General features: G+C 55.8%; 50 protein-coding genes and 5 pseudogenes (2 of these 55 only partly in view). 30 read left to right on the forward strand and 25 right to left on the reverse strand.

The genetic code is table 11. The features are described 5' to 3' along the window. The 4 genes from H6973_12285 to H6973_12300 form a co-directional block, all read right to left on the reverse strand. A protein-coding gene (locus H6973_12285; GenBank protein MCP5126371.1) for a TerD family protein crosses the window boundary here: on the reverse strand, positions 1-407 show its 5' portion. The gene continues 169 nt to the left of window position 1, outside the view; 407 of the gene's 576 nt are visible here — the first part of the coding sequence; it begins with the start codon at positions 405-407; its stop codon lies beyond the left edge, outside the window. A gap of 89 nt (positions 408-496) precedes the next feature. Continuing rightward, positions 497-952 carry a tellurite resistance TerB family protein gene (locus H6973_12290; protein ID MCP5126372.1) on the reverse strand — a complete coding sequence of 152 codons (456 nt, stop codon included), beginning with the start codon at positions 950-952 and terminating at the stop codon, positions 497-499. A 47-nt stretch (positions 953-999) separates the two neighbouring features. After that, positions 1,000-2,226, reverse strand: a complete 1,227-nt coding sequence (locus H6973_12295; protein ID MCP5126373.1) for a TerD family protein — start codon at positions 2,224-2,226, stop codon at positions 1,000-1,002. 20 nt (positions 2,227-2,246) lie between these two features. After that, a complete protein-coding gene (locus H6973_12300) occupies positions 2,247-2,849 on the reverse strand; it encodes a TerD family protein (GenBank protein ID MCP5126374.1) in 603 nt (200 codons plus the stop codon). Between the two features lie 151 nt (positions 2,850-3,000). On the opposite strand from H6973_12300, the gene H6973_12305 reads away from it, so the two are divergent. Beyond that, positions 3,001-5,079, forward strand: coding sequence for a sel1 repeat family protein (locus H6973_12305; GenBank protein MCP5126375.1), 2,079 nt, complete (start codon positions 3,001-3,003; stop codon positions 5,077-5,079). Positions 5,080-5,138: 59 nt separating this feature from the next. Here H6973_12305 and H6973_12310 read toward each other — a convergent pair whose 3' ends face one another. Then, positions 5,139-5,546: a hypothetical protein gene (locus H6973_12310; GenBank protein ID MCP5126376.1), complete on the reverse strand. Its 408-nt coding sequence runs from the start codon at positions 5,544-5,546 to the stop codon at positions 5,139-5,141. 84 nt (positions 5,547-5,630) lie between these two features. Between H6973_12310 and H6973_12315 the strand changes: the two genes are divergently transcribed. Next, positions 5,631-7,331 (forward strand): sulfatase-like hydrolase/transferase, encoded by a 1,701-nt coding sequence (locus H6973_12315; protein ID MCP5126377.1) that lies wholly within the window; start codon positions 5,631-5,633, stop codon positions 7,329-7,331. Here the strand turns inward: H6973_12315 and H6973_12320 are convergent. From H6973_12320 to H6973_12340, 5 genes are all read right to left on the reverse strand, one after another. Then, on the reverse strand, positions 7,264-7,851 hold the full coding sequence (locus H6973_12320) for a Uma2 family endonuclease (GenBank protein ID MCP5126378.1): 588 nt from the start codon (positions 7,849-7,851) through the stop codon (positions 7,264-7,266). The two genes, H6973_12315 and H6973_12320, sit on opposite strands and share 68 nt — an antisense overlap. A gap of 209 nt (positions 7,852-8,060) precedes the next feature. Continuing rightward, positions 8,061-9,524, reverse strand: a complete 1,464-nt coding sequence (locus tag H6973_12325) for a CBS domain-containing protein (protein MCP5126379.1) — start codon at positions 9,522-9,524, stop codon at positions 8,061-8,063. Between the two features lie 49 nt (positions 9,525-9,573). Beyond that, positions 9,574-10,155, reverse strand: a complete 582-nt coding sequence (locus H6973_12330; GenBank protein ID MCP5126380.1) for a YIP1 family protein — start codon at positions 10,153-10,155, stop codon at positions 9,574-9,576. Between the two features lie 56 nt (positions 10,156-10,211). Then, positions 10,212-12,137, reverse strand: coding sequence for a cation acetate symporter (locus tag H6973_12335; protein ID MCP5126381.1), 1,926 nt, complete (start codon positions 12,135-12,137; stop codon positions 10,212-10,214). Next, positions 12,134-12,430: a DUF4212 domain-containing protein gene (locus tag H6973_12340; protein ID MCP5126382.1), complete on the reverse strand. Its 297-nt coding sequence runs from the start codon at positions 12,428-12,430 to the stop codon at positions 12,134-12,136. The genes H6973_12335 and H6973_12340 overlap by 4 nt, the downstream gene beginning before the upstream one ends. Positions 12,431-12,837: 407 nt before the next feature. Here H6973_12340 and H6973_12345 point away from each other — a divergent pair, with 407 nt between their 5' ends. Then, positions 12,838-15,171, forward strand: a complete 2,334-nt coding sequence (locus H6973_12345; GenBank protein ID MCP5126383.1) for an RNA-binding transcriptional accessory protein — start codon at positions 12,838-12,840, stop codon at positions 15,169-15,171. Between the two features lie 15 nt (positions 15,172-15,186). Here H6973_12345 and H6973_12350 read toward each other — a convergent pair whose 3' ends face one another. The 3 genes from H6973_12350 to leuA form a co-directional block, all read right to left on the reverse strand. Beyond that, positions 15,187-16,299, reverse strand: coding sequence for an Ig-like domain-containing protein (locus tag H6973_12350; protein ID MCP5126384.1), 1,113 nt, complete (start codon positions 16,297-16,299; stop codon positions 15,187-15,189). 115 nt (positions 16,300-16,414) lie between these two features. Then, positions 16,415-16,702, reverse strand: coding sequence for a hypothetical protein (locus tag H6973_12355; GenBank protein MCP5126385.1), 288 nt, complete (start codon positions 16,700-16,702; stop codon positions 16,415-16,417). A gap of 202 nt (positions 16,703-16,904) precedes the next feature. After that, positions 16,905-18,626, reverse strand: a complete 1,722-nt coding sequence (leuA, locus tag H6973_12360) for a 2-isopropylmalate synthase (GenBank protein ID MCP5126386.1) — start codon at positions 18,624-18,626, stop codon at positions 16,905-16,907. Positions 18,627-19,139: 513 nt separating this feature from the next. Between leuA and H6973_12365 the strand changes: the two genes are divergently transcribed. Then, positions 19,140-19,811 (forward strand): cytochrome b/b6 domain-containing protein, encoded by a 672-nt coding sequence (locus H6973_12365; protein MCP5126387.1) that lies wholly within the window; start codon positions 19,140-19,142, stop codon positions 19,809-19,811. A gap of 53 nt (positions 19,812-19,864) precedes the next feature. On the opposite strand, the gene H6973_12370 is transcribed toward H6973_12365, so the two are convergent. Further along, on the reverse strand, positions 19,865-20,335 hold the full coding sequence (locus H6973_12370; GenBank protein ID MCP5126388.1) for a cytochrome c: 471 nt from the start codon (positions 20,333-20,335) through the stop codon (positions 19,865-19,867). A gap of 125 nt (positions 20,336-20,460) precedes the next feature. Beyond that, positions 20,461-20,907 (reverse strand): nickel-responsive transcriptional regulator NikR, encoded by a 447-nt coding sequence (gene nikR, locus H6973_12375; GenBank protein MCP5126389.1) that lies wholly within the window; start codon positions 20,905-20,907, stop codon positions 20,461-20,463. Between the two features lie 122 nt (positions 20,908-21,029). Between nikR and H6973_12380 the strand changes: the two genes are divergently transcribed. The 19 genes from H6973_12380 (at position 21,030) to H6973_12470 (ending at position 43,586) form a co-directional block, all read left to right on the forward strand. After that, positions 21,030-21,797 (forward strand): DUF4198 domain-containing protein, encoded by a 768-nt coding sequence (locus H6973_12380; protein MCP5126390.1) that lies wholly within the window; start codon positions 21,030-21,032, stop codon positions 21,795-21,797. 41 nt (positions 21,798-21,838) lie between these two features. After that, positions 21,839-22,465, forward strand: a complete 627-nt coding sequence (gene cbiM / locus H6973_12385) for a cobalt transporter CbiM (protein ID MCP5126391.1) — start codon at positions 21,839-21,841, stop codon at positions 22,463-22,465. Further along, positions 22,462-23,154 (forward strand): carboxypeptidase regulatory-like domain-containing protein, encoded by a 693-nt coding sequence (locus H6973_12390; protein ID MCP5126392.1) that lies wholly within the window; start codon positions 22,462-22,464, stop codon positions 23,152-23,154. Before cbiM ends, H6973_12390 begins: the two co-directional genes overlap by 4 nt. Before the next feature lie 23 nt (positions 23,155-23,177). Continuing rightward, complete coding sequence (cbiQ, locus tag H6973_12395; GenBank protein MCP5126393.1) at positions 23,178-24,002, forward strand: cobalt ECF transporter T component CbiQ; 825 nt, start codon at positions 23,178-23,180, stop codon at positions 24,000-24,002. Then, positions 23,999-24,655, forward strand: coding sequence for an ABC transporter ATP-binding protein (locus H6973_12400; GenBank protein MCP5126394.1), 657 nt, complete (start codon positions 23,999-24,001; stop codon positions 24,653-24,655). Before cbiQ ends, H6973_12400 begins: the two co-directional genes overlap by 4 nt. Positions 24,656-24,778: 123 nt before the next feature. Then, complete coding sequence (locus H6973_12405; GenBank protein ID MCP5126395.1) at positions 24,779-26,143, forward strand: hypothetical protein; 1,365 nt, start codon at positions 24,779-24,781, stop codon at positions 26,141-26,143. Positions 26,144-26,245: 102 nt separating this feature from the next. Continuing rightward, positions 26,246-27,568: a 23S rRNA (uracil(1939)-C(5))-methyltransferase RlmD gene (gene rlmD, locus H6973_12410; GenBank protein ID MCP5126396.1), complete on the forward strand. Its 1,323-nt coding sequence runs from the start codon at positions 26,246-26,248 to the stop codon at positions 27,566-27,568. Positions 27,569-27,647: 79 nt separating this feature from the next. Next, positions 27,648-28,757 carry an S-(hydroxymethyl)glutathione dehydrogenase/class III alcohol dehydrogenase gene (locus tag H6973_12415; protein ID MCP5126397.1) on the forward strand — a complete coding sequence of 370 codons (1,110 nt, stop codon included), beginning with the start codon at positions 27,648-27,650 and terminating at the stop codon, positions 28,755-28,757. A gap of 12 nt (positions 28,758-28,769) precedes the next feature. Continuing rightward, on the forward strand, positions 28,770-31,733 hold the full coding sequence (locus tag H6973_12420) for a class I SAM-dependent DNA methyltransferase (GenBank protein MCP5126398.1): 2,964 nt from the start codon (positions 28,770-28,772) through the stop codon (positions 31,731-31,733). 268 nt (positions 31,734-32,001) lie between these two features. Next, positions 32,002-32,847, forward strand: a complete 846-nt coding sequence (gene fghA, locus H6973_12425) for an S-formylglutathione hydrolase (GenBank protein MCP5126399.1) — start codon at positions 32,002-32,004, stop codon at positions 32,845-32,847. Further along, a complete protein-coding gene (locus H6973_12430; GenBank protein ID MCP5126400.1) occupies positions 32,844-33,437 on the forward strand; it encodes a thermonuclease family protein in 594 nt (197 codons plus the stop codon). The genes fghA and H6973_12430 overlap by 4 nt, the downstream gene beginning before the upstream one ends. A gap of 54 nt (positions 33,438-33,491) precedes the next feature. Next, a complete protein-coding gene (locus H6973_12435) occupies positions 33,492-34,589 on the forward strand; it encodes an ABC transporter permease (GenBank protein MCP5126401.1) in 1,098 nt (365 codons plus the stop codon). Further along, positions 34,586-35,377 (forward strand): ATP-binding cassette domain-containing protein, encoded by a 792-nt coding sequence (locus H6973_12440; protein ID MCP5126402.1) that lies wholly within the window; start codon positions 34,586-34,588, stop codon positions 35,375-35,377. Before H6973_12435 ends, H6973_12440 begins: the two co-directional genes overlap by 4 nt. Further along, positions 35,367-36,395 (forward strand): MCE family protein, encoded by a 1,029-nt coding sequence (locus tag H6973_12445; GenBank protein MCP5126403.1) that lies wholly within the window; start codon positions 35,367-35,369, stop codon positions 36,393-36,395. The genes H6973_12440 and H6973_12445 overlap by 11 nt, the downstream gene beginning before the upstream one ends. A 159-nt stretch (positions 36,396-36,554) precedes the next feature. Beyond that, positions 36,555-37,142, forward strand: coding sequence for a membrane integrity-associated transporter subunit PqiC (locus tag H6973_12450; protein ID MCP5126404.1), 588 nt, complete (start codon positions 36,555-36,557; stop codon positions 37,140-37,142). Between the two features lie 155 nt (positions 37,143-37,297). Continuing rightward, a complete protein-coding gene (locus tag H6973_12455) occupies positions 37,298-38,413 on the forward strand; it encodes a response regulator (protein MCP5126405.1) in 1,116 nt (371 codons plus the stop codon). A gap of 72 nt (positions 38,414-38,485) precedes the next feature. Continuing rightward, positions 38,486-39,481 carry a hypothetical protein gene (locus tag H6973_12460; GenBank protein MCP5126406.1) on the forward strand — a complete coding sequence of 332 codons (996 nt, stop codon included), beginning with the start codon at positions 38,486-38,488 and terminating at the stop codon, positions 39,479-39,481. A 28-nt stretch (positions 39,482-39,509) separates the two neighbouring features. Continuing rightward, a complete protein-coding gene (locus tag H6973_12465; protein MCP5126407.1) occupies positions 39,510-42,437 on the forward strand; it encodes a virulence factor SrfB in 2,928 nt (975 codons plus the stop codon). A 33-nt stretch (positions 42,438-42,470) separates the two neighbouring features. After that, positions 42,471-43,586: a DUF3592 domain-containing protein gene (locus tag H6973_12470; protein MCP5126408.1), complete on the forward strand. Its 1,116-nt coding sequence runs from the start codon at positions 42,471-42,473 to the stop codon at positions 43,584-43,586. Between the two features lie 155 nt (positions 43,587-43,741). On the opposite strand, the gene H6973_12475 is transcribed toward H6973_12470, so the two are convergent. After that, complete coding sequence (locus H6973_12475; GenBank protein ID MCP5126409.1) at positions 43,742-44,509, reverse strand: IS982 family transposase; 768 nt, start codon at positions 44,507-44,509, stop codon at positions 43,742-43,744. A 625-nt stretch (positions 44,510-45,134) separates the two neighbouring features. Between H6973_12475 and H6973_12480 the strand changes: the two genes are divergently transcribed. Beyond that, positions 45,135-45,707 (forward strand): IS1 family transposase, encoded by a 573-nt coding sequence (locus H6973_12480; GenBank protein ID MCP5126410.1) that lies wholly within the window; start codon positions 45,135-45,137, stop codon positions 45,705-45,707. Between the two features lie 6 nt (positions 45,708-45,713). Here H6973_12480 and H6973_12485 read toward each other — a convergent pair whose 3' ends face one another. Then, positions 45,714-46,910: a helix-turn-helix domain-containing protein gene (locus H6973_12485; protein ID MCP5126411.1), complete on the reverse strand. Its 1,197-nt coding sequence runs from the start codon at positions 46,908-46,910 to the stop codon at positions 45,714-45,716. Positions 46,911-47,010: 100 nt separating this feature from the next. On the opposite strand from H6973_12485, the pseudogene H6973_12490 reads away from it, so the two are divergent. After that, positions 47,011-47,160: pseudogene (locus tag H6973_12490) on the forward strand (IS1 family transposase). 49 nt (positions 47,161-47,209) lie between these two features. Here the strand turns inward: H6973_12490 and H6973_12495 are convergent. Continuing rightward, a complete protein-coding gene (locus tag H6973_12495; GenBank protein ID MCP5126412.1) occupies positions 47,210-47,572 on the reverse strand; it encodes an AEC family transporter in 363 nt (120 codons plus the stop codon). An 82-nt stretch (positions 47,573-47,654) separates the two neighbouring features. On the opposite strand from H6973_12495, the pseudogene H6973_12500 reads away from it, so the two are divergent. From H6973_12500 to H6973_12515, 4 genes and pseudogenes are all read left to right on the forward strand, one after another. Next, positions 47,655-48,829 (forward strand): annotated as a pseudogene (locus tag H6973_12500) (IS630 family transposase). Positions 48,830-48,899: 70 nt separating this feature from the next. After that, a pseudogene (locus tag H6973_12505) lies at positions 48,900-50,074 on the forward strand (IS630 family transposase). 229 nt (positions 50,075-50,303) lie between these two features. After that, a pseudogene (locus tag H6973_12510) lies at positions 50,304-51,231 on the forward strand (IS1595 family transposase). 85 nt (positions 51,232-51,316) lie between these two features. Next, on the forward strand, positions 51,317-51,838 hold the full coding sequence (locus H6973_12515; GenBank protein ID MCP5126413.1) for an O-acetyl-ADP-ribose deacetylase: 522 nt from the start codon (positions 51,317-51,319) through the stop codon (positions 51,836-51,838). Between the two features lie 46 nt (positions 51,839-51,884). On the opposite strand, the gene H6973_12520 is transcribed toward H6973_12515, so the two are convergent. The 3 genes and pseudogenes from H6973_12520 to H6973_12530 form a co-directional block, all read right to left on the reverse strand. Continuing rightward, entirely contained in the window at positions 51,885-52,289 is a 405-nt protein-coding gene (locus tag H6973_12520) for an NfeD family protein (GenBank protein MCP5126414.1), read from the reverse strand. 56 nt (positions 52,290-52,345) lie between these two features. Further along, a complete protein-coding gene (locus H6973_12525) occupies positions 52,346-53,275 on the reverse strand; it encodes an SPFH/Band 7/PHB domain protein (GenBank protein ID MCP5126415.1) in 930 nt (309 codons plus the stop codon). 316 nt (positions 53,276-53,591) lie between these two features. Further along, a pseudogene (locus tag H6973_12530) lies at positions 53,592-54,342 on the reverse strand (IS1 family transposase). Between the two features lie 172 nt (positions 54,343-54,514). On the opposite strand from H6973_12530, the gene H6973_12535 reads away from it, so the two are divergent. Further along, positions 54,515-55,006, forward strand: coding sequence for a DUF2505 domain-containing protein (locus tag H6973_12535; GenBank protein ID MCP5126416.1), 492 nt, complete (start codon positions 54,515-54,517; stop codon positions 55,004-55,006). 67 nt (positions 55,007-55,073) lie between these two features. On the opposite strand, the gene H6973_12540 is transcribed toward H6973_12535, so the two are convergent. The 4 genes in view from H6973_12540 to H6973_12555 are tightly spaced (at most 33 nt apart) and all read right to left on the reverse strand, a layout consistent with a single transcriptional unit that may run on beyond the window. Continuing rightward, complete coding sequence (locus H6973_12540; GenBank protein MCP5126417.1) at positions 55,074-55,511, reverse strand: OsmC family protein; 438 nt, start codon at positions 55,509-55,511, stop codon at positions 55,074-55,076. Between the two features lie 33 nt (positions 55,512-55,544). Then, on the reverse strand, positions 55,545-56,342 hold the full coding sequence (trpC, locus tag H6973_12545; protein MCP5126418.1) for an indole-3-glycerol phosphate synthase TrpC: 798 nt from the start codon (positions 56,340-56,342) through the stop codon (positions 55,545-55,547). Beyond that, positions 56,339-57,373, reverse strand: coding sequence for an anthranilate phosphoribosyltransferase (gene trpD / locus H6973_12550; protein ID MCP5126419.1), 1,035 nt, complete (start codon positions 57,371-57,373; stop codon positions 56,339-56,341). The genes trpC and trpD overlap by 4 nt, the downstream gene beginning before the upstream one ends. Positions 57,374-57,394: 21 nt before the next feature. Beyond that, a protein-coding gene (locus tag H6973_12555) for an aminodeoxychorismate/anthranilate synthase component II (protein ID MCP5126420.1) crosses the window boundary here: on the reverse strand, positions 57,395-57,671 show its end. 305 nt of this gene lie beyond the right edge of the window; only the last 277 of its 582 coding nucleotides appear in the window; its start codon lies off the right edge, out of view — the gene reads right to left on this strand; it ends in the stop codon at positions 57,395-57,397.

The raw sequence follows: 57,671 nt of genomic DNA on the forward strand, positions 1-57,671 counted from the left end.
GTGTCAGCGTTGACGATCCGGATGTAGGCGTTGCCGACCTGACCGAAGTTTTGCTTGCGCTGGTCGGCTTCGTGAATCGTGACGGTGAAGGCGATTTTTTGCACATCGGCGGGGACTTTATTCAGATCAACCTTGATGACTTCATCGTCGCCCTCACCCGCGCCGGTCAGGTTATCACCGGTATGTTCAACTGAGCCACAGGACGATTTCAACTGGTTGTAGAAGATGAAATCAGCGTCCGAGCGCACCTTGCCATCGGCGCTCAGCATGAACGCCGAGGCGTCCAGGTCAAAATCGGCCCCATCCGTGGCGCGAGCGTCCCAACCCAGCCCGACCAGTACTTTGCTAAGACCTGGAGCTTCCTTGTTCAGCGAGAGCCGACCGCCTTTATTGAGGGAAATAGCCATGGAGTTTGTCCTCCTCTTCGTTATGGATTGCTTCGTTGCAGATGCAGCATCCGGGATGGAAGGTTCCTGAACGCGATCCCGGGGCGCGTTCAGGTCAAGTCGAAATCCTTGGGATTCAACCCCAATTCATTACAGATCGTGCGCACGGCCGCTTGCTCATTGCTGTCAAAATTACCATCGGAAGCGCCGACCGCGCAGCAAACCCGCACCATCAGCCGGGCCTCCGCATCCTTGCCCTTGAGCTTGGCGACTGCTTGCAAGGCGTTCGCCTGGCCAATTTGGTAATCAAACTCAAAATTTTTAGCGTACTTTTCGAAGATCGTAACCGCTTCGCTCACGTCGAAAACCGATAAGGCTTCGTGCGTGCGCAGAAACCCGATCATTTTCTGCTTTTCTTCCGGTTTTACCACGCCATCCGCGTGGGCAACAATGACGCAACCGGCGACCGTTGCTTCCAGAAATGTCTTGTTCCTGAACTTGGCGACCTCGGTTTTCATATTAGCGACCAGTTCGCTGGAACGTTGTTTCAACCATTCAAGAGCCATGCTTTATTCCTCCAGATGTGGAAAGTCTGAGAAAACGTGAATTGGATCTAATCCTTGGAACCCGCGACCCAGCGCAGACCAAAACCGTAAGCCTGGTCCAGGAAACGGTGATCCATGAAATATTCAACCAGCTTTGTGACCTTGATATTGCCGCCTTCGTTCTCCAACATCGCTAGGGCGCACATCCGCTGATCGTTGCGATGGCTATCCAGGTGGATTTCCAGGGTTGGCTGGTTCGGGGTCTGAATGGTCACGACTGCATCGGTCTCGGCCCAATTGGGAGCGCCTTCATAGATCAAGGCGAAGATGACGATCCGGTCCAATTGGTCCCATTGACGACCGTTGATGTGCAGAAATTCACCCTGGGCGCTGGCGCCGCTGCGGTCATCGCCCATGAGCTGGATATAAGGCGGGTGTTGCAGATTGCCAAAGCTGTTGCCCAGCGCTTGCACCGCGCCGGCTCGGCCATCGCGCAGCTTGAACAGGCACCCCAGATCGAGGTCAATCTTGCCGCCGCCAGTCAATCGGCCAAAGAAACCCTTGCCGCCGCCCTGATTCCAGTTGAGATTAATGACCAGATCATCGAAACCGTGGCTTTTCTTCTCCAGGGAAATGCTGCTACCCTTCTTCTCCAGCGTGATCTTTTCCAGCCGGATCGGCTTGGCGGGAGCCGCAGGCGGCGGGGGAGCGGTGAGACGTGGCGTGGCGGCGGGCGGCGGGGGAGCGACTCCGGCGTCGTCGGCGACATCCACGCCATATTGTTTGGCCAGCGGCCCCAACCCGCCGACGAAGCCCTGACCCACGGCTCGGAATTTCCATTCGCTGTTGCGCAGATAGAACTCGCCGACGATCAGCGCAGTTTCCGGCATCGCCCGAGTTGTCAGCGGGAATGCCGCCAGTGTCGCCTGATTGCCCGCGTCACGAATCTCGGCGCGCACCTGAGTGAGTTGGCCAAACGATTGCCCGCGCTGTTGGCCTTGGTCGATGGTCAAGGCAATGACCATCCGTTCAATTCCCGCCGGGAGCTTGGCGAAGGTCACAGTGAAGGTTCGCCCATCTTCGGCGCGTTGAATGCCGCCGCCCGGCAAGGTCAACTGGTTGTAGAAGATGAAATCGTCATCGCTGCGCACCTTGCTTTGCGCATTCAGAGCAAAGGCGCTGGAATCCAGAGTCAACGGCGTATTGGCCGGTTCCCAGCTCAGGGCGATGGTGACCACGGCAGGTGCCGGACTGTGCTTGGTGATCGAGAAATTCTGACCAGGCTGCAATTCCATGATCCTGTCCCCGGTCAATCTCACAGGTAAGGCTGGAGCGCCGGCAGTAGATCATGGAAGGTGCGGCCTTCGGCTTGCTCGCCAATCGCTTGCATCTTCCATTCATTGTTGTGCCGATACAGCTTGGTCATAATCAGGCCAGTATGGTTGCCGCCCTCCAGCGATAAATCGAAACGGGCGACTTCGCTGCCGCTCGTATCGTCCACCAGTCGACAAGAAGCGTTGGGAATACCGGCAAAGCTCTCCCCACTAAAACTGTTGACCGTGAAAATCAACGCTTGGACGGGGGCGGGCACCCGGCTTAAGTCAATGGTGATCCGTTCATTATCTGCGCCAGTCTCGCCGCCACCGGAACGATCATCGCCGCTGTGGCGAATGGAGCCACAACGGCTTTCCAGTTGTCGAAACCACACGGTATCCACCAGATTGCCGCTAGCGTCGAACAACAGGCAGGAGGCGTCCAGGTCGACGGCCTCCTGGCGGGAGCCGCCGCCAAAGCCCAGGAAACCCTTGCTCTGGACCTGTTTCATGCCCCAGCCCAGGCCCATGACCACTCGGCTCAGGCCGCGCCCGGCTTCTTTATCCAGACTGATGCGCTGGCCTTTCTGTAGATTAATGCCCATTGGAAGATCCTCGCTGTGGTCGAGTCAATAATGACACAAGTTTTATAGGACTATAGTTTAGACGCCGGTTATGACAAATCGGAATTCAACATAAATTGCGATTGATAGCGAGAATTTCAAGGGAACCTGTTCGGATTTATTAGGAGGCGTTATGCGTAAAACGTTATTGTTATGGTCAGCAGCGATCCTGAGCGGCCTGGTTCAGGCTGCGGTTGCTCAGGACTTAGGAGTCAACAAATGGCAGGATGAAAAAGGCGTTTGGCATTATGGCGACGCCCGACTGGCGGCGCCTGGAGCAGCCACCAATACCGCTGCCGACGCCTACCAGCGCGGTGATTACGCGACCGCCTTTCAGGAGTACATGGTCTGGGCTAAGCAGGGTGATCCTCGCGCCCAGAATATGATCGGCCTGATGTATTTGCGTGGGCAAGGCGTCACGCGCAATCAGCGCACCGCTACTGAATGGTTGCGGCGAGCGGCCATGCAGGGCAATACCGATGCCCAGTTTCACTTGGGAATATTATACGCCAGCGATCCGACTATTGCGCCCAGCGAGAAGGAAGCGTCGTTCTGGCTGGTGCGCTCCGCTGATCGCGGCAATCCCGAGGCGCAATACGTGCTGGCCACCCAGTACGCGACCGGTAAGGGCATGAAGCGCGATGACAGTCAGGCGGCGAACTGGTATCTCAAGGCTGCTGAACAGGGCCATGCCATCGCCCAGTTTGAAATAGGAAACTTCTACGCCAGCGGGCGCGGCGTCTCCCGTAATGATAAAGAAGCGGTGCGCTGGTATGAGCAAGCCGCCCAGCAAGGCCATGCAGACGCTCAATTCAATCTTGGCGCCATGTTGGCTACGGGCCGCGGCGTAGCAGCCGTTAGCGATGAGGAGGCGGCGCACTGGTATCGCAAGGCGGCGGAGCAGAATCATGTCGAGGCCCAATATAATCTGGCGGTGCGCTATCTGAGCGGTCGTGGGGTAACCGCCAACGCCGGCGAGGCTTTCCGCTGGATGCGCAAGGCGGCGGAACAGGGGCTGGAAGTAGCTGAAATCACTGTTGGACGCTTATATGCCGAGGGCCAGGGCGTCGCCCGTAACGACGCCGAGGCTGTGCGCTGGTATCAAAAGGCTGCAGACCGCAATGCTCCACTGGCGCAATATTATCTGGGGCGAATGTACGCGGAGGGTCGCGGCGTTCCCCAGGATGAACGGCAGGCTTTGCTCTGGTTCCGTCGCGCCGCCGATCAGGATTTGCCTCTCGCGCAACTGGAACTGGCCGAGGGTTATTTGAACGGTCGCGGCGTCATTCTGGATGAAGCCAAAGGCATCCAGTTAATGGATCGGGCGGCGGCGGGCGGTAACGTCGAAGCTCAATTGCGCCTGGCGGGACGTTATCTGACTGGGAAAGGCGTGTCGCGCAGCGAAAAATTGGGTTTGGACTGGCTGAATAAAGCAGCCGAGCAGGGCCACGTTGAGGCGCAATATCAGTTAGGTGCTTACTATGCTAAAAAGGAACCGGATGGGCAAAACGAACGACTGGCCGCGGAATGGTATCGCAAGGCGGCGGAGCAGGGGCATGCTGTTAGCCAGGCGCAGTTGGCCCGGATGTACATGCGGGGCCTTGGCGTGTCGCAGGACGAACGGCAGGCCTTGCAGTGGTTCCGGCAAGCCGCGGAACAGGGTGATGCGGAATCGCAATTCAATCTGGGGACGTTTTACGCTAACGGCCGGGGAACGCTCCCAGATGATAAGCAAGCCGTGGTCTGGTTTCGCAAGGCGGCGGAACAGGGGGTGGCCGCTGCCCAATTGAACCTGGGGTTGATGTACGCGGATGGCCGAGGCGGATTGCCAAAGAACGAGAGCCAGGCAGCCGCATGGTATCGCAAAGCCGCTGAGCAGAATATGCCTTTGGCCCAGCTATTACTGGGTGTGCTGTACGCAACGGGGCGCGGCGCACCACGGGATGATCAACAGGCATTCGCCTGGTTCGAAAAGGCGGCTAACAACCGTCTGCCTGTGGCTCAATACGGACTGGGGATGCTATACAGCAATGGTCGCGGCGTGGAAACCGACTGGATTAAGGCCCATCTCTGGTTGGATCTGGCCGTGTCTGGCGGCTATGTAGGCGCCGCCCAACCGCTGGACTCGGTCGCCAGCCGGTTGAGCCAAACCGAGTTGGCGGAAGCCCGCCAGTTGGCGCAACAGTGGCGGATAGCGAATACCCTATACTAATAATAAGGCGCAGGTTCCCAGTTACACTTCAGGAATCGGGCGCTGCCGTTTGCGATGTCTTAATGTGCCTTGCGATCGGGGTCCAGCAAGTGTTGACCCAGGTTGCGGACGAACTCGTCCAGGCGCGTGGATTCCGTGTGCATGCGCTCGTTCATTTCCCGCAAGGCGGTGGACATCTGGTAGCTGCGAAACATGAGCTTTTCCAGATCGTCGGTTTGCCAGAGTTGATCAGTGTTGATTTCGGGACCGTTGTCGCTCAATGACACCGCACACCATTCGGGAATCCGGTAGAGCAGCACCGATTCCCGGTCGCTGGCCAGGCAGAGCGTCACGCCCACTTCGTATTTGCGTAGCACTGCTACGACTTCGTCGAGACAGTGCTGCATTTCTACGCTGGGCCGTTCGCCGGTTTGTTGAACATCATCTTCGCTGATAACAGTAGATGGTTCCTTGTCTACCCTGCTCATGAAATTCGCCTCCTGTCGTCGGGATCGGAAGAGTTAAAGCAGCGACAGGCTCTCTTGGTTGTTTACTCCAAACCGGTTTTTTTCATGCATAACCTGTCGCGATTCAGTATAAACGTTTTCCGGTGCGTACTGGCGGTCTTGCTGCTCAATTTGGCGTTGACCTTTCAGAACCTCTGGCCGACCGCCGGGGTGCGCTGGGTTCTGGAATTTTCGCTTGATTTGTTGGCGTTGTTGCTGGCGTTGAGTTTACTCATCGCCTGGCGCGGACCGCTCGGTCGCTGGGGTCGGGGGTTGCTACTCGGCGGCTTTATCATCCTGGTTCTGGTGCGGTACATCGACGTAGCCATGCCGGCATTGATGGGGCGCGCGATCCATTTATATTGGGACAGCCAGCATGTTCCCCAGGTTGCAGCCATGTTTCTGGACAGCGTGCCGATCTGGCAGTTGGTTTTGGGCGGGCTGGCGTTACTGGTCGGGTTCGGCGTCATGATAGCGATGTTGCGCTGGATGTTGGGCGCGATCCTGGCGACACTCGAACAACCGGTTGGGCGCTGGGTTGTCGGTGGTCTAGCGGTGATTTTACTGGCGGCATATAGCGCGGGCCGCTTGAGCGCGCGTTTGCCAACCGAATATTACTTTGCCTTGCCGGTGACCCCGGTGCTGGTTGAACAGATCGAACTGGCGCTGGAGGCGACCGTGTTTCGTAATCAGGGACGCATCGCTGCTCAATCACCGCTGCCGGCTTCCAATCTGGGTCGGTTGCAGGGTGGCGATCTGCTGGTGATGTTCTTCGAATCATACGGGGCGCTGGTTTTCGACGATCCCCGCTTTGCTAAGCCGTTGACCGGCGACTTCGCCGCATTGGAACAGGCGCTGGAACAGGCGGGTTGGCGGATGGCCTCGGCGCGAGTAGAGTCAAGCACCTTTGGCGGCCAATCCTGGCTGGCGCATTCCAGCCTGTTGTCCGGGTTACGGATTGCGGACCAGGGGGATTATCGGGAATTGCTCGCCACCGACCGGGCGACTCTGGCGCAATCCTTCGCCAAAGCGGGTTACCGAACAGTGGCGGTCATGCCAGGGTTGCGTTACCCGTGGCCGGAAGGGCGATTTTACCGGTTCGATAAGATTTATAATGCAGAACGATTGAACTATCGCGGCCCCGCCTATGGCTGGTGGGCGATTCCCGACCAGTACAGTCTGTATCGGATTCACCAGATTGAATTGGAACCGTTGGCGAATCGCGCGCCGCGCTTCATCTTTTTTCCGACGATCAACAGCCATGCGCCTTTTGCGCCCTTGCCGCCCTATCAGCCGGACTGGAGCGTTTTCGATGTGGCCGCTCATCAGGAAGCAGTATCCACAGCGACCAGGTCGGTCGAATTGAATGAGCGACTGGATGGGGCGGCGCTGGCTGCGGCTTATATCCAGAGCGTTCGCTATAACCTGGCTGTAGTAGGTGGTTATCTGCGCCAGTATGCGCCGCCGAATGCCTTGCTTATCGTGCTGGGCGATCATCAACCACCGGCGATTGTGGGGGGGCGGGACCTTTCCTGGCAGACGCCGGTGCATGTTTTTTCGCGTGACCCGGCGTTGCTGGAGCGCTTTGTGGCGCGAGGATTTCAATCGGGCATGAGACCGGGACCGACTTTATTCGGTGGAATTGAACGAGTGGGGCCGTTGTTGCTGGAAGTGTTGGATGAAGTAAACCACGCAAACCTCAATCTGCCGCCGGTTCCCACAGCGCGCCCAATTCCAGACCGATATCCGCGAACGGCTCCACGCTGACGATGGCCTCGTCCTGGAACAGTCCGATCACCGTCCAGCGCTCTTCCCGCAAGGCGAACGCTTCAAGGGTTCGTGCCACGGGATCGACCAGCCACAGGTACGACACGCCATAACGGGCATAAACCGGCATCTTGGTGAAGCGATCCTTGCGCGCGGTCGAGGGCGAGACAATTTCGCAGACCCAATCCGGGACGACATTGAAACGATGATCGTTGGGCAGGCGGGGCATCCGCTCCCGCCGCCAACCCGCAAGATCGGGAACAAGAACTTCGGTGTCGCGGATGAAATGTAGTTCCGGTTCATCGAGAATCCACCAGCCCCCTGGCCCGCCGCGCCCCCGGTGATAGGCTGAGCCGATGTCCATGGTCAACGCTGAACCCGCTAATCCATGGCGACCCGTCGGGCGGGCCTGGGTATATAACCAGCCATTGATAATTTCACCGGTGAGATTCTCCGGCAGAGCTTCGAGTTGCGCATACAGGTCTTCTGGCGGCGTCGCTATTTTCATCACAGCGGACATGGGAGACTCCGGTTTGATCCAGGGTTGTTGCGGCTTTCCTCGTATTGTAGCGCAACCGGGCGAGGGCCATTGCCGTGGGTTCCCACAACGCGCCCAATTCTAGGCCGAATCGGAATGTTGGGTGGGGATTGATGTCGCCAAGGCATATCTGGACGTGGTGATCTGGCCAATTCAGGCTTTGATAAGAATCGATAAAACCCGACCCGGTTTCAGGCAAGATTGCTCATCAACTCGGCGCGAACCCGGTCGCGAACCCGGTCAATCGCTTTCATGGCGTCTGCCAAATTCGACTTGACCCGCTTTGACAGACTATCGGGATGTACGAAGTAGGTAATTTTCCGGCCAATCCGGAAATCAGCAATCTGTTGAGCCAGTAGCAGATTGGTGATTTGCACAAATCCATTCTTAAGGTCTTCCCGTTCGGTAGCGTTGAAGATACCCAGATCGTGCAGGGCGTCGATACGCGCCAGGGTCCCGGTCTGTTCCACGCCTTCACGGAGACCGAACAGCCGCGCAGCCTCGATCAAAGGCAATAGCGCATGGTGTTTAAGATTGATTTGACCGCGATAGTAGGGATTTTCCTTTTCAGTGACGAAACCGCCGAACAGACCCAGACCCACGTTATGATCACTGGTTTCCTCATACATCGCTCGCAAAAAAGCCCGATCCGCACGGAGCATCGTAGTCACATGGCTGCGCAAACGGCGGGCCAAATCCGGATGATGTCCCCACACCGGCTGGAAATCGAAAAAGATATCTGATAACTGCAAGGCAATCCGATTGCGCTTGCGCCCCCAGCCCTCCAGTTGACGAAACCACTGCGACAGCGTCTTGCGCCACATCGGATTGATCGCCATGCAGTAGCCGCGACAGAGTGGCAGCCCCACTATGTCGAGAGTCGTCACCAACCGGCTGGCCAGCTCCATGAAATAGCCGTCAATACGGTTGTGCTCCTCATCGGGATAGTCCGCGATGATAAAACCGTTATCCTGATCGGGGCCAATAAAGTTCTCGCCGCGCCCACCCGAACCCATGACGATGACTGAGAAATCGACCGGCGGTTTCCCCCAACCCTCACTCGCCAGGCTGGCGATGCTCATATCGGTAACACGCCGGTAAATATCATTATTGATGTGAGTCAGCAGCGCCTGAATTTCGGGCGCAGGCAATCCATCGTCCAACAATTCAGCCGCCAGTTCCACCTGCGCGGTCTTGACCTTTTGGAGTCCTTCAAGCGTTTCTTCATGGGTGATGAGGTCGATCTGTTGCACCATCTGTGCGGACGCCGCTGACAAGGCATCGTACAGATCGAGGATACCGACCACGACCCGATGTTCGTCAAGGACCGGTAGATGGCGCAGGTTGTAGCGTCGCATCCGGCCAATGGCGTGGTAGAGATATTCACCCGCAGGGATGGTCAACACCCGGCGGGTCATGACCTGGTCGACCAAGGTTTCCGGAGAAATTTGAAAGGCAATCCGCCGCGTCACATCCTGTTCGGTCAGAATGCCCAGCAAACGCCCGTTTGCGTCAATGACCAGTACACTGGAAATGTGATCGCCAGACATCCGCCGAATCGCCTCGACGCAGGTCGCGCCCGATAACACCGTTGGCGGACGGTCGCGCATGAAGTCGCGCACGAGTTTGCTGAAAATCGCCGTTTGAGATCGCACCCGCTACCTCCGCAATCGTTGAACATGCGTCAATGAACGGGTAAGAGTATCAGGCTAAGCTGAGGATCGAAACCGAGAAAGCGGCGAACAAGGCTGTGGCGAACAGGGCGCGCGTCGATTGAAAGTTTTGCGTGACACGAAACATTTGATAGAGGCCCGCGAGAAATGAAGCCGCGCCAGCAACGGCCAGCGCCAGATAAAGCCAGGGTATCGGGCCTGTATCCGCAGAATGCGCGGTGGTGGTTGTGGCGACCGTGAACGCCACTGCCGGTAAAGCGGGCAGGGTCAATGGCAACAAGTAGCCGCCCGCTCGATAGAGCAAACCCAGTTCACCTCGGCCCCCCAGCGCCTTGGCCATCAGCCAGGCCACCAGCATAATGCCAATATGGATCATAATCGTGATCAGAATGCCTGGCAGAATATTGCCGAGCATGAGAACCCAGAACGGGATATCAGCGACTGGAATGCCTTGCAACTCGCCGCCAAGACTGCGTTGCAGAAGCGCGACCAGAATACCGTAGATAACTCCGGTCAGGATGATAAAAGCGCTGATCCATAGCGGAGCGCGCCGGTTTTCGCAGGCGTCAATAACTGCTTGTGGCTTCAGGAGAAAAATGTCGAGAATTGGCATGATAATCAGAAGCGTTGAAGTAGGGGCGCAGTGATGCTGCGCCCCTGCCAGGCGGGCTACTGTTGGCCTGAGGCTGGCTGAGCCGCCGGAGCGGGTTCTGCCGCCGGAGCTTCGGCTGCCGGAGCGGGTTCCGCTGCTGGAGCCGGGGCCGGAGCGGGTTCTGCCGCCGGAGCCGGAGCCGGAGCCGGAGCCACTGATGGAGCCGCTGGCGCAACTGCGGCTGGTGCTTCCGGCTTCTTGGCATAAGTCGGGTCAGGTATCGCCGACCAAATCATTAGCGCCAAGGCAAAGGCGGCGGTCACCAGCGCAAAAGTATTGCTGCTATAGCGCTTGGGATCGTAGTTCTGCCAGCCGTGGATGCGGTCGATCTCGCGCAAGATCTTTTCGTTCTTTTCACCACCGGTTAGCAGGCTAACTACAACAATTGTGAACCAGGCCGCGGACATGGTGAAGATGCCGGTCACCAGGTGAACGATCGGACCGGCGTCGATCAATGTGAAATCACCCAACTTACCCTTGCTGAAAAACAGGATGCCGGACAGGATGCCGCCGACCAAGAGACCAGCGATTGCCCCAGCCTTGTTAGCCCCTTTCCACCAGATGCCAAGGATCAAGACGGGGGTGAAGGTCGAAGCCGCGACGATGAATGCCCAGATGACGCTGGTTAGCAAAAAGTCCGGGGGATTCAGCGCCAGACCGATGGTCGCCAGGCCACCCAGCGCGGTGAAGACGTAGCCCATCTTGATCTTGCTCTGGTCCGCCGCATTCGGATTAATCGTCGAATAGATATCGCTGCCCAGACCCGTGCCGATCACCATGAGTAAACCCGCAATGGTTGAGAAGCCCGCCGCCAATGCGCCAGCGACCGGCATCGCGGCGATCCAGCCCGGCGTTAACGCCTGACTCATGACTACGATCAGCAGATCCGCTTCCTTCGGCTGAATTTGCAGACCTTGCGCATTCAATTCATTCACGGTGTAGAGCTTGGCCGCGAAACCAATGGCGAAGGTCGTGAAGAACACTAGACCAATAAAGAAGGTGCCCCACAAGGTCGACACTTTGGCGTCGCGGATCGATGGCGCCGTAAAATAACGCATCGCGATGTGCGGCAAACCCATCGTTCCGCAAGCAATCGAGAAAAACACGCCGAAGTAGAACTTGAAACTTATCGGTACGGTGCCGTTCACGGTAAGGAACGGGTTGAAATATGACGACATCACCTCGTTCATCTGTGGCACCAGTTCGCCGTAACCAAACGGCGGGAAGAAGCTGGCCGGGCCGGCGCCGAGCTTCAACAGGATAATGGTCGCCGGTATGTACAACGCGATCAACATGATGATCGCTTGCAACGTCTGGTTGTAGGACAGGCCATACATGCCGCCGATGGTGACGTAAGCGGTGACCACCAGGCCGCCGACCACCAGACCGGTGGTGTAATCCCAATGGAACATCACCTGGAAGACATTGCCGACGCCTTTCATCTGGCCGATCAGATAGAGTTGGGCCAGGAAAATCATGCAAATCACCGCCACCACTTTGGCGGTGCGCCCAAAGCGCTCACCAATAAACTGCATACTGGTGTATTTACCCCAGCGACGCAGCGCCGGCGCCAGCGCAATCGAAATTAGCACGAAGCCACCGGTGAAACTGAGCACCAGCGCAACCACATAGTACTGCATCTTCCACAGCAGGGCGGTGAAACCCAGGAAGGTGGCGAGGCTCATGTAGTTGGAACTCATGGCCAGGCCGTTTGAGAGTCCGCCAAAACTGCGACCGGCAGCGAAGTAGTCATCGCTGGAGGTCACACGCCGCTTGGACATCCAGCCGACATACAGGAAGGAACCCATCATTAGCAGGGTATAGATGATGCCGAGTGTCGAGACCGCGCCCGAGGGTTCAAAGACGTAATACTTGGGTTCTGCCGCCTGCGCCAAAGCCAGCGCCGGCAGGAACAGGGCAATCAGCGCCAAAAGCCTGCTCATGGCTGACCTCCTGGCGCGCTGTCCGCCTGTCCGCTGCTGGAATCATTGATCTCCTGATCAACCTTTTCACTGACCTGGATGTAGATCCAGTACACCGGGATGAGCACCAACCAGCCAATCACAATGGTCAGCCAGTAGTCCGCCGGAAAACCGAAGATCGTCGCCTTGTTCAATTCGGGGAACAAGAAGTACATTGGGAAAATATGGGTCATCAAGGTAATGACCACAAAAGCGATCAGTGTCGTTCGACACTGTTTTTTATAGGCTTCATGCATTCGTTCAGCGTTGTTCATTCGCTAATTTCTCCTGCCTTTGGTTGATCGCGCAGTCTTATCATCTAGCAGCCTGGCGTAAGGCTACGCACCCAATGGACACACCCATCGCCAAAACCATATTTCCCAGTTGTCAATAGTTCGCCTGGGACGGGGGCCGATTTTGTAACATGGATGCATCCAACTGTATAAAGATAGAAGAGAAGATAAAAATAAAAATACCCGGTCATTATTCTTTAAATAAATAATGGGCGTTATTATATAATATTTTGAAAAATAACAAAATTTTAGAATAGAAATTTCAAACATATCGAATTTTTCGATCAGAAAATTCAGTGTGATCGATGCCCCTGGATTGACTCACGATCAGTTATGATGAGCGCCTTCAATTCCGACCCTTGGCCAGTAACCTCCAGATCACTACTACCATGAACCTCATCAACACGCTTGCCCACGAACTCGCCGCCCAGGAATCCCAGATCGAAGCCGCTGTCACCCTGCTGGACGGAGGCGCGACGGTACCCTTCATCGCCCGCTATCGTAAGGAAGTCACGGGCGGGCTGGATGACACGCAACTCCGCTTGCTGGAGGAGCGACTGGGTTACCTACGCGAGCTGGAAGAACGACGCGAAGTCATTCTGACCAGCATCCGTGAGCAGGGTCAGTTAAACGCTGAACTGGAAACCGCCCTCCTCGCCGCGGACACCAAAACCCGGCTGGAAGACCTCTACCTGCCCTACAAACCCAAGCGGCGCACTAAAGCGCAAATCGCCCGCGAAGCCGGCCTCGCGCCACTGGCGCACGGTTTGCTGATCGATCCTGGGCAGTCGCCGGAAACCCTGGCGACCGAGTTTGTCAATGCGGAAGGCGGCGTTTCCGACGTGAAAGCGGCGCTGGACGGAGCGCGACAGATTCTGATGGAGCAATTCGCCGAGGATGCCGAATTATTGACCGGGTTGCGTGAATACCTCTGGGAAAACGCGGTGCTGCTTTCGCAAATGGTGGAAGGCAAGGCGGAGGAAGGCGCCAAGTTCCGCGATTACTTCGACTACCGGGAGGCGCTGCACAAGATTCCCTCGCACCGCGCCCTGGCGCTGTTCCGGGGCCGTAATGAAGGGATCCTGCAACTGACGCTGGAAGTTGGCGAGGCGGACGCCACGGGTCCGGACCCCGGTGAGCGCCGGGTCGCCGCCCGGTTTGGCCTTTGCGATGAAGGCCGGCCCGCCGACGCCTGGTTGCGGGAAACCGCGCGCTGGGCCTGGAAAGTCAAACTGTTGCCGCATCTGGATACCGAACTCAAGCAACGTGTGCGTGAAGCGGCTGAGGAGGAAGCCATTCGGGTTTTCGCCAGCAATCTGCGCGATCTGCTGCTGGCCGCACCCGCCGGAGCGCGCGCTACGCTGGGGCTGGATCCGGGATTGCGCACCGGCGTCAAAGTCGCGGTGGTGGACGCCACCGGCAAACTGGTGGATACCGCGACCATTTATCCCCATGCCCCACGCAACCAGTGGGATGCGAGTTTGCAGGTTCTCGCCGAGCGGTGTCGCCAGCATAAAATCGAGTTGATCAGCATCGGCAACGGCACGGCTTCCCGTGAGACGGATCGATTGGCGACTGATTTGATCAAGCGTTACCCGGAACTGCGCTTGCAAAAACTGGTGGTGTCGGAAGCTGGGGCCTCGGTGTATTCCGCCTCGGAATTGGCGGCGCGGGAATTCCCCGAAGTCGATGTGTCACTGCGCGGCGCGGTCTCCATCGCCCGCCGCCTGCAAGATCCGCTGGCGGAACTGGTCAAGATCGAACCCAAAGCCATTGGCGTCGGGCAGTACCAACATGATGTCAGTCAACCCCGTCTAGCGCGGACGTTGGATGCTGTAGTCGAGGATTGCGTGAACGCAGTCGGCGTCGATGTCAATACTGCCTCAGCGCCACTGCTGGCGCGGGTCGCTGGACTGAACGCCACTCTGGCCCGCAATATTGTCGAGTTTCGCGATGCCAACGGCCCATTCCGTCGCCGCGAACAGTTGCTGAAAATTTCCCGGTTAGGCGACAAGACGTTCGAGCAAGCCGCCGGATTCCTGCGGATCCTCAACGGTGATAATCCATTGGACCGTTCCGCGGTCCACCCGGAAGCCTATCCGCTGGTTGAGCGCATTTTGGCCGTCAGCGGGCGCGGGTTACATGAAGTACTGGGCAATACCGCCTTTCTCCAGACGCTGGAGCCGGCCCGCTTCACCGATGAGCGATTTGGCTTGCCGACTGTGCGCGATATTCTGGCGGAACTGGAAAAGCCGGGCCGCGATCCCCGCCCGGAATTCAAAACCGCCGCATTCAAAGACGGTGTGGAAAAACTGGCGGATTTACAACCGGGAATGGTGCTGGAAGGCGTAGTCACCAATGTCGCCAATTTCGGCGCGTTTGTAGACGTCGGCGTTCATCAGGATGGCCTCGTACATATCTCGGCGCTGGCCGACCGGTTTGTCAAAGACCCCCGCGAGGTCGTCAAAGCCGGTCAGGTGGTCAAGGTTAAGGTGCTGGAAGTGGACTTGAAACGGCAGCGGATTGCGCTGACCCTGCGGCTGAGTGAACCGGCTGCCGGTTCCTCCGCCCAAAAGGAACCGGGTGTTAAACAACCGGCCTCCGCTCAGGATCGGCGAAAGCGAGAACCCCGTCAGTCTTTGCCACAACAGCGCCAGGAGAAACAAGAAGCGCGTCCCGGAGCCTTGGCGGAAGCCTTTGCCCGGGCGCGGCGGGAACGATGAAAGATTCGCGATGAATCAGCGTTGAGCGGCTCCGGACGTATTCATCGGCCTTCTCAGATCCTTCAAGAGTCCTTCCAGCCCTGATTCAGGAATATTCCCCGAGATAGCAGGCTGCGCCGAATGATCGCTGGTTTTGATTGAAACAGTACTCGCCTTTTGAATGGCACCTTGATACTGATCAACACACTGGCCGGAGCAGGATTCAGAACTACCAATCAGTTGATAGATGAAAGACAGCTTGATGTTATTATTGATAAAATTTCCTTGTTGCGCGACATAGCCCTGCAGCTTGCAGTTGTCGTCGAATACTTGTTCCGCCACGGGCGAAATCAGAGAAAAATTTCCTTGTTCGTCAACTGCGCCTGAAACGAGCAAGCTACCGATATTTCCGGACAATTGATCGCCGCTCTGGTTGAGCGTCAGAGTTCCATTGGAATTGGGCAATGACTGAGTAAAGCACGGCGGGTCATTGACCAGGGAAGTAGTGAACTGGTAAGTCCCTGAGAAGTCAGGAGCCTGTCCACCCTCCCCCGTGGGGATGATCTGACTGATCGCATAACCCTGCATTTCGGTGCGCCAGTCCAGGCGAATATCGTAGGTCTTGCCATCGGCGGTCATATTATTAATAAAAATAGTGCGACCGCTGTCATGGCTGACCGTTGCACCGTTAAGACTGATCAGTGAAGCATCGGAAATATAAGAATTATCAAAGCGCGCTACATTAAATGCAGCCGATGAATCCTTGGTCGTTTGTTCCTGATCGACCCCCCGAACGCTGATCGTGTGCTGACCGGCTGACAAACCTGAATAAGGGAATGCCATTGAGAAACCGGAATTCGCGGAATCCGGATAATCCGGATAGGCGTCGCCAACATCCGCGCGCCGCCCGCCGACGGGAATATTGGTTTTGAACACCCCATCCACATATAGCTCGACGCGATTAATGCCTGCTGATCCGACCACCCAACCGCGAATATTCGCCACGCCGCTGTAAGTGCTATTGGCAACCGGCTCTTCCAGGGAAAGCACAATATCGCCTGCCCAGACGGTCGAAACCAGGAATGCGCAAGCGGCGCTTAAAGCGGTCGGGAGTATTACGAGCACAAAACCAGAACGGTGCGAAACCATTATTGCTACCCCTATTGAAAAACCAAAGACTCTTGGACGCATTGCGGCGCAATCCCTTCATGCGCCCAACAGCAGCATAACCCTGTAGGAAATTTTGAGTAAATACCGGGTCCAATTATTCATCCCGATCCGCGAGCAGGTCGTCCTCATCGCTGAATTCGTCCTCCTCGTAGCCCAGGTCGTCTGATTCCATTTCATCGAAGGGACCCGACCAGTCTTCTGGCGCTTCAATGGGATCAATGGGCAGTTCGTACCAGGCATCCAGATCCAGATCTTCCAGTTCGCCGTCAAAGTACTGGATTTCGACCGTTTGGGCATCCTCGTCGAGGGCCACAACCTCGAAATCGTTACCCGTTTCCTGATTGCGGTACCAATTGCCAATGATGGGATCAACATCGCTCATGATCGATCTCCTGCTGCGGGTGGGGAGAGGTGAGTCAACGGTTGGCGGACGTCGCCATGCGACGACTCATTTTTTATGGATTCTCAGCCAATTTTGACGAATGAGCTATGCACAATTCAACCTCAAGATCACGAAATATTTGCGATGTCAGGCCGAGTCAGGGTTTTCCCGGATTTCGCTACGCGCCATCCGGGCTACGCTCCTAACCATCCAATCCCACAACCCGTGGCATTTCCTCTTCTTCATCCACCGACTGACGCAGCGCCCGGTTGACTGCGCTGATCACTGCGTTCAGCGAGGCGGTCACAATATTGCTGTCGATGCCGACACCAAACAGCGAGATTGCATCGCCATTCAGGCGCACTTCAACATAGGAAACCGCCGTGGCGTTGGCCCCTGCGCCGATGGCGTGTTCGTGGTAGTCAACCACCCGAACATTCAAGCCAAAATGCCGGTTTAGCGCATCGATAAAGGCGTCAATCGGACCATTGCCCTTGCCGGAAAGCAATCGCTCTATCCCATGTTCGCGAATCGTTGCCGTCAGCTTGTGCGTACTGTTGGCATGGCTGTCCGGCGCGGTGCGGTAATCCACGAAATGAAAAGGTTCGTCTGGTTGCAGATATTCCACCTGAAACGCCGCCCAAATATCCGCCGAACTCAATTCCTTGCCCGTTGCATCGGCAATGGCCTGCACGGTTTGACTGAACTCGATCTGCAAGCGGCGCGGCATCCGCAAGCCGTGATCCTTTTCCAACAGATAGGCAATGCCGCCCTTACCCGACTGGCTGTTGACCCGGATCACTGCCTCGTAGCTGCGTCCCACATCGGCGGGATCGATCGGCAGATAAGGCACATCCCAGATGTCCTGCCCGGCGATGGCGTGCAGTCCTTTCTTGATCGCATCCTGATGCGAACCGGAAAACGCGGTGAAGACCAGTTCACCAGCATACGGATGACGGGGATGCACGGGCAATTGATTGCAGTACTCGGCGGTGCGCACCACGGCGTTGATATCGGAAAGATCAAGACCGGGATTCACGCCCTGAGTAAACAGATTCAGCGCCAAGGTCACAATGTCGACGTTACCGGTGCGCTCGCCGTTGCCAAATAACGTACCCTCAACCCGGTCAGCGCCAGCCAGCAAGGCCAATTCGGCGGCGGCGACCGCGGTGCCCCGATCGTTATGAGGATGGACGCTGACCAACACCGAGCCACGACAACTGAGATGACGACAAAACCATTCGATCTGGTCAGCATGAACATTCGGGGTCGCCATTTCCACGGTCGCCGGCAGATTGAAAATGACTTTATGCTCCGGCGTCGGTTGCCAGACTTCGACCACGGCTTCGCACACCTCCAATGCAAAGTCGAGTTCAGTGGCACTAAAACTTTCCGGAGAGTACTCGAAAGTCCACTCGGTATCGGGGTGCTCCGTCGCAATTTCCCGCATCAACCGGGCGCCGGTGACAGCGATATCGATAATGCCCGCCTTGTCCAACCCAAACACCACTTGCCGCTGAATTGGCGACGTGGAATTATAGAGATGCACAACGGCTTTCCTGACCCCGCGCAAGGCTTCAAAGCTGCGGCGGATCAACGGTTCACGCGACTGCGTGAGCACCTGAATGCTCACATCGTCGGGAATTAATTGATGATCAGCCAGATAGCGCACGAAATCGAAATCGGTCTGCGAGGCTGCCGGAAACCCTACTTCGATTTCCTTAAAGCCGATTTGCGTCAGCAATTCAAACATACGGCGTTTGCGATCCGTACCCATTGGCTCGATCAGCGCCTGATTACCATCGCGCAGATCCACGCTGCACCAGACGGGCGCCTGAGTGAGCATCCGCGAGGGCCATTGTCGATCAGGCAAGCAGACCGGCGGGAAGGGGCGGTATTTTCGGATAGCGTCAATGTGCTTCATCAGCAATTCCTCTCTCTTGGTCAGGATTTGGTGCTCTCTCCCACTCAGCGCATGGATTGGGTCGAGAGGGTCAGGCCATTGGTTCTGTAAAGCAATGCGGCGCGATACAGCCGCCAGGCCGCCGCTAGGCCCGACGACCGCGACTTAGTCGCAGCAGAGCCAGAGAAAGGGCGCGTGTGAAGCCAGGATGATCAGCGCGGGGAGCGCAAAAGAGGTTGGTGCAGAATCGGCGGGGGCCAACAAACATAGGGTTAATCCTCGTGAGCAGTTCAATAGATCAGCGGCCAACAGCAAACCCCGGCGCTCCTTTCAGGAGGCCGGGCCGCTCAGTCGCAGTTCGAACCGTTCATGGGATTGTGGGTGTTTCATAGTTCTCAAGTTAACCCAGGCCGGGATTCCAGGTCAAGTGGGCGACTGAATAATTGCGAATGATTGTTATTTTCTCTCCAAGAGTAACAATATATAAAGCTCATATACTCCATCGCAACTCTACCGATTGAGGATTTTTAAGTGATTAAAAACGATGAAACTCTACAAGCCATCAGGGTCTGGGATTTGCCAACCCGATTGTTTCACTGGATTCTGGTTGCGTTGATAATCGCGCAGTGGTGGACCGCTGAGCAAAGCAGCACCATGGATTATCACGTCTGGGGGGGCTACGCCGTACTCACGCTGGTGTTATTTCGCCTGATCTGGGGATTCGTGGGCAGCGAGACCGTCCTGTTCAGCGACTTTGTGCGGGGTCCCGGCGCGGCTCTGCTTTACGCCAAGGCGCTGATGCGTGGGGAAACGCCCCACTATCTCGGCCATAATCCTATGGGCGGCTGGTCAATCCTGGCGCTGCTGATTCTGCTGCTGATCCAGGCAGGGACAGGCTTGTTCGCCAACGACGACATCATGACCGAAGGACCGCTGTACGCCTGGGTGTCGAAGGATACCAGCGATTGGCTAACGACTCTCCACAAGTTCAACTTCAACCTGCTGCTCGCGATGATCGCCGTTCATCTCTCGGCGGTTTTCTTTTATCTGCTGGTCAAGCGGGAAAATCTGATCCATCCCATGCTTAGCGGTCGAAAACATCTGCCGCCGGAACAGATTGATCGTGCGCCGCGCATGGCGAATCCCTGGCTAGGGCTGGCGGCGTTGGCGGTTGCGGCGCTCGCCGTTTGGCTGCTCGTGCGCTGAAAGTCCTCACTTCAACCTTTCTCTCGCTAACGAGAGAGAAGTTGAAGTAGCATTTAATCCTTGCGGAATTCCTTGTGACACGCCTTGCAGGTTTCAGCCGTCTTGCCGAACTGCGCCTTGATGGCGGATTCGTCTCCACCCTTGGCGACCTCAGCCAATTTGGCGGATTCCTGTTGAAAATCATTCATGGCGGATTCAAATTTGTCCCAATTGGTCCAGATTTCCGGTTTGGCTTCGGTACCCTTCACCGCATCCGGCCCGGAGCCTTTGGCGAAACCCTCTAGCGCCGCCTTGCTCATCAATTCCACATATTGCGCGTGGCGAGCAACCGCCGCCGCGTCGAAAGGAATCTCGCCTTTGACCATGGCGCCAATGGGTTTGAAGTTCCAACCGATAATCGTATAGACCGACTGCCGGTATTCAGCAACGTCTTTCGGTTTTGGATCTGCGGCGCTGGCCACTGTCAAAAAAACCAGGCTGATAAGGCTACTTGCTAGACCGATGCCCAGTAATTTCTTATTCATCATTATTACCCCTTGGAATTGTGACTAAAAGAGTCCGATATCGATAATCATGGCATAACACTGTTATTTTGCAAGCGCAAACTGAAATTTGGCTGAACTCTATTGGCATCGACTTCGAAACGACATCAGGTTGTGGGATGGATATGCTCGTGACCCCGATGATTCGTGACTTTTTCGACGGGTACGAGGTGAAGATTCCCATGACGCACCCCTGTCTCGGCGATGGTCGCTTCGGCAACATGGCGAACATCAGTGGTGTTCCCCTGTAAGACCACGACTTCCAGACAATTTTCGTGGTCGAGATGGACATGCAGAGTCGACAGCATGAGGTGGTGGTGAGCGTGCTGAGTCTGAGTCAGTCGGCGGGCCAATTCACGTTGGTGATGGTTGTAAACATAGGCAAGGCAGGCAACGGTGTGTTCGGCCTGATTCTCCTCTAATCGGTCTTGCTCCAGGCGTTGCCGCACCAGATCGCGGATCGCCTCGGAACGGTTCTCGTAGCCTTTGCGTTTGATATAAGCGTCGAACGCTTCCAGCAGCTTGTCATCCAGGGATATGGTCACACGTTCCATGCAGCTTCCGCCTTTTGCCGGGTAATGAGGAAAATGATTTGCGAGGTGAGTTGACAAAGCAGTTTTTTTGGTATTTGGTATGAAGAATAAGAAAATCATCATACTGTTGGTTTGGAGGCTTAATGTTCGCTCTGTTCAGGCTCTCGCCGCTTGCCCTGATCGTCGCGCTGGCTGCGCCGGGCATCGTCCAGGCCCATTTTCAGGAATTGCTGCCTACCACCGATATGGTCCCCGAAACCGGCGACCGCACGGTTAAGCTCACGGCGGCGTTTACCCACCCGATGGAAGGGGGGCCGGTCATGGACATGGGCCAACCGGCCCAGTTCGGCGTATTGGTCGATGGCGAAAAGATTGATCTTACCGCATCCCTGACTCCTGTGAAGATCGACGGCAAACAGGCGTTCACAGCAGCCTACCCCATCAAAAAACCGGGCGACTATGTGTTTTATCTTGAACCCGCCCCTTATTGGGAGTCTGCCGAGAAGGTTTTTCTCGTTCACTATACCAAAGTAGTGGTGGATTTCAGCGCAGGCGCGGGCTGGGACGGCCGGGTGGGATTATCGGTGGAGATCGAACCGCTGACCCGTCCCTACGGGCTGTGGACGGGTAGCGTTTTTCGAGGGCTGGCGCGCAAGGACGGCCAGCCGCTGCCGTTTGCGCGTGTGGAGATTGAATGGGTTAACGACGGTTCAGTCAAAGCGCCCGCCGATCCTTTTATTACCCAAGAGGTTAAAACCGACGCCAATGGGGTATTCGCTTACGTTATGCCGAAAGCCGGCTGGTGGGGCTTCAATGTTCTTGTCGATAGCAAGATCAAGGGACCGGATGGCCAACCCGCCGATGCTGAATTAGGCGGGACCCTCTGGGTCAAGACCGTCGATATGAAATAACGTAGGAAGCTGATCCTTCCGCCTTGGCTTCGGAGAACTGCATGGCGCATATTCCTGATGGCGTGCTGTCCGCCCCGGTACTTGTAGCGGGAGCCGCCCTATCCCTGGTTGGTTGTGCCTACGGACTTCGGCAGCTGGAGGCCGAGCGTATCCCTCAAGTGGCTTTACTGTCAGCGGTGCTCTTCGTCGCGGCGCTCGTGCATTTCCCAGTTGGACCATCGTCCGTGCATCTCATGCTGAATGGCCTGGCTGGCGTTTTGCTAGGTTGGGCGGCTTTTCCTGCGATTCTGGTGGCGCTCTTGCTGCAGGCGGTGCTGTTCGGCTTCGGCGGCCTGGTAGTGTTGGGTGTCAATGCGATGAACATGGCCTTGCCTGCGGTGCTCTGCCGCGCTCTGTTTGTCGCCCTGTTTCGTTCCGGCAACCGTCGCCGGACAATAATAGCTGCGGGTCTAGCGGGAAACATCGGGGTCATGCTGACGGCCCTGCTGGTGGCGCTGGCGCTTGCTCTGTCCGGTCAGGAGTTCGTCGCCGCCGCCAAGCTGATTATTTTTACTCATATTCCGGTGGCGGTGATCGAATCCATTTTCAGTGCTGCCGTCATTGATCTGCTGCTGCGAGTTAAACCTGAGTTTCTCAATTTCACCGGCATGAAGGAAGAATACCCATGAGTGATCGACTTCTTGTTCCGGTCTTGCTCGCTCTGAGCTTGTCAGTCGTCGCTGCACCGGCCTGGAGCCACAAGCTGAAAGTCTTTGCCACCGCCGAGGGGACCCGCTTGGTGGGTTACGCCTATTTCATTCCCGGTGGGCGGCCTCGTCAGGTCAAGGTCACCGTAACCGATGCCGACGGTAAGGTGCTCGCTGCCACTGCTACGGACGATGAAGGTCACTTTCAGATTGAGGCGAAGCGCCGGGTCGACCATCACATCACGGTAGGCGGCGGTGATGGCCATGTCGCTACTTACACAATCAGGGCTGAGGAGTTGCCAGATAGTCTATCCCCCTCGCCTCCAATCCCTCTCTCGCAGGGCGAGGGGCGCGAGCGTCTTCCGCTCTCATCCTCAACGCCTCTCCCGCAAGTAAGCCAGGCGAGTAACCCATCGTCCATCGCGGCGGTTTCGCCGGCAGTACCCGCCTCGAACACCGACTGGCGCATTTTTATCGACCAAAGCATCGCCCGGCAGATCCGTCCCTTGCGTGAGCAGATCGACGCCTATCAGGAAAAGATCTGGTGGCATGACGTACTGGGCGGCATCGGTTACATCCTCGGCCTTGGCGGCCTGGCTTTTGGCCTAGCCGAACGCCGACGGCAGAGGGATGCATCGCCCTCGACTGTAGCCGGGAGAAATCCCTCATGAATACCTCTGCATCCAGTAGCGCGATGCACTCACTGGCCAAGGTGAGCCACCCACACGCCAGCATAACTATTTACCTTCCTTTGAAAAAAGGAGATCGAGAGGGATTTCGCGCCAGTGAACCCCTGTTGAAAACGGTCGATGCGCGCTTGCGTCTGGCGGCTTGCGGCCTGTTCGCTCTGATCGTGGTCGGCTTGACGCAAATCCCCGCGTTATTGACAGCCCTAGCTCTAGCGGGATGCGCTGCTCTGGCAGCGCGGTTGGAACGAGCGCCGACTCTGCGACGCCTGGCGGCGTTGGATGGCTTTATGCTGTTCGTTCTGTTCTTCCTGCCGTTCACTGTACCAGGCGAGACGGTTTTCTCAATGAATGGCATGACCGCCAGCTATGAAGGCGTGTTGCGGGCTGTTGAAATCCTTTTGAAAGCTAACGCCGTGGTATTAATAATCCTGGCCTTGCTGGGGTCGCTAGGGTCGGTGGAGTTGGGTCACGCCATGGCGCGGTTGCGATTGCCCGGCAAGTTCGTACATTTATTCCTGTTTACCGTGCGCTATATCGAAGTGCTGTACCGTGAATATCGCCGCCTGCGCACGGCGATGAAAGCGCGCGGATTTCGTCTGCGCTGCGATCTACACACCTGGCGTAGCGTCGGTTATCTTTTCGGAATGCTCTTGGTGCGCGGTATTGAACGCGCTGAACGCATTCTGGCCGCCATGCGTTGTCGCGGTTTCCAGGGGCATTTTTACCCAATGACGGAAGCAGAACCCGTGGGTCAGCGCGACTATGCGTTTGCCGGCTTGTCGGTTGCAGCAGTTTGCGCACTGATCGTCCTGGAGTGTCTGCATTCGTGAGCGAGCCGCTTTTCCGGCTGTCCGACCTGCATTTCGCCTACGACTCTGGACAACCGGTATTGTCGGGCGCTCATTTCACCCTGCGCACCGGTGATCGAGTAGCGCTCACCGGTGCGAATGGCGTTGGCAAGACGACGTTGTTGCATTTGATGGTGGGGCTGTTGAAAGCGCAGGCCGGTCAGGTGGAGGCCTTTGGACGCCCGCGTATTCATGAAAAGGACTTTGTGGAGGTAAGACCCCGAGCGGGCTTGCTGTTCCAGGACTCCGACGACCAATTGTTTTGCCCGACCGTGACCGAGGATATAGCCTTTGGGCCGCTCAATCTGGGCAAGAGCTGGGCGGAAACCCGGATGATTGTCCAACGCACCTTGGCCAGCCTGGGTCTGGAGGGTTTCGAGAACCGTGTTACCCACAAATTATCGGGAGGACAACGGCGTCTGGTGGCGCTGGCGACCGTACTCGCCATGAACCCCGAAGTATTGCTGCTCGATGAACCGACCAATGCGCTAGACGCGGAGACACGTGAGCGATTGATCCAGATCCTTGATGGCTTGCCTCAAGCCATGATCGTGATTTCTCACGATGAAGATTTCCTCACTCGCATTACCCAACGCCGTGTGCGTCTGGAGCAAGGTCGATTGATGGAGGGTTGATTTCTAGGGATGTCGTCGTTTTCTTATCGCTTTGAGCCATTCTGTGTTTCACGTCATTCTTTTCTGTCCGGGGAGAGCGATCTCTACAGCCTGGGCAAGAATGCTGATTGTAACGTATAATTAATGAAATATTTTGCTCACAATTGGACAGGCTACAAGATAGACTTATTACATTACTTGATAGGTTTATCTGCTTTTCTTATTTCAATTTTGATCTCTTTCTTGATTGCCGATTTTATACGGAATATGATTGGTATAGAAAGGGAACTTTCTATTATTTATAATAATAATTTTATTTTATCAATTTTATTTATTCTAGCTATATTAATAGTTTTTTATTTAAATAAATCTATTATAAAAAATGATTCAATGATTTTATTATATGGATTAATAGCTGTTTTCTTTTTTATGGTATTGATTAATATTATTTTTAAGTTATTTTTATTTAAAACATACGGCGATGTCGGCTATCTTCCAATGGTTATTGATAGCGGCAACCCTTTTTCAAGATGGCTTGGAGGAACTAAATTATTAATAGTTATATACAATAATTTTCAGGAAGTATTTAAAATTTCAGCCATAAATTTTATCAAATTTTTTGGCGCTACTTTGATGGCCTTAACAAGCATATTATTTATTTATAAAAACCACGAAAAATTTTCGATAACATTTCCAATTTTTAGCCCGATATGGCTATTATTTTCATCTGGATATGATGAGTATTATCCATTCATTGTTGGGTTATATCTTCTCTCTGTTTCCTTGATAGCAAGCAGAAAGACTCCAGAAAATTTGGCCATACCAATCATAGCAGCAATTCTTCCTGTTATGTATATTGGTTTTGCGCCTTTGGGATTAATTTTGCTTTTTAAGTATTGGATCGATCATCCTAAAAATCGCTATATTGCGTTTTTTTTATCAATGTTATTTTATTTTATCGGATTAATAGTTTTATGGCCGGCAGATATCATTGATTATATAAAGCATCTATATAGCGATTTAAATCTTGGTGAAAAAAATACGTTTTGGCCACCCTATCAGGGAAAATCCAGCTCATCCCTTTCGCCTTTTTTTTCTATTTCATACGCCTTATCACTTCAACATTTTATGGATTTATTCTATATGTTGTTTTTTGGCGCTGGATGGATCACCCCTTTGGTTATCCTGGCTCTGTCGCCATTAAAAGTCATGGAGTGCTTGAGCATAGTTGATTGGAAAAATATATTGAAAAACATAAACTTTTTATTTTATGGATTATTATTTTGGCAGATTTATTATTTTATCTTTATGATACCTAAGCTCGGTCCATCTCGTGACTTTGATCTTTTTTTTGGTTTATATATTGTTTTATCTTTTATGGCAGGCGCATTACTTGATGATCAATTTGAGCGTGAAAAAATAAGAAAAATATTTAAATATTATATATACATTGTTACATTTGGAAGCAATAGTTCAATTCTATATATGCTCCTCTTTATCGGAAACTAATATCGCTTTATTTCTAATAAATAATTCTTCCAGCTATTTGATCATACTCCTCGTTGGAGGAAAACAAATAACAAAAGCCTTTAAGGCTGATTTTGGTGTCCTGTGAATAAAAACAAGTTAGTTGCGGAACCTTTTACCGGCTACATCGAAAATTTGACCCATGAAGGCAAGGGCGTTGCTCGACGCGATGGTAAGACGATCTTTGTCGAGGGCGCATTGCCGGGGGAAGAAGTTCGTTGCGTGTACACCAGTCGGCGCAGTCGCCGGGATGAGGCGCGCATTATTGAGGTGTTGCAAGCCGCACCAGAGCGAGTAGAGCCACGCTGCGCTCATTATGGTATTTGCGGGGGCTGCGCGCTGCAACATCTGCAAGCGGACAGTCAATTGGCGATCAAGCAGTGCTGGCTACTGGACAGTCTGACCCATATCGGCAAGGTTGAACCCGGGCAAGTCCTGGAGCCGATGACCGGTCCCCTCTGGGGCTACCGGCGGCGGGCACGGCTTGGGGTCAAATATGTAGCCAAAAAGGGCCGGGTATTGGTCGGTTTCCGCGAACGACGTAGCCCCTATATCGCCGATTTACAACGTTGCGAGGTGCTGGACGAGCGGGTCGGCGGGTTACTGGAGGCATTAGCGACGCTGATTGGTGAGCTATCCATTCGCGACCGGTTGCCGCAAATCGAGGTCGCGGGTGGGGATGAGGTCATGGGTCTGAATTTCCGGGTGCTGACATCGCCCAGTGAGGCGGATCAAGAACGGCTCCGCGAATTTGGCGAGCGGCATGGGCTGGCGCTGTATCTGCAACCCGGTGGCCCGGATAGTGTGCAACCTTTATGGCCCGTGCGGCCAGAACTTGGTTATCGCTTGCCCGACTTCGATCTCGACCTGGAATTTCAACCCTGGCATTTCATTCAAGTCAATGCCGCTATCAACCGGCAACTGGTCGCGCGAGCCTGCAAATTACTGGAACTGGAACCGACCAGCCGGGTGCTGGATCTGTTCTGCGGGCTGGGCAATTTCACTCTGACGCTGGCGCGGCGGGCCGGGAAAGTGGTTGGCGTGGAGGGTGACGCCAGCCTGGTCGAATGGGCGCGGCGCAATGCGCTACGCAACAGGTTGGCGAATGTTGAATTTCATGCTGCTGATCTAGCCGGTGATTTGACCGGTCAACCGTGGACGCAGGGTGGCTATGACCGGGTGCTGCTCGATCCGCCTCGTTCCGGCGCTTTGGAGATGATGCCGCGTATCGCTGCATTGGGCGCGCGGCGCGTGGTTTATGTCTCCTGCCATCCGGCAACCCTGGCCCGCGATGTCGGCGAACTGGTTCACCGTTTCGGTTATCGCCTGGACAGCGCTGGTGTCCTCGATATGTTTCCGCATACTGCGCATGTCGAGTCCATGGCGGTGCTGGTTCGGGTTGGCTAAACGACGCAGGTGGGGCAGTACGATTCATCGGAAAAACCCGCTATGCTGAACTGATTCGATCCTTCAGAGAGGTACTGATATGAAAGCACGCGCCGCTGTCGCCTGGGAACCCCAAAAACCGCTGGTCATTGAAGAAGTAGATGTAGCAGGGCCGAAGGAAGGCGAAGTTCTGTTGAAAGTCATTGCAACCGGCGTCTGCCATACCGATGCCTTCACCCTGTCCGGGGATGATCCAGAAGGCGCGTTCCCCTGCATCCTGGGTCACGAGGGCGGCTGTGAAGTGGTGGAATGCGGTCCCGGCGTCAAGCACTTGAAACCGGGCGATCATGTCATTCCGCTGTATATTCCGGAATGCGGCGAGTGCGAGTATTGCCGCTCCTCCAAGACGAATCTGTGTCAGTCGATTGCCGCCACAGTGTGGACCGGCTACATGCCCGATCACACCCGCCGCTTTTCCTGCCGGGGGACGCCATTGTTTCATTACATGGGCTGCTCGACCTTCGCGGAATATACGGTGGTTCCGGAAATCGCTCTCGCCAAAATCAACCCGGCAGCGCCGTTGGACAAAGTCTGTCTGCTCGGTTGCGGCGTCACCACTGGCATTGGCGCGGTGCTGAATACCGCCAAGGTGGAGCCAGGTTCCACGGTCGCCGTTTTCGGCTTGGGCGGCATCGGTTTGTCAGTGATTCAGGGCGCAGTCATGGCGCAGGCCGGGCGGATCATTGCGGTTGACACCAACCCGGATAAATTCGCCATCGCCACGGCGCTGGGCGCGACCGATACGCTCAATCCAACCCAGATCAGCGGCAATGTGGTCGACGCCATCAAGGAGATGACGAACGGTGGGGTCGATTATTCGTTTGAATGTATCGGTAATGTCGAGGTGATGCGTCAGGCTTTGGAGTGTTGCCACATGGGTTGGGGCGTCTCCACCATCATCGGTGTCGCTGGCGCGGGTCAGGAAATCCGCACTCGACCCTTTCAACTGGTCACTGGACGCACCTGGAAGGGCACGGCTTTTGGCGGAGTCAAGGGACGCAGCCAGTTACCTGGCTATGTGGAGAATTATCTCCAGGGCAAAATTGAACTGGATCGCATGGTGACCCATATCTTCCCACTGGAGCAGATCAACACGGCGTTTGACCTGATGCATGAAGGTAAAAGCATCCGTTCGGTGATTGTGTTCTAACCGTGGTGAGCAATGACGACGCCTGCGGCTATCGCTGCATTCATTCAACTGTGCCGCGATAGCACGCTCACTGAACGGAGTGGCGCGCAAAGTCATTTTATTGCGCTCTGTCGCGTGTTGGGCCTGAAACCGCCGCTGGAGGAAGATCCGCGCGGCGAGTGGTTCGCCTTCGAGAAGGGCGCGAAGAAAACCGGTGGCGGCGACGGTTGGGCCGATGTGTGGCGGCGGCATTGCTTCGCCTGGGAATACAAGGGCAAGCATAAAGACTTGAAGGTAGCGCTGCGGCAGTTGCAGCAGTACGCCCTGGCCCTGGAAAATCCGCCGCTGCTAATCGTCTCAGATATGGAGGCGATTGAGATTCATACGAATTTTACCAATGCGGTAAATATCGTACATCGGCTGACCCTGGATGATCTGGCACACCCCGATCAGTTGCAAAAGCTGAGATGGGCGTTTCTGGAGCCGGGGCGGTTGCGTCCGGCCCGAACCCGTGAGGGCGTCACCAAGGATGCAGCCTCGTTGTTGGGCGCGCTGGCTCAAACCCTGAACCAGCGCGGCCATGCGCCGCAGCCGGTAGCCCATTTTCTGACCCGGTTGCTGTTCTGCCTGTTCGCCGAGGATATGGACTTGTTGCCGGATCGGCTGTTCAGCAAACTGGTCGAGCAAGCGCGGCGGTCGCCGGCGGATTTTCCTGATTTGGCCGGTGCGCTGTTTCGGGCGATGCAACAAGGCGGGCGGTTCGGCCTGGAACGGATTGCCTGGTTCAACGGCGGATTGTTCGACGATAACGAATGCCTGCCGCTGGAACGAGCGGATTTGGACACCCTGCATTCCGCTGCTGCGCTGGATTGGTCGGCGATTGAACCGGCGATTTTCGGGACGCTATTTGAGCGCGGTTTGGACCCGGACAAGCGCTCGCAATTAGGCGCCCACTACACCGATGCGGCTTCCATTCACCGCTTGATCGAGCCGGTGATCCGCGATCCGCTGTTGGCGGAATGGGCGACGGTCAAGGCGGAGATCGAGCGGTTATTGAGCGCCAGGAGATCGAAGCGAGCGCAAGCGGAGCAGGCATTACACGGTTTTCTGGAGCGGTTGCGCACCTTCCGCGTGCTTGATCCGGCGTGTGGTTCCGGCAACTTTCTTTATCTGGCCTTGCGCGCCCTCAAGGATATTGAGCATCAGGTCATGCTGGAGGTCGAGACCCTGGGTCTGCAACGCGGGTTTCCAGCGGTTGGCCCGGAGGTGGTCATGGGCATCGAGATCAATCCATACGCGGCGGAACTGGCGCGGCTGACGGTGTGGATCGGTGAGATTCAATGGATGCTGGGTCATGGCTATAACTTGAATGATCAGCCGATTCTGAAACCGCTGAATTCGATTGAGTGTCGGGATGCGTTGTTGGAGGGAGATCGAGAAGCGACATGGCCAGCCGCAGACGCGATTGTGGGCAATCCGCCGTTTTTGGGCGATAAGAAGCAGTTAGCTGAATTGGGCGATCAATATGTGGGCGGGTTGCGCTGGCTCTATCAGGGACGAGTTCCCGGCGGCGCTGATTTGGTCTGCTACTGGTTTGAGAAGGCGCGGGCGCAGATTGAAGCCGGACAGGCGCAACGCGCTGGACTGGTGGCGACTAATTCCATTCGGGGCGGGGCCAATCGCAAAGTGCTGGAGCGGATTCGCAAGACCAGTACGATATTCCATGCTTGGTCTGATCTGGAATGGGTCAACGAAGGCGCAGCGGTGCGGGTGTCGCTGGTGGGGTTTGGGAATCCCCCCCGACCCCCCTTTTGCAAAGGGGGGAGCGATGCCGGAGTTTGCAAAGGGAGAAGCGATGCCGGAGTTTGCAAAGGGAGAAGCGATGCCGGAGTTAACCCCCCTTTGCAAAAGGGGGGTGGCGAAGCCGGGGGGATTCTGAACGGCCAACCCGTCGCCGAGATTTATGCGGATTTGACGGGAAGCGCAGGCAACAGCGTTGATCTGACTCAGGCTGAACCCTTGTCAGAAAACACTGATATTGCTTTCCAAGGCCCGGTCAAAGTTGGGGCATTCGATATTCCCGGCGATCTGGCGCGGCTATGGTTGCCATTACCGAATCCTAATGGCCGATCTAATCGTGATGTAGTACGTCCTTGGGCGAATGGCATGGATATTACCCGTCGTCTGTCCGATACCTGGATCATTGATTTTGGCGGCGATATGGCGGAAAACGAAGCGGCACTATATGAAGCGCCATTTGAATATGTCCGATTGCATGTCAAACCTGAACGGGATAAAAATCGGGATGCTAATCGCAAGAAGCATTGGTGGCGATTAGGCCGGACTGGTGGCGACATGCGCAAGGCGTTAAAGCCCTTATCCCGCTACATCGCAACTCCTCGCGTCGCAAAATATCGGTTATTCGTTTGGTTGAGTGCAGTGGTGTTGCCGGATAGCCGAGTTTACGCTATCGCCCGCGACGATGACGCAACCTTTGGCATTCTCCATTCGCGGATTCATGAACTTTGGAGCTTGCGAACCTGTTCATGGCATGGCGACGGTGATGATGGTGGCCGCCCAACCTACAACGCGCGTTCCTGCTTCGAGACGTTCCCCTTCCCGGCGGGCCTGACCCCGAACATCCCAGCTAGTGCCTACGCCGATGATCCACGCGCTCAGGCTATTGCGGATGCAGCCCGCACGTTGAACGAACTGCGCGAGAACTGGCTGAATCCTCCAGAGTGGGTTGATCGCGTTCCCGAGGTCGTCCCCGGCTATCCCGACTGCATCGTTCCCAAGCTGGAACATGCGACTGAACTCAAAAAACGCACCCTGACCCATCTCTACAATCAACGCCCTGCTTGGCTGGATCACGCGCACCGGGTTCTCGATGAAGCCGTCGCTGCGGCCTATGGCTGGCCAACGGATTTGCGCGACGATGAAATCCTGCGCCGCTTGCTGGCGCTGAATCGCGAGCGGTCTTCCTTCTTGCGTTGAACATTGCGTTGCGTGTTCCAAATCGCAAACATCTGCCTCCCCCCTTTGGAAAAGGGGGGTCGGGGGGGATTCCGCACGGGTGACGAGGCCAAAATCCCCCCTCACCCTCCTTTGTTAAAGGGGGGATTGAGCGCATTTCCGGGTGACGGTTAGCCAGCTTGGCGCGATAATAAAACATAAGCGTTCGTCTCCCCCCTTTGGTAAAGGGGGGGAATATTCGGGTTGAGAAAACCCGGCCCCACTTACCACAGAACCAAGGGATGATTGCGTGGAACATATTGAGGCAATTAAAGAATTTGATGGCTGGCTGAATCGTTACCGGCACGATTCCACAACGTGTCATTGCCCGATGACCTTCTCCGTTTACCTGCCGCCCCAGGCGCGAACCGAAAAAGTCCCAGCCGTTTACTGGCTTTCGGGCCTGACCTGCACCGACGATAACTTCCGAGTGAAAGCCGGCGCGCAGCGCTACGCTGCGGAATTGGGATTAGCGCTGATCATTCCCGACACCAGTCCCCGAGGCGCGGACGTACCGGACGCAGACCGCTACGATCTGGGTCAGGGCGCCGGTTTCTACGTCAACGCCACCCAGACGCCCTGGTCGCAACATTACCAAATGTATGACTACGTGACCCGTGAACTACCGGCTCTGGTTGAAACGAAATTACCACTGATTCCCGGTCTGCGTTCGATCACCGGTCACTCGATGGGCGGACATGGCGCGCTGATTTGCGCGCTGAGGGAGCCTGGACTTTATCGCTCCGTTTCCGCTTTCGCGCCGATCTGTCATCCGATGGCCAGCGGTTGGGGGCAAGGCTGTTTCAAAGCCTATCTGGGGAATAACCGCGGGACCTGGGCGGCTTACGATGCGGTCCGCTTGATCGAAGAAGGCGCGGCGGCCATACCCCTGCTGATCGATCAAGGGACTGCCGATGAATTCTTAACCGAACAACTGCACCCGATGTCGCTGGAACGAATTTGCGCCGCTCGGCATTTTCCCCTGACGCTGCGGGTGCAAGAAGGCTACGATCACAGCTATCATTTCATCAGCACCTTCATCGGCGAGCATCTGGCTTGGCACGCCCAGGCATTGCGATTAGAAATTAAAAATTGAAACAAGAACTTTTAAAACTATTGCGCAGCCAGTTGCGCAGTGAACTGAGCCGCGCCCGTCGCCGCCGGAACCGTTCGCCGTGGTTGATCGGCGGACTGGTCGTCGCCATCATCGGGATCAGTTATTTTCTGCATGAACCCAAAGCGCCGCCTTCCGCGATTCCCAAAGGCGCGGAATTGACCTGCACGGTCAAAACCATCTATGACGGCGATACCCTGACAGCCAGTTGTCCAGCCGGCCAGGTCAAAGTGCGAATGTTCGGCATCGACGCGCCGGAAATGGGTCAAAAACCGTGGGGCGATGGCGCGAAGCAGTCGCTGAAACAGTTGTTGACCGGTCATGATCCGGTGCGATTGCGCGTTATGGATCAGGATCGCTATGGCCGGACGGTTGCGCAGGTGTTCGCGGGCGAGCGCGATGTGGGTTTGGAGCTGGTTCGGCAGGGACAGGCCGTCATGTACGAGCAATACAATAATTCCCCGGTCTACCGGCAGGCGCAAGCTGAAGCGAAACGAGCGCGGCGCGGCATCTGGGAAAAAGCGGGTAATCAACAGGATCCCGCCTCCTGGCGGCGCTTGAATCCACGCTAGAGACTGGTAAAGACCGTGGCTCTTCTACTGCCTCCATCGCTTTCTGATCCTGCCATGGTTCGCGCTAGCTCCGAGGGGTGGCGTTGCGAGGGCGCATGGACGCTGGATGGCATTATCGATTTGGACCAGCGGCTACGCAGCGTTCAATGGCCACCCGGCGCATTGCAACTGGATGGCTCTATGATTCACGCACTGGATACCATCGGCGCGTTGCAATTGCGCAAGCTGATCGCTGAGTTGGAACGGAGTGGGCATGGCGTCCGGCTGACCGGACTTCGCGAGAAGCATCAGGCCCTGCTCGACCTGGTCTGCAAGCGTCTGATAGCGGACGGGAGCGTTGCAGCGCCCGAGCAACGAACCACTGTTTTGGAGCAACTGGGCCGACAAGCCGTACACTCTTTGCACAGAGGCTTTGCCTTCCTGGTCTTCGTGGGCGAGGCGGCGACCGCATTGGGGCGGTTGACCTTGCAACCCCGCCGGTTTCGCTGGCGGGCGCTGTTCGCCAATCTCGAAACCGCTGGCGTTAACGCCCTGCCGATCATTGCGTTGCTCTCATTCATGATTGGCGTCGTCATCGCTTATCAGGGCGGCCAGCAACTCAAGTTCTATGGCGCCAATATCTTTATCGTCGAACTGGTGTCGCTGACCATGCTGCGCGAACTGGCGCCGTTGATCACCGCAATCATCGTCGCTGGACGCACCGGGTCGTCCTACACGGCTCAGATTGGCACCATGCAAGTGACCGAGGAAGTGGATGCGTTGCGCACTATCGGTATTCCGCCGATGGATTTGCTGGTGCTGCCCAAATTGCTGGCGTTGACCATTGCCCTGCCCTTGTTGACCGTGTTCGCCGATGCGTTGAGCGTGTTTGGCGGCATGTTCATCGCGCAGGTGATGCTGGATGTCAATTTCCAGGATTTTCTGGATCGATTTCCAAAAGTGGTCACGCTGACCTCTTTTCTGCTGGGCGTGGGTAAAGCGCCGGTGTTCGCCGCCATCATTGCGTTGGTGGGGTGTTATCAAGGTTTTCAGGTGCGCGGCGGCGCCGACAGCGTGGGACGGCAGACCACAGTGAGCGTGGTGCAATCGATCTTTCTGGTTATCGCCGCCGATGCGCTATTCTCAATCCTGCTGGGCGGGGTTGGCCTGTGAGTGCGACCGTCGCTGCTGAATCTCCGGTGATCGCGGTGCGCGGTCTGCGCACTCAATTTGGTGCTGAGATCATTCACGATAACCTGGATTTTGACGTTCATCGAGGCGAGATTATCGCCTTGGTCGGCGGCAGCGGCTCCGGGAAAACCACATTGTTGCGAGCGATTATCATGTTGCTGAAACCGACGGCAGGTTCCATTAAGCTGTTGGGTCAGGAAGTGATTGGCATTAGCGACAGTGCAGCGTTTCAATTGCGTCGCCGATTCGGCATGTTGTTTCAGCAAGGCGCGCTGTTCAGTTCGCTGACCGTGCGGGAAAATGTGGCCGTGTCGCTACGTGAGCACACCCAGCTGCCCGCCCCGTTGATTGCGGAAATTGCTGATCTCAAAATCGTGCTGGCCGGCTTGCCGGTTGACACCGGCAATAAACTGCCACGCGAATTGAGTGGCGGCATGTTGAAACGGGCAGCGCTGGCGCGAGCGCTGGCGCTTGATCCAGCGTTGCTATTCCTGGATGAACCCACCGCCGGTCTGGACCCGGTCAGTGCGGGCGCTTTCGATCAGTTGGTGGTGCAGCTCAAAGAATCACTGGGTTTGACTGTGGTGATGGTGACCCACGATCTGGATACGCTCTGGCAGGCAACGGACCGGGTTGCGTTTCTCGGCGAAAAGCGGGTGATTGGCTATGCGCCGATGCAGGAGTTGACAATGGCCGACCATCCGCTCATTCGAGCTTATTTCGAAGGGCCGCGTGGCCGCGCGGCGCGGGAGCAGGCGCTTGCAAAGTAATGTCAATTACGCCCTGGTCGGGCTGTTCGTCATTATCCTCGGTTCAGCACTGTTAAGCGTGGTGTTCTGGTTGACCTTGGGTGATGAGACAAAACTCTATGATCCTTATCGGGTTTACTTCCATGAATCGGTAGCGGGTCTGAACCTTAAGGCGACGGTGCGTTATCGCGGCGTCGATGTCGGGCAAGTGGAATCAATCCGATTGGACCCCAACAATCCCGACCGGGTCGATGTGGTGCTAGGTATTGAACGCAACACGCCGATTCGTCGTGACACGATTGCTACTTTGTCCACCCGGGGTCTAACCGGTGTGGCCTCGGTGGAACTCAGCGGCGGCGGTCAGTCCCTGCCGTTGGAGAAGAAGCCGGATCAGGATTTGCCGGTCATCCAGGCCGGTCCGTCGCTGGTGACGCGCCTGGATGATGGATTTAACAGCCTCATCAATAACTTCGATAATCTATCGAAGCGGTTGGAACGGTTGCTGAACAATGAAAATCAGACGGCGCTGACCGAGATTTTACAGCACTTGAGCGCTATCACCGGCGCAATGGCCAATCGTTCGGACAGCCTGCGCCAAACGTTGGAAAATGTCGAAACGTTCACCAATACCCTGGCCCAGCGTTCTGAACGCCTCGGTCGGGCGTTGGACCAGCTGGCGACGGCTCTGGAAAGCGCGGATGAGCTGACTACTCAATTCCAGGCGACCCTGCGCGAGGTCCAGGCCAGCGCCCAGTCGGTGCGCAATGCCGCGAATAATGTTACAAAAACAAGTCAGTCTTTCACCAAGCTGGCTGTGGATGGTCGCCAGGAATTACAGCGATTGAGTCAGAATACCGTGCCTGAACTGGATACCTTATTGGTGCAGGCGAATGAGCTGATGATCGTGTTGCACCGATTGGCCAAGATGCTGGAAGAAAATCCTCGCGCCCTATTGCTGGGTCACCCGCAAGGCCGGCCTGGGCCGGGAGAAGATAATCAGGTTTCAGCCCCCAAATTTCAGGCTCCAGGCGTCAGGTGAAAGACTGCTTGTCTGCCGGCGGCGGTAACCATTCAGTCCCCCCCTTTGGCAAGAGAGGGTTAGAGAGAATTGCGGCCAGATGCTATCTATTTGAATTGAGGAGAAAAGGAAGTGCTTGAAGGGATCCGACATAGAATAATGACTCACGGATGGAGAGTCATGTTGCTGTTCGCGCTGGCGATAGGGGCCGGCTGTACGTTGCCACAGGATAATTCACCGCCGCCGCAGGCTTATTTACTCGGAGGGAGCAGAGCTTTCACGTCAACGCTGGCGCAACGCCCCAGTGGCAAAATCCTGTTAGTGACCGTTTCCAAGGAAGCGCCAGGTTTTGATTCGCAGCGCATCGCTTACACCCGGGAACCGCCTAAGCTGGATTACTACAATAACAGTGTCTGGAGCGACACGCCGGCGAAGATGCTGTCGCCGCTTTTGGTTCGTGCTTTCGAGGCCACGGGCGCGTTCAAAGCGGTGGTGTCGCCACCGTCGCCAGTGCTGGCCGACCTGCGAGTGGATGTAGATCTAATCCGCCTGCAACAAGAATTCATGATCCCGCCCAGCCGGGTGCGCTTGACGACGCGCATCAAGGTGATGGATATGAAGAGCGGTCATGTGCTAGGTACGAGGATCTTCGAGGCGGTAGAACCCTCGCCCAGCGAGGATGCATACGGTGGAGCGCAGGCCGCCAACGCGGCAGTGCAAAAACTGCTGGACGAAATGACAGCTTTTGCGCTGAGTTATCTGGAGTGACTGGAAAGAATTGGGTGAATCATCCTGACTTTCGCTATATTCGTAGCATCGCGACGCGCCGTCATCTGCTGTTATCCGTGACAAACGCTCTTTCCGCCCATGAATCCTGCTAATCTGTCTGAAATAAAATCCGGCCCGGAAAACCTGGAGGATCCATGCCAGTCCGACACGTCCTTGTAGTAGATGATTCCAAGTCTGCACGACTAATGCTGCGCAAGATGTTGCAAGGCTTTGGCATGACCGTGGATACCGCGGAATCTGCCGAGGAGGCCCTGAACTATCTGCGCGACCGGCAACCGGATGCGATTTTCATGGATCACACCATGCCCGGCATGGATGGTTTAACCGCCGTGCGGCAGATCAAGGAAAATCCAGCGATCGCCGCGATTCCGGTCGCGATGTACACCTCTCGGGATGAGCCTACCTATCTGCAAGAGGCGAGAGCAGCGGGCGCTATTGACGTACTGACCAAGCCGGCCATGCCGGAAATGCTGAGTGTGCTTCTCGAGCGAATGCATCAGGCGCTGGATGCCGCGCAGGCGCCGATTACCGCGCCCACACCTGAAGAGGGTGGTGGAGCCGTGTCGGTTGAGTGGGTGGAGAAAATCGTCGTCGACAAGGCGGAATCGGTGATTTACGACGCCATCGAGTCCCAGGTGTTGCCGTTGCTCAACGATGTCATCGCCAAATTGCGGCAGGAAATGGATGCCGGCCAGGCGAAAACCTGCGGTCAGGTGGCTGAGCGAATTTGCCAGGAGCAGATGGCGGCATGGCAACCGACTGGCCAGGCATCCGCTACCCCGCCGCCATTGACTGAAGACGCGATTAAAGCACAGCTCGCTCCTTTGCTAGAGCAGCGCTTGGCGGCGTTCCAGACCCAGGAACGCGCCGGACTTGAAGATATCGCGCGCGATATAGCGGGGCAGGTCTGCACGAGCCAATTGCATGAACTGTCTGAGCGATTGGTGCGACAATTAAGCACCCGGTTTGCCGAAGCAGTTCGTAAGGCGGCTTCGACCGCTCACGACGCCGCGGTCGATGCGGCCCGGGCAGTAGCGATCGAGGCGGCCCGCTCAGCATCGCTACCGATGCCCGGAGAAGCGCCGGTGACCAGTTCTCAGGCAGAAAGCGTTACCGCGGCGATGGAGCAAGCAGCTCATCAACTCTGGGCAGACGCGCGGCGCGATCTGGGACGACGTATTTACTGGGCGGCGGGTTGCGCAGCAGCGGTGGGCGTTGGAGCAGCGATCGTGGCGTATGGATTGCGTTAAGAAGACCGATTGTTCATTCAGATGCTGAATGATTTGGGTGGAAGTTGATAAAGCAAAAGCGGAATTAGAATTATGGCAGACATCGTCTATTTAATCATTGGGATAGTTGCCGGATTGGTAGTGGGTGCTGTCTTGATTTATCTGTTGCCCTACCAAGCTCTGCGTAGCGCTTATGCGCGGATACAAGCCGAACTGGTAGAGGTCCAGTCTAGCAATGGCGTCCTGCAAGTAAGCCTTCAAGCGGAGCAGTCCAAATCCTATCAGGGTCGCCAGACTCTGTTGGGGCGGCAAAAGCGTCTTGAGCACGATCTGGCCGAGGCCAGCGAGCGTCAGGCTGAGCTGGAGCGGCAATATGCTGAGTTCAAGGAACAGGGCGGGCAGCAGTTGCAGACGCAACAACAAGAAGTGGAGAAACTGCGCGAGGCCATGGCGCAGCTGCAGCGGGATCGAGACGCTCTGCAGGATCGTTTCGCCCAGAAAGGCGCTGAATGGGATGAGGAGCGGCAAAGTCTGCTCCTGTTGAATGGTCAACTCGAAGATCAGGTGCAAGGGTTGCGTCGGGAGAAGACTCAATTGAGCGCCCGACTGGACCAGCAACAGGAGACTTGGGAGCAGGAACGATTGGCTCTGCAGATTCAGATGAATACCTTGGAAGATAGCCTGGCGCTGCAAAAAGCGCGCGTTGATCAGAATTTGCCGCCGGATAGCGCCCTTCAAGTAGAGCGACTACAAACGGAGTTAGCCGATCTCAAACGACAGCAGACTGCATGGGACGAGGAACGCCAACATTTTCAAGAACAACTTGAACGTTTGCAGGCCGAACGGCGTTTATTACGGACTAAAATCATGGAATCCGGCGGAACCGGAGGGGGCGATCCAACCCCGGCTGAACGGGAAGTGCGAGATTTGCGCCGGCAATTGACGGAAGCCCAGCAGGAATACCAAGGCCTTAAGGAAAAACTGGCGGTGCGCGATCACCAATCCGAACAGGAGCGCAGTGCGCTGGAAGCGGAAATCGAGCAATTGATGGAACGGTTGCTGCGAGTACAGCGCGAGCGCAGCGGTTAGCCCAATCGGCGGACGAAGGTGAGCAACCATGCTGGCAAAACTCAGGCAACTTGGCCCACTGATCAATCTGATTCCCAACACCGCTATCCAGTTTCTGGATTTCGGATTCAACCTCAACGAGATCAGGTTATCCCGCGCCTTCCTGGCGGAAACTGGCGCAGATGGGCGCCCACTATTGACCCCGTTGTACGCCGATGACGCCAGCGGCCAATTCGCAACCCACGATGGAAAGACCGTTAAACCTGAGCAAGCCTATTCGCTGAATGCGGCCAAGGCGGCGATGATTCTTGATCGAGCCTGGTTGCCGATCCCTTTTCTGCGCATCCGCGAACGCCGTCCTAATCACGATCACCTGTTCGATAATGGACCCACTAACTGGGCGCGGGCGCGTCTGGTCGAATTGCCGGCCCCGGATGCTGAGGGTCACACGCACCGGGTGACCCTGGCGTTCGACACCCAGTTGTTGCCGACCCGCGAAGGCCGGCCTTATCTCGCCCCCAGCGCGCTGGATATGCAATCCGGTGAGGAATTCGCCCTAAGCGATGCCGAGGAGGATACAAGCTGGTTTCTGGAGCAGGAATGGGTGCGGGAGTGGGTGCATCAGCATTTCCATGCTTATGAACGCCGCCGTCGCGCACCGCGCCGGGTGGATGAAGCGGAGCTGCGCGTCAATCCCGACGGGCAGGCCGCCTGGTTGACTGTGCTGACGTTGTTGAAAAAAGCGGTGAACCCGCCGCGACTGCGTTTTACTTTTGTGGATGATGGGCCGACTGCCCGACTCAATCGACCGGTGGATGTGGACGTGGTGCTGGACATCGGCAATTCCCGCACCTGTGGCATGTTGATGGAAACTAGCGGCGATGCGCCGGTGGATATGAACGACAGCTATCGGCTGGTGTTGCGGGATCTGACGTATCCGGAACGGGTTTATGACGAACCCTGTCCCAGCCGCGTGGAATTTGTGCGCAGCACATTTGGCGATGAAAAGCTGTCCCGCCGCAGCGGCCGCAGCAGCGCCTTCCTGTGGCCTGCCGTCACCCGGATCGGTTTTGAAGCCCAGGCCCTGTCCTACTTCAGTCACGGCGCGGAAGGCAGCACGGGTCTGTCCAGTCCCAAGCGCTATCTGTGGGATACCGACCCGCGCCATCATGCCTGGCGGTTTAACGCCGGGCCAGCGGCGGGCGGCGGCGACAGCGGTCCAGTGACCACGGGGCCGTTTGTCGGTCATCTGCGCGAAGACGGTGAAGAACTGGAGCCGGGCGAGCCGCCGGCGGTCACCGCGCTGTTCTCGCGCGGCTCGCTGATGAGCTTCTTCGTCGCCGAGGTGCTGTTGCAAGCCTTTATTCAGGCCAATTCGCCCGCCCGCCGTTCCGAGCGGGTGTATTCCGAAGCGCCGCGCCGCTTGCACCGGGTGATTCTGACCATGCCCACCGCGATGCCGCTGGCGGAACGCAAGCTGTTCACGCGCCGGGTGAACACGGCGATCCGGTTGACCTGGCGGGCACTGGGTCTGGATGAAAGTCAGGCTCCCGAACCGTTTCTGCAATGGGACGAGGCGACCGGCACCCAGATTGTGTTTCTTTACAACGAGGTCAAGCACAACTTCCAGGGCGATGCGGCGCTGTTCTTTCAGGTGTTTGGCCGAGTCCGGGAAGGCTATGGCGAAACGCCCTGTCTGCGGCTGGCCAGCATCGACGTGGGCGGCGGTACTACCGATTTGATTATCACCACCTATCAACTGGAGGGTGGCACGGCGTTGCGGCCTACCCAGGAATTCCGCGAAGGCTTCAATATTGCTGGCGACGATGTACTGTGCGGTTTGATCGAGCGCAATGTGCTTCCTGCATTGCTGGAAGCGATTCGCGCCAGCGGCGCGGCTAATCCCGAGGAATTACTGGCGCGGCGTCTGGGTGCTAATCGAGGCGATCAGGCCGAGCGCGAGCGCACCTTGCGCCGGCAGTTCGCCAGTCAGGTCGCATTGCCATTAGCGCTGGCGTTACTGCAACGCTACGAAAACGCCGATCTGAGCATGGGCAATGAAGCGGTGACGCTCAAGCTGGCCGATGTTTACCCACCGGGCGCCAGGCCGCATGAACAGGTCACCGCGTTTCTGGAAGAAGCCGTCCATGCCGCTGGCGGGCAGGGTTTTCAACTGGCTGAGGTCGCCTTTTCCACCACCATGCTAGCGGTGGACACCACCGTGCGCCGTATTCTTGGCCAAGTGCTGAGCGATTTGTGCGAAGTCGTGCATTTGTACGATTGCGATTACCTGCTGATTTCCGGGCGGCCCTGCCGATTCCCGGCGGTGCGGGCCGCGATTTTAGCGAAACTGCCGGCGCCGCCGGATCGCATTGTCAGCCTGCACGCTTATCGGGTGGGGGATTGGTACCCCTTCCGTTCAGTCGGTGGGCGGTTAACCGATCCCAAAACGACGGCAGCGGTCGGGGCGATGGTTTGCGCGCTGTCCGAAGGGCAGTTGTACAAGTTCAACTTGCGCAGCCGCGAACTGGGGATGAAATCCACCGCCCGTTTCATTGGCGTGCTGGAGCAAACTGGACGGTTGAAACCGGAGAATGTGCTGTTCGCTAATCTGGAACTGGAGGATCGCAAGACGCGCCTACCGGAAGCGACTTTCGATTTTTACGCGCCGGTGTTTCTCGGTTTCCGGCAATTGAATGTCGAGCGCTGGCCGGCCTCGCCGCTGTACCGGGTGACTTTTGCTCATCCCCAGGATGCCCGCTCCAAGGCGTTGCCGCTTAAAGTGACGCTGGAACGCTCCACCGATGAAAATGTGGATTTGGACTTCAAAGTGATCGCCGTGGCGGACGCGGACGGCAACCAGCAACCCAATGGGGTCGTGCTATTAAAGCTGCAAACACTCAAGGATGAATATGGTTATTGGTTGGATACTGGAATTTTCTCGATTTCCGCCCGCGCTATTGAACCGACGAGATAGGAAAACTGCTGATCACTCGCTACTCGCCAACAGATGACTGACCTCTCCCCTACTTCTCTGCATCCCAGCCTCCAACAACTGAACGCTACTCATCGCCGTTTGACTCGTTCGCTAAGCCTGCTGTTCTTTTTAATCATGGCTGGCGCTCTGGTCTTCATGATGACCACGGCTTTGTCCAATCGGAGCATGGAAAATCTGTTGATTTTTGCCGTGGCCGGTTTGGTCATACTGCCGATGATCGCATTAATGTGGGGTTTGTTGTGGTATCTGGAACGCTGGATGACACGGCGATTGAATGACGCCAACCGGTTGCTGCGAAGTTGCAACCCGGTCAATGCCCGCTTAACGCCGGCAGGCGTCAGCAATAAATCCGGGGCGTTGATGACGGTGCAGATCCTTGACCGGCGTCCGGCGACGGGATTGTTTTATGCGCTGATTGAACCCAATACAGGCTGGACTCGCCCGCCGCGCCAGGAGATCACCGCACAGTTCTATTGCCAGGATTGGCAACCGGACGGTCGATTGGTGGCCTTGCACGAGGGCCGGGCGCTCCTCGGTAAACTGGTCGATGGCAAAAAGTATTACCGGCAAATGAAGTGGGTGGCGATAGCGGCGGTAACGGCGTTGCTGGTTGTCGCTACTTTTCTGGCGGCGCTGGCGTTCCAGGAATATCAGACTTATCAGAATCTGCAACAACAACAGCAATGGGCCGAGGCCAGTGCGAACTGGTCTGAAGCGTCAGGTCGGATTATCCGCGCTGAACTGGCGACGGCGAAAATCCCGAAAGGGAAAATCAAGGTCGACGGCTATTGGCCACGGATCGAGTTCGGTTACAGCGTTGCCGGGGTAGAGCAACAGAGTGCAACCCCGTTTTTCTGCAATCGTCCGACAACCCATCGGAAAGCCGTCGAAACGTGGCTAGGGGAATATCCAGCCGGCGCAGCGGTGACGGTGTATTACGATCCTGCCGATTCCACGCGCGGGGTCTTGAAAGAAGGCTATACTGCTGCTTGCCAGGTTGCACTGGAAGAGAAACGGTGGGATGTGATATTTGGGGCCGGCATTGCCGGGTTTTTGTTCCTGCTAATGATCGCAGTGGCCATCGTGTTGCGCCGACAATATTGCCAGGTGCAGGCTTTTTTAGAATGATTCACTCCATCTTATAAAAAAATTAAGTTAATAAAAGCTTTGAAAGGACTGGCTTCCGCAGATGCAACCGACAATCCACGAAAGCGCAGAACGCTACCGCCAGATTTTCATACCATTTGCCATTATATTTTACTATAATACGCGATGTTCGACTTTCAGGCGATCAGGCCCTCAAACTGGAGGTCTGACCGACCGACTTGTCGGTTCATGAAAATACCCAAGGTGTGCGCTAAGATTTTTCGGGCGATCCGACTCGTCAAGTGCCACACATCCCGCGCCCGGATTTTCTCAAAATGGAATGGCTCGGTGAGCTGACCGATGACCGTTTCCACGAGGCGGCGGGTTCTCGTAAGCTGCTGGACAGCCCACGGGGGACGCGGATCGATCATGTTGGCCCGCAAGGGGGTTTGCAAGTCAATCCCGGTCGTGGCCAGTTCCGTCTGAAGAAAGGCGCTCAGGTAACCTTTGTCGCCGATCACCCAACCCTGAACACCTTCGGTCAAATCCCACAACGCCTCGCGTTCATCACCCGTAGCGGGCGTCACCGTCCACGCCGTGATGACGCCATGGATCGTGACCATCAGATGACCGTGAAGCCCGTAATAGTACTGCTTCTTTGCCGCACAATAGCCAAAATCCGCCACCGCAGGAAATAACCGACAGTGCGGGGCACGGGTCAACACACAGAGGGGCAGAGGGCAACCATCCACCAAGCGAATCGGGTCCGTCGCCGCCCCCAACTCGATCAGCAGCTGCTGATGAAGCCGCTGCTTGATCACCCACAGATTCGCCGCCTGCTGGGCAAACGTCGTCCGCGATCCGAGTTCCGGGAACCACGACGGCCAATGACGACCGAAGTACTTCCAGATGCCCACATCCGTATCCAGCCCTAAGAACTCGCCGACGACTTCCATCGTGATCACTTCACTATCGGGGCGCGAGCTGAGCGGAATCGGTCTAATACCGGAGAGCGCATAGGCGCTTGCAGGTGATTAGGCCGATTACCGCTCCAGCGAGTTGATAGGCGGAGCGCGCAGCGCGACGCCTGCAACTCGCGTCGAGCGAAGCTCGGCTCGCGCCCCGATAAGCGGAGCGCGAAGCGCTCCGCTTATCATTCAGCTTGGGGGCGAAGCCTCGCGAGCGTAAGCAGTGATCCCCGAGCAGGGCATTCAGGTGTTCGTCTACCCAACAAAACACCGTGATGATAAAGTCTTCGAGCGGCATGGCGGTCTCTCCGTGCGGTTGAGGCGGTTGGTTCCTCTCAGCTTAGCTCACATCGCCATGCCGCATCCGCCTGCTCTCATCTCCCCTCGGAAAAGTCGAACATCGCGTATAATGATAGACTAGCCAACATGATGAGGTATTTATACCATGAGCCAAACACTTCAAGTTGATATCCAAGAATCTGCCGAAGAACTTAAGCGACTGATGAATGAACAACAGCGGGCTCGGTTGCGTGAGCGGTTACAGGTTTTGGTAGTCCTGTAGAAAGTAGTGATTAATTTATGGTATGATTTTAGTGGTAACAAATAGAGTCAGTAAAGAGCGATGATTTGTCCTAATTGTCATTCCGTCAATGTTGTAAAAAACGGCAGCATTCACAACGGCAAGCCCACGTTTTCTTGCAAAGATTGCAGTCGACAATTTGTCGAAAATCCAGAGAATAGAATTTCGCAAGATAAAAAGGATTTAATCGACAAACTGTTATTAGAACGAATTCCTATTGCCGGTATTGCACGGGTCGTTGGGGTTTCAGAACGTTGGCTACAAGGCGATGTCAATCGAAAATATCAAGGAGTCCCTCAGCAAGTCGCTGTTAAAAAAAAGCCCAAAGGTCGGCTCGTGATTCAATGTGACGAACTGGGGTCTTTTGTAGGAAATAAGAATAACAAACAATGGGCTTGGTTAGCGATTGATCAAGGCACAAGCGAGATCGTCGGCGTTTTTGTCGGTAATCGAAGCCAAAAAGGCGCTCAAGGACTGTGGGACTCCCTACCGCCGGTTTATCGCCAATGCGCCGTCGCTTATACCGATTTTTGGGAAGCGTATGAGGTGATATTCCCAACCAAACGTCACAAAGCCGTAGGCAAAGAAAGGGGTCGGACTTACAAAATTGGGTAGTGTCCCTCAACTGCTGTGGTGAATCTGGGCGAAGTCGGGAAACACCTGTTCGAGTTTCGGTAGTTGATCGATGACTTCAGCGGGGACACGATAGGATAACAATTCTGCGGTGGTCCAGACATGATCGGTCATGCCAGCCGCCATCGCGGGCGTACCGGGGGACCATCGACGCAGGGTTCCGTGTCCGCGCGTCGGTTCGGGCGATACGAGCGGTTGTCGCAAGCTGCGGTGGGGTAACACCAAATGATAGTAGGCTAATGAAACCCATAATTGTTTCTCAAACCATTTGAGATTTTTAGAAAATCTGATCGTACGCCGAGTCAGACGCTGGTTGCTTTGTCGTTGGGTCAGGTTATCGCGCTCCACAAAACTGGTATTGATCCCCCCGCTAACGGGGGAAGTTTGCACGTAGGCCGCCACGGTCTGGGTATCGCCAAACACCACATGGGTCTTCACTTTCACGACCCGACCCTGCTGGCGGATTTTGATGACTTGGGCATACTGCATCTCGGGCAGCGGTCGGCGCCGGGGTTTGGGCTGAGGACCTCGCGAACCGCGACGCACCGGTTGATACCATTCCCCATAGGTCATCAACAGCGCTTTTTCATACTCGGGCCATTGATCACTGGTAAAAAAAGGGATATGTAGATCAGTCACTTGTCGAACGCGTGCCAGCAATTGATCCGCATAAGTTTGGGTCCGTTTGCCGATCACAAACGCCAATACCAACCGCCATTCCGGCGCAAAAGCGAGCCAGACCCACGCATCGCCATACGTTTCATGATAACTTTTGGTGCCCGGCAGATTCGCTTGTTTGGTATGCACAAAACTCCACAATTCATCGAGTTGACACTCTTGTACATGTAAATCATGCCACAGATAGAGCATCACCCGCCGACACTGGCGCGCCGCCCGGTCCAACCAGGCACACACCGTATCTTTGTCCGTCAGGACAATCCGGGCGGTCGCCCGCAGCGAAGTCCCCTCCGCCAGTGCGCGTACCGCCAATTCGAAAACGGCGGGTTCAGCATCCAAACCACAATAGGCCGTTCCATAACTCAAGACGACATGTCTCCCGCACGCTCGGCAGAGCGCTCTTGGATGACCACGGCTACTCCCATCTTTGATCAACTGTCCTGTTTTAAAGGGCTTTCCATAGTGACGGCAGTTCCGGTTTGGGCAATACAACGACTCCCACTCCATGCTGATCTCCCCGCTGAGTACCATAGCTCAGAGGCGGATGCCCCAGCATGATCAAAGTAGCATCTAGGTTCACCACAGCAGTTGAGGGACACTACCCAAAATTGAAAGATTCAATGGTACTTTAAGACAAAGAATTTCTCGTCTCGTTAGAAAGACACTCTCTTTTTCGAAGACACTGGAAAACCACATTGGAGCTATTTGGTATTTTATCCATCATTATAACAATTCTCTATCGGTCGTGACTGCATGAGGGTTCACTACAATCTGCAGGACTACCGAAGCATTCATTTAATCCAGCATCAAAGTATCCACGCTAGCACCGCTGGCAGCGTCACTATACTGGCAAGATTGCCCATGAGAACGATGGAAGCGACCGCCTCGGGCGACTCGCCGAACTTCTCGGCTAACATGAAGTTGAGAACCGCTGGCGGTAGTGCGCCAAATACCAGCAATTGATTGTACTGTTCGCCGCTGACCCCCAACAACGGACCGACCAGCAGCGCGATGGCGATTCCCGAAGCTGGACAAACCACTGCTCCGGTCAGGCCAATGCGCCAATCCTGTAAATTAATGCGCGTCATGCGTACGCCAAGCGCAAACAACATCAGCGGGATCGCCACCTGCCCCAGCAGATCCAGCGCCACCGCCAGGGGTTTCCACACTGTTATATCTAGTGGGCTGACACAGAAGTTTTGACAGGTAGCGGTGGGTGCCCTATGGTTGAGATCAACAGGAGGAATCACCATGGCCCACAAGTATCTGGTTGATCTAACTGAAGAGGAGCGGGAAGACCTGCTGAAGGTCATTCATAAAGGCAAGGCAGCGGCGCGCAAGGTTGCCCGTGCCCATGTGTTGCTGCAGGCTGCGGAAGGGGCGACGGATGAGGCCATTGCCCAAAGCCTTCACTTGGGGATTTCGACCGTTCATCGTACCCGTCAACGGTTTGTCGACGAAGGGTTGCTGGCGGCGTTAAGCGAGCGGCCACGAGTCGGTTTGCCCCCGGCCTTGACCGGCAAACAGGCCGCCTTTCTGGTCGCCTTGGCCTGTAGTACCCCGCCCGCTGGCCGTTGTCAGTGGACTCTCCAATTGTTAGCGGACCGCTTCATGGAACTCCGGCCCATCGAAGCCATTTCCCGTGAGAGTGTGCGGCGCATCCTTAAAAAAACGACCTCAAACCCTGGCAACGTCAAGAATGGTGTATTCCCAGTGTCAGTCCCGATTATGTTTGGCATATGGAGGATGTGTTGGACCTGTACGCCGAACCCGATGATCCTCAATACCCCCAAGTGTGCTTCGATGAAAGTCCGGTGCAATTGACCAGCGAAACCCGCTGTCCTCAACCCGCCCGCCCGGGTCAACCGGCGCGCTATGACTGTGAATACAAACGCGAAGGCACCGCCAATTTATTTCTATTCGTACAACCCTTGCGCGGGTGGCGTCATGTTAATGTCACGAAACAGCGCACCAAACGCGATTTTGCCCAGCAAATGCAGCAACTCGTTGATGTGTACTTTCCGAAGGCGGAGCGAATCCGGTTGGTCGTGGATAACCTCAATACCCACACTCCTGCGGCCTTGTATAGTGTCTTTTCTCCAGAGGAAGCCCGCCGGATCACCCGCAAGCTCGAATTTCATTACACCCCCAAGCATGGCAGTTGGCTCAATATGGCGGAATGTGAGTTCGCTGTTCTCGCCGGCCAGTGTTTGAATCGCCGCATTGCGAACCTCGAAACTTTGCGGAAGGAAATCGCCGCTTGGCAAGGCCCACGCAACCTACGTCAGACCAAAATCCACTGGCAGTTCGGCACCGACTTGGCCCGGGTCAAACTCAAGCGCCTCTATCCTCCCTTGAAATCTTCTGAAACCCCGGTGGACCTAGAAACCTCTGAACCTGTCAAAACTTCTGTGTCAGCCCACTAGTGGGCTGACACAGAAGTTTTGACAGGTAGCGGTGGGTGCCCTATGGTTGAGATCAACAGGAGGAATCACCATGGCCCACAAGTATCTGGTTGATCTAACTGAAGAGGAGCGGGAAGACCTGCTGAAGGTCATTCATAAAGGCAAGGCAGCGGCGCGCAAGGTTGCCCGTGCCCATGTGTTGCTGCAGGCTGCGGAAGGGGCGACGGATGAGGCCATTGCCCAAAGCCTTCACTTGGGGATTTCGACCGTTCATCGTACCCGTCAACGGTTTGTCGACGAAGGGTTGCTGGCGGCGTTAAGCGAGCGGCCACGAGTCGGTTTGCCCCCGGCCTTGACCGGCAAACAGGCCGCCTTTCTGGTCGCCTTGGCCTGTAGTACCCCGCCCGCTGGCCGTTGTCAGTGGACTCTCCAATTGTTAGCGGACCGCTTCATGGAACTCCGGCCCATCGAAGCCATTTCCCGTGAGAGTGTGCGGCGCATCCTTAAAAAAACGACCTCAAACCCTGGCAACGTCAAGAATGGTGTATTCCCAGTGTCAGTCCCGATTATGTTTGGCATATGGAGGATGTGTTGGACCTGTACGCCGAACCCGATGATCCTCAATACCCCCAAGTGTGCTTCGATGAAAGTCCGGTGCAATTGACCAGCGAAACCCGCTGTCCTCAACCCGCCCGCCCGGGTCAACCGGCGCGCTATGACTGTGAATACAAACGCGAAGGCACCGCCAATTTATTTCTATTCGTACAACCCTTGCGCGGGTGGCGTCATGTTAATGTCACGAAACAGCGCACCAAACGCGATTTTGCCCAGCAAATGCAGCAACTCGTTGATGTGTACTTTCCGAAGGCGGAGCGAATCCGGTTGGTCGTGGATAACCTCAATACCCACACTCCTGCGGCCTTGTATAGTGTCTTTTCTCCAGAGGAAGCCCGCCGGATCACCCGCAAGCTCGAATTTCATTACACCCCCAAGCATGGCAGTTGGCTCAATATGGCGGAATGTGAGTTCGCTGTTCTCGCCGGCCAGTGTTTGAATCGCCGCATTGCGAACCTCGAAACTTTGCGGAAGGAAATCGCCGCTTGGCAAGGCCCACGCAACCTACGTCAGACCAAAATCCACTGGCAGTTCGGCACCGACTTGGCCCGGGTCAAACTCAAGCGCCTCTATCCTCCCTTGAAATCTTCTGAAACCCCGGTGGACCTAGAAACCTCTGAACCTGTCAAAACTTCTGTGTCAGCCCACTAGGGCGAAGAGGGGGAAGACGATGGCTGTCAACTGGTAAAGCATGGCGGAATGATGAAATCAACTAAAAAATTGCATAATAACCTTATGGCTAAATAAGTTTTTAACTCTTTTATGGATTAACCTATTAGGCTCAATATGGATTCCAGGCTGTTGAAGATGGCTCGCCCTGCCAAGGGACAGGATCTACACTGAAGAGGTTTTGAACCGCCGCGCTCCAGGTTTCCCGTCGATGATCAACCTTCAGAATCTACTGGACGATGTCCGGTGTTACGAAACGGTCCGCCAACTGCGCTGGCCCGATGGGGTTCACTGCCCCCATTGTGGGGCGGCGAACGTGACGAAGCAGGGTCACGACACGACCCAACCGGCGCGACAGAAATATCGGTGTGCCGGGTGCCATCGCTCTTTTGACGATCTAACCGGGACGGTGTTGGCCGGCCACCACCCGCCGTTACGAATTTGGATATTATGTTTATATTTTATGGGGTTGAACTTGTCTAATGCCCAGATTGCCCAAGAGTTGGCGTTGAATCCGGAGACGTGCAGCGGATGACCGAGCAACTGCGCCAAGGTATCGTCGCCCGCCAACCCGAACCCACCTTGGCGGGGGAAGTGGAATGCGACGAGGTCTATATGGTGGCCGGGCATAAAGGGCATCCGGACGCGGTGAAAAAAAAGGCCGCCGCGGGCGGCGTCGCCGGCTGAAGGGGGCACGGGGTCGAGGCACCCTGGAGCAGGAAAAGCCGCCGATTCTCGGCATGATTGAGCGCGGCGGCGCGGTGGTCGTCCGGATGCTGGATAATGTCCAGCAAGCGACCATCCAACCGCTCCTTCAGACTTTCATCGCCCCGGGAACCCGGGTGTATACCGATGAATATGCAATCTATAACCCATTGAAGGATTGGGGCTTTGATCATCATACGGTGTGTCACAGCCGGGGCGAATACGCCCGCGACGACGATGGCGATGGCTTCCATGAGATTCATGTCAATACTGCTGAGGGTTTCTGGTCCCTGTTGCGTTCCTGGTTGCGACCCCATCGAGGAATTTCGCAAGAAAAGCTGCCGCTCTACCTGGGCTTCTTTCAGTTCGTGCATAACGTCCGCATTCGGGGCAAAGGCTTGCTCAGACCTCTCTTGGAACTGCTGGTCGCCTAACAACGCCAACTGACTGGAATCCATATTGAGCCAACCTATTATTTGGATTAACAACCTCCAACATGTTGTCGACGAGGTGATTGAGATGGATTCCAGCCGTATTCGGATCATTTCCGATGATATTACTCGATTATCGGTGGATGCTATTGTGAACGCCGCCAATCGTTCACTGCTTGGCGGCGGCGGCGTGGATGGCGCAATTCATCGCGCTGCTGGCCCGGAATTGCTGGCCGAGTGCCGCACACTGGGCGGTTGCGAAACCGGTCAGGCCAAGCTGACTCGCGGCTATCGGTTGCCCGCCCGGTATGTCATCCACACGGTTGGCCCTGTCTGGCAGGGCGGCGAGCAGGAGGAACCCGCACTGCTGGCGTCCTGTTATCGCCAAAGCCTGCAACTGGCGGTGAAGCAGGCGGTTCGCACCATCGCGTTCCCTGCTATCAGCTGCGGGGTTTATGGCTATCCCCTGGACGAAGCAGCGCGTATCGCCATCCGCGAGGTTCGCGATTTTCTCGCCCACGATGACCAGATCGAGATGGTTTATCTGGTGTGCTTTGGCGGGGATGTGCGCCAAGCTTACGAACAAGCACTGTGCGAAAAAGAAGGATAAAAACGCTCTCAGCCCACAACCTCTCGCCTTCGGGAAAGAATCGTTTTTATGCAACGTTCTCGCTTTCGATTTCGCCCTTAAGCATGACCCCATTGACGCCAACGATCCGCAATCGCGCGCCTGCCGGACAGTCTTGTTCGACCAGCACCTTCCAGGTGCTGTCGTCGACCCGGATTTTACCATGACCATTGATGACGGGCGCATCCAGGGTGAACACCCGCCCAATGTACTGATGACCACGTCGATTGAGAAGAGGATCAGCGGTGCGGGTGGGATGCCGGCGCAACCGCATCCGCCAGGCGACGATAGAACCTACTGACAACAGGGCAAACAGGAACACCTGCCAAGTCCAGGGCATTTCGGGCAGAATAGTCAACGTCAGCCCCACCAGCAGTGCAGCCACGCCCATCCACAGGAAGAAGAAGCCGGGGACCAGGGCTTCTATCGCCATGAGCGCCACGCCCAGCACCCACCAGTTCCAGTAGACCGGTTCCAGCAGCCAGCCGCTCACGAGCGGGTTCCTCCCTTGCTCATGGCTTCCTGGGTCAATTCGGCAATCCCGGCCAGGGCGCCTACCAATCCGGAGGTGTCCAGCGGCATCAGCAGTACCTTTTGATTCGGCGCTGTCGCCAGCTTGGCCACTGCTTCCACATATTTCTGCGCAACAAAATAGTTAATCGCTTGCACATCGCCTTTGCCAATCGCTTCCGATAGCATGATAGTCGCGCGCGCTTCCGCCTGGGCCAATCGTTCACGCGCCTCGGCATCGCGGAAAGCGGATTCCTTGCGGCCCTCGGCTTCGAGAATGGCCGCCTGCTTGAGTCCTTCGGCTTCGAGAATGGCCGCCTGCCGCGCGCCCTCCGCGGTGAGGATCGAGGCCCGCTTGTCGCGTTCAGCTTTCATTTGCCGGGCCATGGAATCCACCAGATCCTTGGGTGGGGAAATGTCCTTGATTTCGATGCGGGTCACTTTGACCCCCCACGGAGTTGTTGCCTCATCCACGACGGTCAGGAGTCGCGCATTGATTTCATCGCGCTTGGACAATAACTCATCCAGATCCATCGAACCCATGACCGTGCGGATATTGGTCATGGTCAGATTGAGTGTAGCGAACTCAAGCTGATTGACCTCGTAGGCAGCCTTGGCGGCGTCCAGCACCTGATAAAATACGACGCCATCCACTTGCACCATCGCGTTGTCCTTGGTGATAATTTCCTGCGAGGGAACATCCAGCACTGTTTCCATCATGTTGATCTTGTGGCCAATGCGGTCGATGATTGGGATGATGAGATTGAGTCCGGGACGTAGCGTCTCGGTATAGCGGCCAAAACGCTCGACGGTGTATTCCATGCCCTGCGGCACCGATTTGACGCCCAGAAAGACCAGAATCACGGCGAAAACCGCTAGTCCAATGACGAATGTGGGGAAACCTCCCAGCATGACTTGCCTCCTTTGTGAATAAGCTGAATTTGGAAGATTCCAGGCGGAAAAACGATCTAATATTGTTTCTCGATAGGTTTTGAATTCTGGATTCCCCCCTTTAGCAAAGGGGGGTGAGGAGGGATTTGAACACCGTGGATCGACGCTGTCTATCGAAATCCCCCCGGCCCCTTACAAGGGTAGGTTTTTTCATGTCTCCCGTTCTGGCGGTGGTCACGAGAAATCATCGGTGGTTATCAGGAGCGCGGGCCAAGGTTCAGGGCAACCGTGACCGATGGGGAGCGGCTGATGGGTAGTGTTCCAGACATGGTTTTTATACTAAAATCCCGAATTCATATCGATTAATAAACAGGCCAATCACGATGTCATGCATTTTATCGAGTTTAGAGAAACAAATCGTCTTTCTCACTAATCGTTTAATGCGTGTCCGCAACGTGAGGTGCTTCCGTTCAATTTTCTGCGTATTGGCCTTACCAACCGTATGCTGTTCAGAGGGCAAGTGACGCTCGTAGGCTCCCCAGTTGTCCGTGTAAAATCGGTTAATTCCGAAAGGTTCCAAGAGTTCTTTGAGCTTTAAGAAGACGTGATCTTTATGATCACCGAAGGTATAAGCGAGAACTTTTCCGGTGTAATGATCGATCGCATGCCACAGCCAACGCGGATGTTTTTTACTCTGAACATAACTCCACATCTCGTCTAGTTTGGCTTCTTGATCTTCAACTTTTTGAATCTCAAAGAGGACTTCCTGTGAATTTAAGTGGTTCCGCACCGCTCGATTGACGGATTCAAGGCAAGATTCTTTTTTTTAATTCATTGATGACGGTCGTCGGACTGATGTCTAAAACGCGCGCGGTATCTCGAACTCCACTGCCATTGATCGCCATCTCAATGATCTGGTTTTTGACTTCAGGTAAATATCCATTGTAATTGTAGTCTGAAATAAATGTTTTGACCGAGCATTCCAGATTTTGACAAAGGTAGCGTTGTTTTCCATTTTCCGTTTTTCCACGCTTTACAATTTGTTCATGACGACAAAGAGGGCAAAGAACAGGATTTAAAACCATATTTAAATGCCTTAAAAAATATTAAAATACTTAAGCAAATTCTAGACTAAAATATAGCGTATCCAAGTTTAGAACACTACCCTTAAGTTCTTCAGGAGCGACTTTTCCCAGATGCGCCTGCCTGGGCATCTTCCCTACCCTGAAGGATTGGGTCTTCTTTTGGAGAATCACTTTGAAAATAAAAGCTTTGCATCAATACAACCAGAATGTGGACACCGTTTTCGGCCTGTTTCACGATCCCGACTTTATGAAGGACAAGTATGTCGGAATCGGCGCACGCAATGTAGAGATACTGGAATGCGCCGGCAGCGAGGGTCACTATCGCATCAAGACCAAGCGGGAAGTCCCCGCCGATGTACCGGCGTTGCTAAAGAAATTTTTCAATCCCTGGAATACCCTGGTGCAAAGCGAACAGTGGGAGGGGAAAGCGGGCGGTCCTTACCATTGCAAGGTCAATGTTGAAATTTCCGGAGTTCCCGTCAGTATCGAAACCGAGATGGAGCTGCGAACCCAGGGCGATGGCTGTGTGAATGACGTGCGACTGGAGGTAAAATGCGAGATTCCTCTGGTGGGCGGCAAGTTGGCGAATTTCGTCGGTGGCGACGCGGAGAAAGCGGTACAGGCGGAATATGAGTTTATCCGCAACCATTTGGCCAAGGCTTAACTTCGCCGATGCGCAACCATTCGCCTCCCCCCTTTGAAAAAGGAAGGGCGGAGGGGATTTCGCCAGACTAATCCGTTGCCGGAGCTTCGTCAAGTTGGCGAATTTCAAAGGTATGGGTAATTTGCGCAGTCTGGCCGAGCATGATGGAGGCTGAGCAATATTTTTCCGCTGAGAGATGAATGGCGCGTTCGATGTGCTTGGCGCTCAGGTTCAAGCCGGTGAGGATAAAATGCACGCGAATCCGGGTGAAGACTTTAGGTTCGCTATCCGCTCTATCGGCTTCCAGTTGCACTTCGCAACCGCGCAAATCCTGCCGGGCCTTGCGCAGGATGTTGACCACGTCGATAGCGGTGCAACCGCCCATGCCCATCAACAACATCTCCATCGGTCGCGGTCCGAGATTATGACCGCCCAGTTCCGGCGGCCCGTCCATGACCAGGGCATGACCACTAGGTGACTGGGCGACATAGGTCATGTCTTCCAGCCAGATAACGCGGGTTTTCATGTAAGCTCCTAAAAAGTAATACCAATCACTTTTTTAAACGAACAATTCCGCCAGTTTCGCGCCGGGGTCTAGGGCGCGCATGAACGCCTCGCCCACCAGGAAGGCGTGAATGCCCTGTCCGCGTATTAAGGCGACATCTGCGGGAGTATGAATCCCGCTTTCGGTGACGACTGTCCGGTTGCCGGGAATGTGAGCCAGCAAGTCCAGCGTGGTCTCCAGCCGGGTTTCAAACGTGCGTAGATTACGGTTATTAATGCCGATCAGCGAGGCGTCGATTTGCAGCGCCCGCTCCAGTTCCTTGATGTCGTGGACCTCCAAGAGAACATCCATGCCCAATTGCTCCGCTAACCCGGCCAGCTTCTGCAAGGCCGCGTTATCCAGGGCGGCGGCAATCAACAAAATGCAATCTGCGCCGATCAAGCGTGCTTCATAGACCTGGTAGGGGTCGATGATGAAATCCTTGCGCAAGACTGGCAGAGCGCAGGCCGCCCGCGCCTCCTGTAAGTAATCCTCGCAGCCCTGGAAGAAGTCCCGATCGGTTAACACCGACAGCGCGGCGGCGCCAGCGGTAGCGTAGCTTCGGGCAATATCCGCCGGAACGAAGGGATCGCGCAACAATCCCTTACTGGGCGAGGCGCGCTTGATTTCGGCAATGACCGCTGGCTGGCCTTCAGCCATGATACTCTGCAACCGCTTCAGGAATGGCCGCGGGGCCGGCAGATTCTCCACCCGCTGCATCAGTTCGGAGAGACTCCATCGCGCGCTGCGTTCAGCGACTTCTTCGATTTTGCGCGCCAGGATTTTTTTGAGGATGTCGGGCGTGTCGTTCATGAAGCCAGTTTCTGCGTACAGCGCACAAATTCATCCAGCTTGGCGCGGGCCGCGCCACTGGCCAGGGTTTCGCTAGCCAGAGTGACGCCGTCGGCGATGGATGGCGTCAGATTAGCGGTGTACAGCGCCGCACCAGCGTTCAGGGCAACGATGTCGCGCGGCGCGCCGGGTTGATTGTCCAGGGCATTCAACAAGAGCGTCTTTGAGTGCTCCGCGTTCGTCACTTTAAGACTGCGATTGGAGATCATCGCTAGCCCAAAATCCTCGGGATGGATTTCATATTCCACAATCTCGCCATTTTTGAGTTCACCGACCTGGGTGGCGGCGCCTAGCGAAATTTCGTCCATGCCGTCCTTACCCCAGACGACCAGCACATGTTGCGCGCCCAGTCGTTGCATGACCCGGATTTGGATGCCGACCAGGTCGGGATGGAAGACGCCCATGAGCTGGTTCGGTGCGCTGGCTGGATTGGTCAGCGGGCCGAGGATATTGAAAATAGTGCGCACTCCCATCTCGCGCCGCACCGGAGCGACATTCTTCATGGCCAAATGATGATTGGGCGCGAACATGAAACCTAAGCCCGTTGTAGCGATGCATTCGGCCACCTGCTCCGCCTGGAGGTCGATGCGCGCGCCGAGCGCCTCCAGCACATCGGCGCTGCCGGACTTGGAGGACACGCTGCGGTTGCCATGCTTGGCGACCCGGGCACCAGCGGCGGCAGTCACGAACATAGTCGCGGTGGAAATGTTGAAGGTCTGCGCGCCATCGCCGCCCGTGCCAACGATGTCGACGAAATGCTCATGGGGCGGCGGCACATGCACCTTGGTGGAGAGTTCCCGCATTACGGTGGCCGCTGCGGTGATTTCGCCGATGGTTTCCTTCTTGACTCGCAAGCCAGTCAGGATGGCGGCAGTCATCACCGGGGAGATTTCGCCGGCCATGATTTGCCGCATCAGGGACAGCATTTCGTCGTAGAAGATTTCCCGATGCTCGATGGTGCGTTGCAAGGCTTCCTGGGGGGTAATGGACATGGGGCGCTTCTCCAAAGCGATTCAGTACTGGTTGAGAAAATTGCGCAACAGGGCGTGGCCGTGTTCAGTGAGGATCGATTCGGGGTGGAATTGAACGCCCTCGACGGGCAGGGTTTTGTGCCGCACGCCCATGATTTCGTCGATCGCGCCATCGGCAGTTTGCGTCCAGGCGGTCATTTGCAAACAATCTGGCAAGGTCGACCGGTCGATGACCAGGGAATGATAACGCACCACAGTGAATGGATTGGGCAAATCGACGAAGACGCCCCGGCCGTCATGGTAAACCTCGGAGGTTTTG

The sequence above is a fragment of the Gammaproteobacteria bacterium genome, assembly GCA_024235095.1.
Classification (GTDB): Bacteria; Pseudomonadota; Gammaproteobacteria; order Competibacterales; family Competibacteraceae; genus UBA2383.

Coding starts and splice junctions, on each gene's coding strand:
- H6973_12310 (MCP5126376.1), bottom strand. CDS start 5,546: ATGAGCAGGGTAGACAAGGAACCATCTACTGTTATCAGCGAAGATGAT.
- H6973_12305 (MCP5126375.1), top strand. CDS start 3,001: ATGCGTAAAACGTTATTGTTATGGTCAGCAGCGATCCTGAGCGGCCTG.
- H6973_12540 (MCP5126417.1), bottom strand. CDS start 55,511: ATGAAAACCCGCGTTATCTGGCTGGAAGACATGACCTATGTCGCCCAG.
- H6973_12485 (MCP5126411.1), bottom strand. CDS start 46,910: ATGGAGTGGGAGTCGTTGTATTGCCCAAACCGGAACTGCCGTCACTAT.
- H6973_12295 (MCP5126373.1), bottom strand. CDS start 2,226: ATGGAATTGCAGCCTGGTCAGAATTTCTCGATCACCAAGCACAGTCCG.
- cbiM (MCP5126391.1), top strand. CDS start 21,839: ATGGCGCATATTCCTGATGGCGTGCTGTCCGCCCCGGTACTTGTAGCG.
- H6973_12300 (MCP5126374.1), bottom strand. CDS start 2,849: ATGGGCATTAATCTACAGAAAGGCCAGCGCATCAGTCTGGATAAAGAA.
- H6973_12290 (MCP5126372.1), bottom strand. CDS start 952: ATGGCTCTTGAATGGTTGAAACAACGTTCCAGCGAACTGGTCGCTAAT.
- H6973_12435 (MCP5126401.1), top strand. CDS start 33,492: ATGGTTCGCGCTAGCTCCGAGGGGTGGCGTTGCGAGGGCGCATGGACG.
- H6973_12405 (MCP5126395.1), top strand. CDS start 24,779: ATGAAATATTTTGCTCACAATTGGACAGGCTACAAGATAGACTTATTA.
- H6973_12320 (MCP5126378.1), bottom strand. CDS start 7,851: ATGTCCGCTGTGATGAAAATAGCGACGCCGCCAGAAGACCTGTATGCG.
- H6973_12390 (MCP5126392.1), top strand. CDS start 22,462: ATGAGTGATCGACTTCTTGTTCCGGTCTTGCTCGCTCTGAGCTTGTCA.
- H6973_12420 (MCP5126398.1), top strand. CDS start 28,770: ATGACGACGCCTGCGGCTATCGCTGCATTCATTCAACTGTGCCGCGAT.
- H6973_12370 (MCP5126388.1), bottom strand. CDS start 20,335: ATGAATAAGAAATTACTGGGCATCGGTCTAGCAAGTAGCCTTATCAGC.
- H6973_12455 (MCP5126405.1), top strand. CDS start 37,298: ATGCCAGTCCGACACGTCCTTGTAGTAGATGATTCCAAGTCTGCACGA.
- H6973_12350 (MCP5126384.1), bottom strand. CDS start 16,299: ATGGTTTCGCACCGTTCTGGTTTTGTGCTCGTAATACTCCCGACCGCT.
- H6973_12465 (MCP5126407.1), top strand. CDS start 39,510: ATGCTGGCAAAACTCAGGCAACTTGGCCCACTGATCAATCTGATTCCC.
- trpD (MCP5126419.1), bottom strand. CDS start 57,373: ATGTCCATTACCCCCCAGGAAGCCTTGCAACGCACCATCGAGCATCGG.
- H6973_12345 (MCP5126383.1), top strand. CDS start 12,838: ATGAACCTCATCAACACGCTTGCCCACGAACTCGCCGCCCAGGAATCC.
- H6973_12470 (MCP5126408.1), top strand. CDS start 42,471: ATGACTGACCTCTCCCCTACTTCTCTGCATCCCAGCCTCCAACAACTG.
- H6973_12335 (MCP5126381.1), bottom strand. CDS start 12,137: ATGAGCAGGCTTTTGGCGCTGATTGCCCTGTTCCTGCCGGCGCTGGCT.
- H6973_12515 (MCP5126413.1), top strand. CDS start 51,317: ATGGATTCCAGCCGTATTCGGATCATTTCCGATGATATTACTCGATTA.
- H6973_12480 (MCP5126410.1), top strand. CDS start 45,135: ATGATTTGTCCTAATTGTCATTCCGTCAATGTTGTAAAAAACGGCAGC.
- H6973_12340 (MCP5126382.1), bottom strand. CDS start 12,430: ATGAACAACGCTGAACGAATGCATGAAGCCTATAAAAAACAGTGTCGA.
- trpC (MCP5126418.1), bottom strand. CDS start 56,342: ATGAACGACACGCCCGACATCCTCAAAAAAATCCTGGCGCGCAAAATC.
- H6973_12330 (MCP5126380.1), bottom strand. CDS start 10,155: ATGCCAATTCTCGACATTTTTCTCCTGAAGCCACAAGCAGTTATTGAC.
- cbiQ (MCP5126393.1), top strand. CDS start 23,178: ATGCACTCACTGGCCAAGGTGAGCCACCCACACGCCAGCATAACTATT.
- H6973_12355 (MCP5126385.1), bottom strand. CDS start 16,702: ATGAGCGATGTTGATCCCATCATTGGCAATTGGTACCGCAATCAGGAA.
- H6973_12415 (MCP5126397.1), top strand. CDS start 27,648: ATGAAAGCACGCGCCGCTGTCGCCTGGGAACCCCAAAAACCGCTGGTC.
- nikR (MCP5126389.1), bottom strand. CDS start 20,907: ATGGAACGTGTGACCATATCCCTGGATGACAAGCTGCTGGAAGCGTTC.
- H6973_12460 (MCP5126406.1), top strand. CDS start 38,486: ATGGCAGACATCGTCTATTTAATCATTGGGATAGTTGCCGGATTGGTA.
- H6973_12450 (MCP5126404.1), top strand. CDS start 36,555: ATGTTGCTGTTCGCGCTGGCGATAGGGGCCGGCTGTACGTTGCCACAG.
- H6973_12520 (MCP5126414.1), bottom strand. CDS start 52,289: ATGGCGATAGAAGCCCTGGTCCCCGGCTTCTTCTTCCTGTGGATGGGC.
- H6973_12380 (MCP5126390.1), top strand. CDS start 21,030: ATGTTCGCTCTGTTCAGGCTCTCGCCGCTTGCCCTGATCGTCGCGCTG.
- H6973_12315 (MCP5126377.1), top strand. CDS start 5,631: ATGCATAACCTGTCGCGATTCAGTATAAACGTTTTCCGGTGCGTACTG.
- leuA (MCP5126386.1), bottom strand. CDS start 18,626: ATGAAGCACATTGACGCTATCCGAAAATACCGCCCCTTCCCGCCGGTC.